General features: G+C 59.4%; 55 protein-coding genes (2 of these 55 only partly in view). 35 read left to right on the top strand and 20 right to left on the bottom strand.

Going from position 1 to position 57671, the window contains the following annotated elements; translation table 11 throughout:
• From gp17 to VWY60_RS09220, 18 genes are all read left to right on the top strand, one after another.
• Positions 1-278: the 3' portion of a tail completion protein gp17 gene (gp17, locus tag VWY60_RS09305; protein WP_260099792.1), read on the top strand. The gene continues 79 nt to the left of window position 1, outside the view; the window shows 278 of its 357 coding nt (coding positions 80-357); its start codon lies beyond the left edge, outside the window; the stop codon is at positions 276-278.
• A 47-nt stretch (positions 279-325) separates the two neighbouring features.
• The gene (locus tag VWY60_RS09300; RefSeq protein ID WP_416592501.1) at positions 326-772 is read left to right on the top strand and encodes a hypothetical protein; all 447 of its coding nucleotides are present in this window, start codon (positions 326-328) and stop codon (positions 770-772) included.
• Entirely contained in the window at positions 769-1149 is a 381-nt protein-coding gene (locus tag VWY60_RS09295; protein ID WP_416592500.1) for a hypothetical protein, read from the top strand. The genes VWY60_RS09300 and VWY60_RS09295 overlap by 4 nt, the downstream gene beginning before the upstream one ends.
• Before the next feature lie 11 nt (positions 1150-1160).
• Positions 1161-1466, top strand: coding sequence for a hypothetical protein (locus VWY60_RS09290; protein WP_102858872.1), 306 nt, complete (start codon positions 1161-1163; stop codon positions 1464-1466).
• Positions 1467-6002 (top strand): hypothetical protein, encoded by a 4536-nt coding sequence (locus VWY60_RS09285; protein WP_416592499.1) that lies wholly within the window; start codon positions 1467-1469, stop codon positions 6000-6002.
• The gene (locus tag VWY60_RS09280; RefSeq protein ID WP_416592498.1) at positions 5999-6883 is read left to right on the top strand and encodes a hypothetical protein; all 885 of its coding nucleotides are present in this window, start codon (positions 5999-6001) and stop codon (positions 6881-6883) included. Before VWY60_RS09285 ends, VWY60_RS09280 begins: the two co-directional genes overlap by 4 nt.
• Positions 6883-7305 carry a hypothetical protein gene (locus tag VWY60_RS09275; protein ID WP_416592497.1) on the top strand — a complete coding sequence of 141 codons (423 nt, stop codon included), beginning with the start codon at positions 6883-6885 and terminating at the stop codon, positions 7303-7305. Before VWY60_RS09280 ends, VWY60_RS09275 begins: the two co-directional genes overlap by 1 nt.
• Before the next feature lie 10 nt (positions 7306-7315).
• Entirely contained in the window at positions 7316-7651 is a 336-nt protein-coding gene (locus tag VWY60_RS09270) for a hypothetical protein (RefSeq protein WP_303568182.1), read from the top strand.
• On the top strand, positions 7651-8466 hold the full coding sequence (locus VWY60_RS09265) for a YncE family protein (RefSeq protein ID WP_416592496.1): 816 nt from the start codon (positions 7651-7653) through the stop codon (positions 8464-8466). Before VWY60_RS09270 ends, VWY60_RS09265 begins: the two co-directional genes overlap by 1 nt.
• Positions 8467-8475: 9 nt before the next feature.
• Positions 8476-8946 carry a hypothetical protein gene (locus VWY60_RS09260; protein WP_416592495.1) on the top strand — a complete coding sequence of 157 codons (471 nt, stop codon included), beginning with the start codon at positions 8476-8478 and terminating at the stop codon, positions 8944-8946.
• A complete protein-coding gene (locus VWY60_RS09255; protein ID WP_416592494.1) occupies positions 8927-9271 on the top strand; it encodes a DUF1353 domain-containing protein in 345 nt (114 codons plus the stop codon). The genes VWY60_RS09260 and VWY60_RS09255 overlap by 20 nt, the downstream gene beginning before the upstream one ends.
• A gap of 9 nt (positions 9272-9280) precedes the next feature.
• Positions 9281-9577 carry a hypothetical protein gene (locus VWY60_RS09250; RefSeq protein WP_416558065.1) on the top strand — a complete coding sequence of 99 codons (297 nt, stop codon included), beginning with the start codon at positions 9281-9283 and terminating at the stop codon, positions 9575-9577.
• Positions 9574-10005, top strand: a complete 432-nt coding sequence (locus VWY60_RS09245) for a hypothetical protein (RefSeq protein ID WP_416592493.1) — start codon at positions 9574-9576, stop codon at positions 10003-10005. Before VWY60_RS09250 ends, VWY60_RS09245 begins: the two co-directional genes overlap by 4 nt.
• Positions 10002-10679 (top strand): TIGR02594 family protein, encoded by a 678-nt coding sequence (locus VWY60_RS09240; RefSeq protein WP_416592492.1) that lies wholly within the window; start codon positions 10002-10004, stop codon positions 10677-10679. The genes VWY60_RS09245 and VWY60_RS09240 overlap by 4 nt, the downstream gene beginning before the upstream one ends.
• A gap of 1 nt (position 10680) precedes the next feature.
• A complete protein-coding gene (locus VWY60_RS09235; protein WP_416592491.1) occupies positions 10681-10893 on the top strand; it encodes a hypothetical protein in 213 nt (70 codons plus the stop codon).
• A complete protein-coding gene (locus VWY60_RS09230; protein WP_303568170.1) occupies positions 10890-11129 on the top strand; it encodes a hypothetical protein in 240 nt (79 codons plus the stop codon). Before VWY60_RS09235 ends, VWY60_RS09230 begins: the two co-directional genes overlap by 4 nt.
• 675 nt (positions 11130-11804) lie before the next feature.
• Complete coding sequence (locus VWY60_RS09225; protein ID WP_416592490.1) at positions 11805-13349, top strand: anti-phage dCTP deaminase; 1545 nt, start codon at positions 11805-11807, stop codon at positions 13347-13349.
• Positions 13350-13725: 376 nt separating this feature from the next.
• The gene (locus VWY60_RS09220) at positions 13726-14589 is read left to right on the top strand and encodes an RES domain-containing protein (RefSeq protein WP_416592489.1); all 864 of its coding nucleotides are present in this window, start codon (positions 13726-13728) and stop codon (positions 14587-14589) included.
• 191 nt (positions 14590-14780) lie between these two features.
• Here VWY60_RS09220 and VWY60_RS09215 read toward each other — a convergent pair whose 3' ends face one another.
• Together VWY60_RS09215 and VWY60_RS09210 are read right to left on the bottom strand one after the other, a co-directional pair.
• Positions 14781-15608, bottom strand: coding sequence for a calcium-binding protein (locus VWY60_RS09215; protein ID WP_416592488.1), 828 nt, complete (start codon positions 15606-15608; stop codon positions 14781-14783).
• Positions 15609-15732: 124 nt separating this feature from the next.
• On the bottom strand, positions 15733-16425 hold the full coding sequence (locus VWY60_RS09210) for an SOS response-associated peptidase (protein WP_416592487.1): 693 nt from the start codon (positions 16423-16425) through the stop codon (positions 15733-15735).
• Between the two features lie 512 nt (positions 16426-16937).
• Here VWY60_RS09210 and VWY60_RS09205 point away from each other — a divergent pair.
• On the top strand, positions 16938-17912 hold the full coding sequence (locus tag VWY60_RS09205; RefSeq protein WP_416540342.1) for a glycosyltransferase family 2 protein: 975 nt from the start codon (positions 16938-16940) through the stop codon (positions 17910-17912).
• Positions 17913-18045: 133 nt separating this feature from the next.
• Here VWY60_RS09205 and VWY60_RS09200 read toward each other — a convergent pair whose 3' ends face one another.
• Positions 18046-20574, bottom strand: a complete 2529-nt coding sequence (locus VWY60_RS09200; RefSeq protein WP_416540341.1) for an ATP-binding protein — start codon at positions 20572-20574, stop codon at positions 18046-18048.
• 453 nt (positions 20575-21027) lie between these two features.
• On the opposite strand from VWY60_RS09200, the gene VWY60_RS09195 reads away from it, so the two are divergent.
• Positions 21028-22395, top strand: coding sequence for a methyl-accepting chemotaxis protein (locus VWY60_RS09195; protein WP_416540340.1), 1368 nt, complete (start codon positions 21028-21030; stop codon positions 22393-22395).
• A 338-nt stretch (positions 22396-22733) separates the two neighbouring features.
• Positions 22734-22916, top strand: a complete 183-nt coding sequence (locus VWY60_RS09190) for a hypothetical protein (RefSeq protein ID WP_340546300.1) — start codon at positions 22734-22736, stop codon at positions 22914-22916.
• 30 nt (positions 22917-22946) lie between these two features.
• Here the strand turns inward: VWY60_RS09190 and VWY60_RS09185 are convergent, their stop codons facing one another.
• Positions 22947-23705 (bottom strand): alpha/beta fold hydrolase, encoded by a 759-nt coding sequence (locus VWY60_RS09185; protein ID WP_416537361.1) that lies wholly within the window; start codon positions 23703-23705, stop codon positions 22947-22949.
• 144 nt (positions 23706-23849) lie between these two features.
• Between VWY60_RS09185 and VWY60_RS09180 the strand changes: the two genes are divergently transcribed.
• The 4 genes from VWY60_RS09180 to VWY60_RS09165 all read left to right on the top strand — a co-directional run bounded on the left by VWY60_RS09180 (position 23850) and on the right by VWY60_RS09165 (position 25999).
• The gene (locus tag VWY60_RS09180; protein ID WP_340545249.1) at positions 23850-24215 is read left to right on the top strand and encodes a hypothetical protein; all 366 of its coding nucleotides are present in this window, start codon (positions 23850-23852) and stop codon (positions 24213-24215) included.
• Between the two features lie 66 nt (positions 24216-24281).
• The gene (locus tag VWY60_RS09175) at positions 24282-24869 is read left to right on the top strand and encodes a TetR/AcrR family transcriptional regulator (RefSeq protein WP_416537362.1); all 588 of its coding nucleotides are present in this window, start codon (positions 24282-24284) and stop codon (positions 24867-24869) included.
• Between the two features lie 91 nt (positions 24870-24960).
• On the top strand, positions 24961-25638 hold the full coding sequence (locus tag VWY60_RS09170; RefSeq protein WP_416540339.1) for a PspA/IM30 family protein: 678 nt from the start codon (positions 24961-24963) through the stop codon (positions 25636-25638).
• 76 nt (positions 25639-25714) lie between these two features.
• Positions 25715-25999 carry a hypothetical protein gene (locus VWY60_RS09165; protein ID WP_416537364.1) on the top strand — a complete coding sequence of 95 codons (285 nt, stop codon included), beginning with the start codon at positions 25715-25717 and terminating at the stop codon, positions 25997-25999.
• Positions 26000-26080: 81 nt separating this feature from the next.
• Here the strand turns inward: VWY60_RS09165 and glyA are convergent, their stop codons facing one another.
• Complete coding sequence (gene glyA / locus VWY60_RS09160) at positions 26081-27379, bottom strand: serine hydroxymethyltransferase (protein WP_416540338.1); 1299 nt, start codon at positions 27377-27379, stop codon at positions 26081-26083.
• A gap of 169 nt (positions 27380-27548) precedes the next feature.
• On the opposite strand from glyA, the gene VWY60_RS09155 reads away from it, so the two are divergent.
• The gene (locus tag VWY60_RS09155; RefSeq protein WP_340545253.1) at positions 27549-28310 is read left to right on the top strand and encodes an NAD kinase; all 762 of its coding nucleotides are present in this window, start codon (positions 27549-27551) and stop codon (positions 28308-28310) included.
• 427 nt (positions 28311-28737) lie between these two features.
• On the opposite strand, the gene VWY60_RS09150 is transcribed toward VWY60_RS09155, so the two are convergent.
• Together VWY60_RS09150 and prpE are read right to left on the bottom strand one after the other, a co-directional pair.
• Positions 28738-30165, bottom strand: coding sequence for an amidase family protein (locus VWY60_RS09150; RefSeq protein ID WP_416540337.1), 1428 nt, complete (start codon positions 30163-30165; stop codon positions 28738-28740).
• Positions 30166-30293: 128 nt separating this feature from the next.
• Positions 30294-32183 (bottom strand): propionate-CoA ligase PrpE, encoded by a 1890-nt coding sequence (gene prpE / locus VWY60_RS09145; RefSeq protein ID WP_416540336.1) that lies wholly within the window; start codon positions 32181-32183, stop codon positions 30294-30296.
• Between the two features lie 40 nt (positions 32184-32223).
• Between prpE and VWY60_RS09140 the strand changes: the two genes are divergently transcribed.
• Entirely contained in the window at positions 32224-32403 is a 180-nt protein-coding gene (locus tag VWY60_RS09140) for a hypothetical protein (protein ID WP_340545256.1), read from the top strand.
• Positions 32404-32488: 85 nt separating this feature from the next.
• Here VWY60_RS09140 and VWY60_RS09135 read toward each other — a convergent pair whose 3' ends face one another.
• The gene (locus tag VWY60_RS09135) at positions 32489-34777 is read right to left on the bottom strand and encodes an NADP-dependent malic enzyme (protein WP_416540335.1); all 2289 of its coding nucleotides are present in this window, start codon (positions 34775-34777) and stop codon (positions 32489-32491) included.
• A 152-nt stretch (positions 34778-34929) separates the two neighbouring features.
• Here VWY60_RS09135 and VWY60_RS09130 point away from each other — a divergent pair, with 152 nt between their 5' ends.
• The 6 genes from VWY60_RS09130 (at position 34930) to VWY60_RS09105 (ending at position 41454) form a co-directional block, all read left to right on the top strand.
• Positions 34930-36027 carry a cupin domain-containing protein gene (locus VWY60_RS09130; protein WP_416540334.1) on the top strand — a complete coding sequence of 366 codons (1098 nt, stop codon included), beginning with the start codon at positions 34930-34932 and terminating at the stop codon, positions 36025-36027.
• Positions 36028-36180: 153 nt separating this feature from the next.
• Positions 36181-36573 carry a cytidine deaminase gene (locus VWY60_RS09125; protein WP_340545259.1) on the top strand — a complete coding sequence of 131 codons (393 nt, stop codon included), beginning with the start codon at positions 36181-36183 and terminating at the stop codon, positions 36571-36573.
• Positions 36574-36576: 3 nt separating this feature from the next.
• Positions 36577-37887, top strand: a complete 1311-nt coding sequence (locus VWY60_RS09120) for a thymidine phosphorylase (protein WP_416540333.1) — start codon at positions 36577-36579, stop codon at positions 37885-37887.
• Complete coding sequence (locus VWY60_RS09115; RefSeq protein ID WP_416540332.1) at positions 37887-39104, top strand: phosphopentomutase; 1218 nt, start codon at positions 37887-37889, stop codon at positions 39102-39104. Before VWY60_RS09120 ends, VWY60_RS09115 begins: the two co-directional genes overlap by 1 nt.
• A 156-nt stretch (positions 39105-39260) precedes the next feature.
• The gene (gene upp, locus VWY60_RS09110; protein ID WP_014874324.1) at positions 39261-39893 is read left to right on the top strand and encodes a uracil phosphoribosyltransferase; all 633 of its coding nucleotides are present in this window, start codon (positions 39261-39263) and stop codon (positions 39891-39893) included.
• A 229-nt stretch (positions 39894-40122) separates the two neighbouring features.
• Positions 40123-41454, top strand: a complete 1332-nt coding sequence (locus VWY60_RS09105) for an SPOR domain-containing protein (protein WP_416540331.1) — start codon at positions 40123-40125, stop codon at positions 41452-41454.
• 608 nt (positions 41455-42062) lie between these two features.
• On the opposite strand, the gene VWY60_RS09100 is transcribed toward VWY60_RS09105, so the two are convergent.
• From VWY60_RS09100 to VWY60_RS09085, 4 genes are all read right to left on the bottom strand, one after another.
• Positions 42063-42815 (bottom strand): VOC family protein, encoded by a 753-nt coding sequence (locus VWY60_RS09100; protein WP_416540330.1) that lies wholly within the window; start codon positions 42813-42815, stop codon positions 42063-42065.
• A gap of 4 nt (positions 42816-42819) precedes the next feature.
• Complete coding sequence (gene rsgA, locus VWY60_RS09095; protein ID WP_416540329.1) at positions 42820-43902, bottom strand: ribosome small subunit-dependent GTPase A; 1083 nt, start codon at positions 43900-43902, stop codon at positions 42820-42822.
• A 456-nt stretch (positions 43903-44358) separates the two neighbouring features.
• Positions 44359-45369, bottom strand: coding sequence for a hypothetical protein (locus VWY60_RS09090; protein ID WP_340545265.1), 1011 nt, complete (start codon positions 45367-45369; stop codon positions 44359-44361).
• Between the two features lie 111 nt (positions 45370-45480).
• A complete protein-coding gene (locus VWY60_RS09085; RefSeq protein ID WP_416540328.1) occupies positions 45481-47109 on the bottom strand; it encodes an AMP-binding protein in 1629 nt (542 codons plus the stop codon).
• Between the two features lie 137 nt (positions 47110-47246).
• On the opposite strand from VWY60_RS09085, the gene VWY60_RS09080 reads away from it, so the two are divergent.
• Positions 47247-47912: a sulfotransferase family 2 domain-containing protein gene (locus VWY60_RS09080; protein ID WP_416540327.1), complete on the top strand. Its 666-nt coding sequence runs from the start codon at positions 47247-47249 to the stop codon at positions 47910-47912.
• 175 nt (positions 47913-48087) lie between these two features.
• Positions 48088-48777: a Hint domain-containing protein gene (locus VWY60_RS09075; RefSeq protein WP_416537375.1), complete on the top strand. Its 690-nt coding sequence runs from the start codon at positions 48088-48090 to the stop codon at positions 48775-48777.
• Between the two features lie 158 nt (positions 48778-48935).
• On the opposite strand, the gene VWY60_RS09070 is transcribed toward VWY60_RS09075, so the two are convergent.
• From VWY60_RS09070 to VWY60_RS09035, 8 genes are all read right to left on the bottom strand, one after another.
• Positions 48936-51137: a 3-hydroxyacyl-CoA dehydrogenase NAD-binding domain-containing protein gene (locus tag VWY60_RS09070; protein WP_416540326.1), complete on the bottom strand. Its 2202-nt coding sequence runs from the start codon at positions 51135-51137 to the stop codon at positions 48936-48938.
• A gap of 23 nt (positions 51138-51160) precedes the next feature.
• Positions 51161-52372 carry an acetyl-CoA C-acetyltransferase gene (locus VWY60_RS09065; protein WP_416536237.1) on the bottom strand — a complete coding sequence of 404 codons (1212 nt, stop codon included), beginning with the start codon at positions 52370-52372 and terminating at the stop codon, positions 51161-51163.
• A gap of 10 nt (positions 52373-52382) precedes the next feature.
• Positions 52383-53021 (bottom strand): glutathione S-transferase family protein, encoded by a 639-nt coding sequence (locus VWY60_RS09060; protein WP_416540325.1) that lies wholly within the window; start codon positions 53019-53021, stop codon positions 52383-52385.
• 281 nt (positions 53022-53302) lie between these two features.
• Entirely contained in the window at positions 53303-54454 is a 1152-nt protein-coding gene (locus VWY60_RS09055; protein ID WP_416536233.1) for an acyl-CoA dehydrogenase family protein, read from the bottom strand.
• A gap of 67 nt (positions 54455-54521) precedes the next feature.
• Positions 54522-54734, bottom strand: a complete 213-nt coding sequence (locus VWY60_RS09050; RefSeq protein ID WP_340545272.1) for a hypothetical protein — start codon at positions 54732-54734, stop codon at positions 54522-54524.
• Positions 54735-54875: 141 nt separating this feature from the next.
• Positions 54876-56657, bottom strand: a complete 1782-nt coding sequence (locus tag VWY60_RS09045; RefSeq protein WP_416540324.1) for an acyl-CoA dehydrogenase C-terminal domain-containing protein — start codon at positions 56655-56657, stop codon at positions 54876-54878.
• A gap of 79 nt (positions 56658-56736) precedes the next feature.
• The gene (locus VWY60_RS09040; RefSeq protein WP_340545274.1) at positions 56737-57138 is read right to left on the bottom strand and encodes a MerR family transcriptional regulator; all 402 of its coding nucleotides are present in this window, start codon (positions 57136-57138) and stop codon (positions 56737-56739) included.
• A gap of 372 nt (positions 57139-57510) precedes the next feature.
• Positions 57511-57671, bottom strand: partial view of a MerR family transcriptional regulator gene (locus VWY60_RS09035; protein ID WP_340545275.1) — the 3' end only. Its footprint extends 217 nt past the window's final position; only the last 161 of its 378 coding nucleotides appear in the window; its start codon lies beyond the right edge, outside the window — the gene reads right to left on this strand; the stop codon is at positions 57511-57513.

The following is a 57671-nucleotide window of genomic DNA, read 5'->3' as shown; positions in this document are numbered from 1 at the left end:
TGCCGCGCATCTCGTTGCAGCGGATCAGCACAGTGACCGGCTATTCCCAAACGGGCCGCGCGGATGTCGAAACCGCACGGGTGCAGATCAATGTGTCTGCGGAAACCTACCCTGAGGCCGCAGCCCTAGGCAGGGCGGTTTCAGAGCTTTTGACAGAATTGCGCAGCGGGTCGGTGATCCGCTGCCGCGAACTATCGCGCCGGGACGGATCATCCGAGACCGGTGGCGATATCATCCGGCAGCAAATGCTGGATATCTCGGTGCGGTATCGCGCCTGAACCTTGGCCGGGGATCCGGCTTTTCAAACATGATGTGAGGAATTGTGATGACAGCTGAAAATGTTGTTCCGGGCGATCTGTGCACTGTTAAGTGGTCGGTCGATGGCGTCGCCTGGGAGGAGATCCCGGGTTGTAAAACGGTTGGGGTGCCTGAAGAAAATCCTGAATACCGTGATCGCACATCGCTTTCCAGTCCCGGCCGCAGCCGTGAGTGGGGTGTAGGCCTGACCGATACAAGTGAGCTGACACTGAGCTGTTTCTATTCGTCGGCGCTCTACAAAAAAGCGTTGGAGTTTAAAGCCTTGCGCAAGCCCATTTTCTTCAATGTGGAACTGCCGCCCGAAGATGGTGTGCAGAGCGCGGGCGATGTCTTTGACTACAAGGCCTTCGTCAACCCCTCGACACCGACTGTTGATCATGAGGGTGACCTGATGACCGACCTGAAACTTCGCCCGACCGGGCTTGTCGGTTGGACCGAGGGGGCTGCGCTGTGATCAGCTCTGTATCTGTGACTGTGGGCAAGAAGACCCACAAGCTAAAATGTTCCACCCTGGCCATGGCGGATCTGGAGGAGGCGCGCGGCGAAAACTTCGATGTCATCCTGAACCAGCTCATTGCGGGCAATCAGGGCGTCAAAGTCATCATTGCAGCCTGGGCAGCGTTCCTGAATGACGGCAAGGGCGTGTCGACTGAAGACGCCGCCGCAGTCCTGGATGACCTCGGTGGTTACGCCGTCGCTGCGCCCTATCTGGCGCAGGCGCTGAGCAAGGCCTTCCCGATGCTTCAGCTCAAAACCGATGCCGATGACGACGAGAGTGAGAGCGCCGAAGACGGCGATGACGAGGGAAACGAGGTGCCCCCGGTCGAATAGACTGGGGGCACTTGCTATCGACATGGTGTGAGCTGGGCAATCACCATGCCGATTTCTGGACTGTGAGCCTGCGCGAATATGACCTGATCACCCGTGCAGGTATCACGGCCAAGAAAGACGCGATCGCGGTGCAGCGGGTGCTAAATCAGGAGCTGGGAACTTTGGTTTCCTATGCGTTTCACAAACCCGAAAAAATGCCGGATTTCACCAAGGTGAACGGCGCGAGAACCACCAAGAAAAGCAACCCGAAACAGGATGTCGCGCGGCTGCGCGCCGCCTTTATCGGGTTGCACGTTCAAAGCAAAAAGGGACAGTAAATGAGTGCAGTTATCGGCGCACTGCGCGGGCTATTGTCCCTGGACAGTGCCGCATTTGAATCCGGTGCCAAACGCTCCAAGGCCGTCATGGGCGGATTGGAGCGCCGCATGGTCAAGATGGCTGATGGCTTTGAAAAGCACGGGCGCCGGATGTCGCTGGGGTTCTCCCTGCCATTGGCCGGCGCGGCGGCGGTTGCGGTTAAATCCAGCCTGAAAATCGTCGATGCCCAGGCCAAGATGGCCCAATCCCTGGATACCACGGTTAAGTCGGTTCAGGTTCTCGACCGGGCGGCTGATCTGGCTGGCGTTTCCATGGGTGAGGTCCAGCAGGCATCGATCCAGCTCACCAAGCGGTTGAGCCAAGCCGCTGGCGGAACTGGGGCCGCGACCAAGGCGCTGGAGCGCTTGCATCTTCGCGCCAGTGATTTGCAGGCTCTGCCGCTTGATGAGCGGATCGCAGCAATCCAGGACGCCATGCGGGACTATGTTCCAACTGCTGAACGTGCGGCGGTTGCCTCTGATCTGTTCGGTAGCCGTGCCGGTGTGATCTTCTCCCGGATCGATTCCGCGACGTTGCGGACGGCTGCTGATGATGTCGAGCGATTTGGCGTTTCTGTCTCCGAGGTGGATGCCGACCAGATCGAGGTGGCCAATGATGCGATCTCGCGCCTTGGCGTGGTCGGGCGTGGTGTCGCCAATCAGCTAACCGTCGGTCTTGCGCCGTCGCTGGCGTTCATCAGCGACAAGGCGGCGGATGCTGCGGAGTGGTTCAATGGGCTGACTGTTCAGACAAAGCAATTTGTGGCGGGTGGGCTTGCGCTGACGGCAACACTTGGCCCGGTAGCGCTAGGTCTGGGTATGGTGCTGAAATTCGCGGCGCCGATTGCAGGAGCCTTGGTGGCGATCGCTTCGCCTGTTGGTCTTGTCGTTGCGGGCTTTACGGCGCTGGCCGTGGCGGGTGCTGCCTTGGGTGGCAGTTCAAATGAGGCCGTGGCATTCGCCGAGGCACACGAAATTGCGATGGACAATGTGACCATCGCAATGGGGGATCAGATCAGCGCAACCGTGCGGCTGGCAGATGCCCTGCGCGAAGGTGGGCCGGTCACCCTAGCCGCAATTGAGGCGAAGATGGCAGAGGCGGAAGCCAGCCGCGCGGTCACTGCTGAGTTGGTACGTCAGCGTCAGGAGAAAGAGCTTGAAGTTCTTGGCTACTACGATCTGCTGGAGGCAATCGGGCGTTACCAGAGCAGTCTAAGCGCGATGCGGACACCGGGGGATGACCTGGAGCAAATGCCGCTAAAAATGCGTGCCGCCTATGAGGAGGCGGAGGCGGGATTGGTGGCCCTGCTCGCAGAGCAGCAGCGACTATTGGAGGGTGTGCGCAGTCAAAACCAATTGACCGCCGAAGAAGCCGCGCATCTGCAATTGATTGAGGCAAATCTGGCTGAACTACAGCGGCGCTGGAACGAACTCAACGGTATCGTCTCCGAGAACGTCAACCTGACTGATCGTGGGGCGGTAGCGGCTGACAACCTGGCGTCGGGTCTTGGTGGTGCAGTTGGGCAGGCAGCAGCTTTAAAGGGGTATCTGTCCGGGTTGCCTGGTGCACTGGCTGGCGCACGCGCGGACATTGCGGGCCTTGAGGCCGGTATCTCGGTTCTGAAAGGTGGCGGCAGTAAGCTTGCGGCTGATGTCGCGAAATATCGGGCAGAACTTGAGGCGTCATTGCTGGCGCAGGGGAATCTGCAAGATGGTCACGCTGAAACCGTACGCGAGGGCATCAATCAGAAGGTTGAGCTTTTTGCACAAGAGCAGAAGCTGCGGGCCGAATATCAGAAGCAGATCACCACGCTCGGCAAGGTGAAATCCGCCGCCGGTTCCGCGTCCAAAAGCGCGCTGCCGGGGTTGGTGCAAGAGATCGCCCATCGCCGTAAACTGGTCACGCTGACCGGTGAACAGCGGCGCAAATATGAGGCTCTACATGCGGTGCAAGGGCGCTTGGGGCGCGATGCTGCGAACCTCAGCAAGGATCAGATCAACGGGTTGGCTGATCAGCTGATCGCGGTTGAGGATCAGGAAGAGGCCCTGCGGCGCGTCACCAGCATGCAGGAACAATGGTCTGAACAGATCACCCGCACAGCGTTTGAGGGCGGCAGTCTGAGCGACACAATCAGGGGTATGCTGAAGGATATCGCCTATCAGTTTGCCCATTCGAAAATCGTGCTGCCGGTGGTGGCCTCCGTTTCAAATGTGCTTGGGCTGGGCGGCCTTATTGGCGGTGGCGGCGGCGGCGCTGCCGCCGGTGGCGGCGGTGGTAGTCAGGTTGGTGGTTTGCTTGGACTGGGCGGCTTGGGCGGCAGTCTGGTTAGCGGCTTTGGGTTGGGTGTGTCTACTCTGTTTGGCGGTGGCCTTGGGGCATATACCGGCCTGCTGGGCGCCCAGGGCGCTGCGGCCCTGACGGGTTCGCTGACCTCGATCGCGGGCTTTGCTGGCGCTCTCGGTCCGATTGCCATTGGCCTTGCAGTTCTGGCTAAGGGCCTTTCCCGTGAATATGACGGGCGCGCCGTGCGTGGTTCGCTTGGTCCCGAAGGGTTTGAGGGGTTCGAATTCGACTTCTGGGACGGCGGTTTTCTGCGCGGTGATAAGCAGGTCAACCACGAAACACGCCCAGAAATTCAGGCTATGCTGGACGATGGCGCTGAAGCGGTTCGCACCAACGTCGAGAAGATGGCCGCAGCCATGGGCCTTGGCGCCGATGCGATCAAGGATTTCACCGCCGATGGCTTCACGATCTGGCTGACCGGTCCAAACGCGGGCAGTCAGGAACAGGTTGCGAAGGCATTTGAGGAGCAGCTGACCAAGCTCGGCGACGGCATGGCTGATCTGGTCTTGGAGACTGAAGACTACGCCAAGGCCGGTGAAGGGTCGTATGAAACGCTCGCCCGCCTCGGTGGGTCGCTGATCACTGCCAATGAAGGGTTTGACCTCATCAATCAAACCTTGCTGACAGGCTCTTTGGAGGCTGCGAACAGCGCTTCACTGCTGATGGACGCTTTCGGCGGTGTCGAGCAGTTCACAACCGGCCTCGGCTCCTACTTTGAGCTGATGTTTACCGATGTGGAAAAACAGGCCAAGCGGCAGGAATATGCGCAGAAAGCCCTTGATGAGGCGGCAGGCGAATTGAACCTGACTCTGCCGACCACCCATGAGGCATTTCGCAATCTGGTCGGTGGCCTTGACCGGACAACCGAAGAGGGGCGCACCGCCTATGTGACTTTGATCGGTCTCGCGGATGAATTCGCCGTTGTGCATGGCAACGCGCAAGAGGCAGCGGACGCGCTGGAAGGGGCAGGCGATAGCCTGTCGCAGTTGGAGGCTGAAGCGCAGAAGCTGAAAGAGCAGGATCTGCGCGATGCCTTTGACGGGCTGAGTGCGTCGATCGATGAGGCGGTGAAGCGCTTGGAGGGCCGTCTGGATGTGGTGGGTGACCGGCTGAAACTGCGGTTCAAGCGGTTGCAGATCTCAGTCGCTGCTGAGCGTGACGAATTCCGCACGCGCCATGACGGGCTGATGGATACGTTGTCAGGCCGTCTGAGCAGCCTTGAAAATGCTGCCGCTGCGTCCAGTCGTCTCTTTGAAACGCTGGACGATGCCGCCAAGTCCCGCCGCAGCGTGGATGCGGGTGCCGCTGTGATGGCGCGGCGCAATGCGCTGGCTTACGTCAGGGATGGCGGTTCCGATCCGAACCAGCTTTCCAACGCCCTGGGGGTGTTGGGTGAGGACAATTCGGGCACCTTCTCAACTGCTGAGGACTATCTGGCGGATTTCTACCGGACGTCCAACATCATCGCGCGCCGCGCTGATGGGGCAGAGGCGGCGATGAGTACGGATCAGATGGCCGTCGATGCTTTGGAGCGCCAGATCGAGCTGGAGAAATCGCAGTTTGATGCCGAAATGGCCCGTCTGGATCAGATCCTTGCAGATGGGCGGCAGGCGCTGGAAATGGCGACCGGTGAATATATCGCGGCGATCAAGGTTGAGAATGCCGTTTCCCAACTCAATCACACTGCCGAACGCCATGCGCTGATGTCGGAGCGGATTGAGGGTCGGGTGGCGGAACTGGAAACCATCCGAACCAGTATGCAGGAACTGGTCGCGTCCACCATAGATCCGGGTGTCGGCCTGCCGGGAGTAGTCCAGGGCGTCCATAACGTTGTCTCGGCGGTTCACGGCCTCAGCGGTGATCTGTCGACCATGGTCAGCGGGATCTCTCAGGCTGTCGCGGCGCAGCTTAATTCGTTTGCGGCCTCACAGGCGAACTCCCTTCAGTCGGTGCAGAACCAGATCCGCAATCTGGCGCAAGCCCAAGCGGCGGCTGCGGCGCCCAATCAGAACAAGAAACTGGAGCAAGAGATGCAGGGGGTGAAAACCGTGCTGGAAGGGTTCTTGGGGCCTATCTCGGATGCCACCGGCAAAACGGCACAATCCATCCGCCGGATGGAGTTTGGCGATGTGAAGTTAGAGGGTGGCACATGATCATCATCAAGCCGATCGAGGTCACGGGGCAGAACCTGACCTCGGACGTGGCGTTGTCGGAGCCGGAATGGTCCGCGGGCACCACGCCACAAGATGCCATTCGCCGGGTCGGTAACATTCTCTATCGCGCAGTTGTTGAAACCACGGATAGCCCGATTGATGGGCTATCCGCTGACCCGCCGACCTGGATCAAAGTGGGTGCTGCCAATCGGTTCAAGATGTTCGATGAGTTCTACCATTCGCAAACCGAAGCGGATGAGGTGGTGACCGTGACCATCGATCCGCCTCAGGTGGTGAACTCAGTGACCCTGCTGAATGTCGATGCCGTTTCAGTGACGATAGAGATCTTTGATGACCATGGCGCCCTGATTTATCAGGCCACAAAATCCATGGCAGATAACTCGCAGGTGGCTGACTACTGGGATTACTTCTTTTCTCCAGTGCTGCGGAAAAAGAACGTCAGTTTTGTGGATCTGCCCTCTTACTCGCGCCCCATCAAGATCACCGTGGCCGGTGAGCCTGGGGGTACAGTGCAGGTTGGCGGAGCGTTTATCGGCGCGCAGAGAAAGATCGGTCTGACCCAATATGGCACCGATCGCGAATTGATGAACTTCTCCGATATCAACCGGGATCAGTTTGGCATCGTCAATATCGTGCCTCGCAGAAAGGCAGATCTGGCCAGCTTCCAGATTGATCTGGACACGCCGCAGAACGATTTCGTCTATGACCTGCTGCGCAGTCTCGCGGATATCCCCTGCATCTACATCGGCGATCCCAACCGCGATGGAACCATCGTCTACGGATACCCGCGCGGTGTCCGCATTCCCTATGAGACACCCGATTATTCCAAAATAACGCTTGAAGTGGAGAGTGTGACCTAATGCCTATCACCAATGTGCCGGCCTTCACCAAGATCCCAAGCCGCGATGATCCGCCTGCGGTGTTCTCCTCCGACGTTGACAGCTTCCTGAGCGAAATCCGGGCCCGCGCGCTTGCCAGCAATCAGCAGGCGCAAGAGGTCAACGCAGCGGCAGAGCAGGTGGCCACACAGGCCGCAGCGGTGGCTGAGGCCAGTGCCGCGTTTGAAAGCGGCGTGAATGCCGATCGCTGGGCCGCTGGTGATTTCAGCGAAGGCGATGCGGTCTGGTCGCCCACAAATGGGCTGACCTACCGCGCCAAGGCTGATTTCACCTCGGCCATCGATCCCGCTGCAGATCCCGCCAACTGGCACAACCTGAACCCGGTCGCGCAGGCCAAGGACGAAATGGCCCGCCTCGCGCTGGTCTTCGCCGCGAATTTCTAAGGAGAACCCGATGTCACAATTTCCCGTATCCAAACGCCTCGCGCTCGATGCGATGGCGACGGTCTACACCGTGCCTGCCGGTCGCTATGCGATGGTCTCGCACCTTCAGATCACCCCGGTCGATCCCGACAATGAGGTGGACGTCACAGTCCAGTGGCTGGATGCGTCGGATGGCGATGCGGTCACGCAGCTTTGTCAGGGCGAGACGATCAGGCCCAACGGCACCGGACCGATCTACCCGATGGGCGGCACCCTGATCCTGAGTGCGGGCGATCAGGTGCAGGCCGAGGCCTCAACCGCCGGTGACGCGGTGCTGAGCTTCAGCGCCCTGGAGTATGATCTCTGATGGGCGGTATGATTGGCACCATGCGCGGGGATCGCATGTTGCGCACCAAGCGCACAGTGGCTCACCGAGGTTTCGGCCTGAAAACAGGTCCGACTTTTCAGACCGGGCAGATTTCAAATCTGCGCGGTTTTGCAGTCAGCCGTGACGCCAAGAACGCCTATGTGGTAGATCTTCTGGACGATACCGTTCATCGCTACGTGATGCCGACACCGGGCGATGTTTCGACAATGGTCTATGCGAACGATAGTCTAGATGTCAGCCCGCCGTTTGTAGATCTGACCGGTGTCGCGATCAGTCCGAATGGGGATCATATCTATGTTACAGATCCGAACAACGGAACGCGCCAATACACGATGTCGACGCCGCATGATCTGAGCACGGCCTCTTTTGTGGGGGCGATTGCAGACGATAGTACAAAGGACCCCAAATTCAGCGCGGATGGGCGGAAGCTCTGGCTTCTGAGTACTGTCTCTGGTGGGCGGATCTATCAATTCAACTTGTCGACGCCCTTCCTGTTAAGCACAGCAGTTAGCGACGGATCTCTGATTGTGCCGAACTACCCGGAATTCACCGACGAAATAACCGGTCTTCATGTTTCCGATGATGGCCGTCGGGCGCTTTTGATGGCGGCCACTGACGATATGATATGGGAGGCAGAATTGGTCATTCCCAACGATATCACCAGTGTGGTTCCGACGGGCTATTCTTTGGGGATAAGTGGCTACGGCAACTTTGAAATGTTCGCCCACAATGATGACATCGGGCGGCTCTGGTTTATCGATTACAACGCCAAAATTCATCAATTCGACGTCTGAGGTGACGCAATGACCCTTTATACCAAAAGCGGCAGCTATCCTGCGCCGCTCCCTTTCCGCATGCGTCTGAGCGACGGGCGCAGCCGCACCGATCCGACCAGCTTTACCGCCGAGGAAATCGCAGATGCGGGCTATGTCGCGGCACCGCCGCAGCCGGATCATGATCCGGCAACCCAGCGCCTGACATGGAACGGGGCCGCTTGGGGCGTTGAGGATATCCCTGTGCCGGATCCGGCGTATCAACCGCTGACCAAGATCGGATTCATGCGGCTGTGCATGTATCTTGGCGGCATGACCCCTGACATGCTGGTGGCTGCGCGGGATGCACCTGAGCTGAAAGCGATGTGGATCATGCTGGATATGGCCGAACAGGTGCAACGGGACGATCCAGAGGTTGCGCCGGGGCTGGCGCTGCTGGCTGGATTGGGTCATCTGCCCAATGGGGCGCAGGCCGTTCTGGATGGCTGGCCAGCCGCCTGATTGGTGCGCCCGCAGCGGGTCGGGCTATCACACCACCAAAGCAATTTCATGGGAGATCGGAGCCAAGGGGTCCGGTCTCTTTTTGTACGTGCCGGAGGGGTTCCCCTTCGATGTCTCAATTCCCCGTTGGGTCGGGTGGATCTTTGACCGGCACAACCCGCGATACCTGAAAGCCGCCGCGCTGCATGACTACGCCATTCACGTCCTTGGATGGGGCCGGGTCAGCGCAGCCGCACCGTTTTCCGAAGCCCTCCGCGCCGATGGCGTGGGGCGCATCCGCAGGCTGGCAATGGTGCTGGCCGTCACCATCCACAAATGGAGCTGACATAGGCACATGCGAGACCTGTTGTTTTCACCGGAGTTTTGGCTGGCGATGATCGCAGCCATTCTTCTCAAGCTGCGGGCGTCGCCGCAGATTACGATCTTCGGTGCCATCACCACCACGGCGTCTGCGATCAGCTGCGCTTTGGTGTTCACAGAACCGCTGATGGATTGGTTGGAGCTGGACGGTGAGGTCTACACCTACGCCGTCTGCGCGCTGATCGCGTTGACGGGTGAGCATATCGCCCGGCAGGTGCTCTCCCTCGGCATCGAGGACGCAGTCCGACTGCTGCGGGGAGGCAAGAAATGACCTGGGGCAAGTTCATTATCGCTGCATGGGGGGTGGTGCTTGCGCTGAGCCTCATGACCAGTGCGCTACCAACCAGCTGGTGGTTCGAGGCCGGGGAGGTGCGGGTCGCCAACGCCTCTGCCGGTGATTGCCCGGAAATGCAGTTTGACCGGGAGATCAACAGGCCATTCAAGGCGGAGTGGACCGTGACCATCATGGCGCGTGCGTCATATGGCTGGGCCACCTATCGCACCTATCGGGGCGCCAATGACTACCGGCCGGAAAATCAGCTGCCTGACCGGCTTGATCTCTGTTGGTGGACCTGGGCGGATCCACTTCACCTACCGCCCGGCGAATACCGGGTGAACACGCTCTGGCGCATCCATCCGACGCAGGGCAGGGCGCGCGAGGTCAGGCGCACCAGCAACACATTTGAGGTGACACCATGAACGCGGAAACACTCTGGCTGCAAACCCGGCTTTCTCGTCTGGGATTTGATCCCGGCCCGATTGATGGCCTGCGCGGCCCCCGTACAGACGCCGCCGTTGTAGCGTTCAAGCGGTCCATAGGCCTGCGCGCGCGGCCCTATGTCGGCCCGCTGACACGCGCGGCGCTGATGCCTGCGGTGCAAGAGAGGTCAGATCTGCCATGGATGGCCGAAGCGGCCAAGATGCGCGGCCTGCATGAACAGCGCAACACCGCGGCCTTGCGCCGCTGGTTTGACACCTCTGTCGCATGGGTCGACCCCCGCGATATCCCTTGGTGCGGCGCGTTTGTCGCGACCTGTCACCGAGCGGCGGATGCAGACATTGATTTGCCCGAGAACCCGCTGGGCGCCCGCAACTGGCAGCCCTGGGGCGACACGTGCGATCCGGTCTTTGGCGCCACTCTGGTGTTCTGGCGGATCAGCCGAAGCCATTGGGCCGGTCACGTTGGGTTCTATCACGGCGAAGACGACACTCATTATCACGTTCTGGGCGGCAATCAGGCAAACGCTGTCACCGTCACCCGGATCGCCAAGTCCCGCCTGGTGTCGTCGCGCTGGCCGATTGGCACCCCGATCACAGGCCGCCGCATTCTCTTGACCCCCGGCGGCACCCCAATTTCCACAAATGAGGCATGAAATGAGCAAGCTACGAAATCCCAAGGTGCAGGGCGCTCTCCGCCACCTGTTAACCGCAATCGGCCCGGTGCTGGCAGTCATTATGGCCGCCGAAGATCCGGCCGCACTCCTGCGCGCTCTGATCGGCGCCGCAGGCTGGCCGTCCTTGGTGGGTGTCATCATGGCCGTTCTTGGCTTCTGGGCTTCCGTCACGGCCCCGGAGAAGCGTCAATGATCACCCGGCTCCTGTCCCGCTTCTGGGGCTATCTGCTGACCGCTGGGGCGCTCCTCGCGGCTATCTGGGCCTATCTGTTGTCCAGAGATGCAGGGGTGCGCAAGGAAACGTACATCGAGACGCTGACAGACAGCGCAAAACGAAAGGAGGCCGGTCGTGAAGCAGTGGAAGATCTGCGCGGGAATAACCGCGATGATGATATTGAGCAGTTGCGGCGAAACTCTGACCGCTGGTGATGCTGGCTGTGGATCCTACGGTGAAGCGCGGGTAACAATGCCCGGTGATCCCGAGGCGCTGCCCGATAACTGGCTTTCATGGGTGACGCGAACGGACACCCGCATGACTGCAACGTGTAAGCCCCGCCGTTGAGCGGGGCTTCTTCGTTTGGAGACCGCGTCAAAGCTAGGAACTTTTGCCCTCCGGCACCGTCTGCCCCCGACCATTGCAGCAGTAACTATTTCGATGATTGAATAAGTACAACTAGGGTGCGTAACCTTCTGCCGTAGATTGAGGGGGGGGGGGAGGCTTTAGGCGGGCGGACCAGCCCGGGCTTACCAGGGGGACAAGAAAAAAGCCCCTTCAGGGGCTTTTGACTAGCTCTGGATGTGTCGCAAAGGCCTACTGTTCGTTTCAGGTCTTTGCATACGATTTTAGTTGATCCCGCATTGAGCGGTTCTGGGAATTGCTTGTTGTTACAACGCTTTTAAGAAGCTCAGCGAGATCTTCTTGAAGATCGAAGCGAGTCACCTTTTCCTCGGAAGTCACTGTTTTATCAGCATTTGTTTCCGGCATGTTGGGCCTCCCAAGTTTTCAATTGGTGCCATGTATCCTGAACCACTTGACTCGTGCAAGCAATAGTATTTGTTGGTTTCAAACTATTTTTAACACAAGTTATCCACAGGCTTTCCAGTATGACATACAACTTATCCACAGACCAACCAGAGCTTGTTTTTGGACTGGTTGGCCCGCTAGGGGTCGACATGAGTTCTGTTCAGGAAGCTCTCTCTGCGGCACTTAGGCAGGTACACTACGAGCCTTACAATATTCATCTGACTCAAGAAGTGCCTTCTAGTTTCCCTCATTTGGTGGCTGATCAAGATAGTGCGATAACCTTTGCGGGGAAAATCAAGGCAGTAAATGATTTAAGGAAGAACTCTGACAGTAAGGATATACTTGCCCTTTTTGCAATTCTTCAAATAGTTAGTCGTAGGAAAAAAATTAACGAAAACGATAGTAGCATCCCTAAAGAAGAGAGAGGGAAGACGCCAACTTCAAAATCTGCTTTTATTGTCAGGCAGCTGAAGAGAGTTGAGGAAACGAGAACTCTGGCGAAAGCATATGGAAAAAGATTCCTTCAGGTTTCAGTTTCGATTGGTGAAGAGCAGCAGAAACAGGCTGTGAGAACAATCGTCGTTGACGAAAACCCTTACCTGTCCAATGAAGAGGTTGAGGCTGAGGTGGGGAGGTTAATTTCTACAGATCAAAATGAGGGCGATGATCCGTACGGACAAAGATTGTCAGACACTTTTCAAGACGGTGATGTTTTTATTGACGGATCTAATGACAAGTCTATCCGAGAGGACTGTCAGCGTTTTGTGAATGCTATCTTTGGAATGAACTCTATCAGCCCCACAATTGACGAGTTCGGAAGCTATATGGCTAAGGCAGCATCTCTCAGGTCAATTGACATGAGCCGACAGGTCGGGAGTGCGATAATGTCGCCAGAAGGGGATATTATCGCCGTAGGGTGTAATGAAGTTCCACGCGCAGGTGGCGGAAATTATTGGTGTAGTGATAGTAATCCTCAGCGTGATATTGATAGGAAGGTTGAGGCGAATAAGCTAGAAACAAACAGGATAATTCACAACTTTATTGAGGTTATTCACAGGCATGGTAGCCTAAAGAAAGATCCCACTCAACTTCTGAATGACGAGAGTTTTCTAAGGTTAGTTAAGGAATCTCAAATCTCGGATATTACCGAATTTGGCAGGATGACCCACGCCGAAATGACTGCCATCGCAGACGCAGCGCGAATGGGGCGAAGCGTAAAAGGGGCGACGATTTATGTCACTACATACCCTTGCCACAATTGTGCAAAACACCTAGTCGCGGCAGGAATTATGCGAATAGTGTATATTGAGCCCTATCCTAAGAGTAGAGCTCTAACTCTGCATGGTGATTCATTGTCGCATGATGCAACGAACGGCCAAAAAGTCTGCTTGGAGCATTTTCACGGAATTTCACCTCGTAGATTTCGAGATGTATTTGAAAAAGGTAAGAGAAAGAGTAAGGGGGGCGGAGCCAATATTTGGTACGAGGAGACGCCAAAGCCTAGGGTAGGTGAAAGGTTCTCAACTCACGTACTCTTGGAGGTGGGATTCCTTGATGTCTTCAAGGACGCGATTGAGAAGTTAAGAGAATTTGATGCGGGGCCAAAGCAACCGGATCGTAGTTGAACTACAATTCAACAAGTGCATCGGCTGTAGCATGATCAATAAAAATTGCATCATTGGTTCCCCTAGGGGTGTTATGAGCATGCCAGGCACCAGAGAGCCTACCGAAAGCAGAAAGCAAAATAAGCGTGCCCTTAGTGCAAGCAGTCGTTAAGCACGACGGCGTCGTGCAAGAGGACGTTATGCAGGCGAGAAGTAGAGAAATGGCCTTATACCGGGTAGGTGTCGTCATTCCCTTGGCAAGGTACGACAACGAGCATCTGGTCAGCGACCGTGAAAAGCACATCTACCGGGTGCAAACCGGGAATGTTCGGGTGGAGAGAGTAGAGTCTGATCAATGAATGCTACGCATTTTTTGTGACAGTTCGGAAAGTAGTAGATGAGCCTGCGTGAGAAGCTATCGGAAATCGACGCATTGGACTTGGGCAGTGTGGATTTCGAGGATCTAAAGTCATTGATCACTGACACAACTGTGGGAGACTTGTACCTTCATCGCGAAATCTTGCCGCCGGGAGACTTACGTTTTCGTGTCTCTGACTACTTGACCGAGCGGCCAGCTGACATTGATCAAATAGGACCGCCCCCTCCCGAGAAGGCTGGTGGTTTCCAGAGGTGTAATCGTGAACATGATCCGATGTTCTATGCGTCCTCTTCGGGCACTACTGCGATGATGGAAATGAGATTGGATGCTGGCCAGACAGTTTATTTGTCGGTTTGGCGTCTGCGTCGGCCACTATCTGTTTTTGGAGCCCTTGGAAGTCGTCGAATGTGGGGTCTCAATACGAGGTACTCCCCGGCCCAGAAGGACTATTTTCGTTTTTTTTTGGAGAAATTCACCGAGAAAGTCGGAGATGATTTCTCTTATAGATATAAGCTAACTGCAGCGTTTGCAGAACTTTATACCAATGGATGGGATCCACTCGAGGACCACATCCATACGACGGGGAAGGTTGGTATAACCTACCGATCTGTAGCTCATCGCGGGTTTCAGCAGAATGTTGCGCTAAGTAGAGAAATCTACCTGGATTATTACGAACCCATACAGTGCGTTGAGCTTTCCATTACTGATCAAATTTCTGAAAATCCCGCCGGTTTTCGCCTTTCAGGGATAGCGGATATCGTTCCAGGATATTCGGGTTTAGCGCTGCAGTGGAAGGACGCAATACGCGCTGATGAATGCATCCAAGCGCTGTCGCTAATTGTCAGCGTTATCGATCATCACGATGGGCCGTTAGACGATTGAATTGCAGCGCTCGGATTACTTGGAGCTGATGGCTGGTCGACTTTGATATCTGATCTAATCGCTGCCAGTTCGCAAACCTGTGTGTGGTTGCCCGAACGTGGTTGTACCTCTGGAGGCTCTGCTAGCTTCGGTAGCCCGTTACGCTAGCTGATTGCGAGGGCTGATCAGAACGGCGCGCCGCAATATATTCCCTACCAAAACTCTATCGAATCAACGATTTCGTCCGTGGAGAATGAGCCCAATATAACAATTATCTCGATGGAGTCAGCGTTGTCGACACGCAGTACATCGTCAAAGTCAAACACCACTCGGTCGTCATGGAAACTGGCAAATCTGTCCACCACTTGCTCAGCCGATAGAGGCTGGAAGTGCCAAAGTTCCAAATTCAGGGATAGCCTGTCGAAATTTGCGTCAAAGTCGCGAATGACGTCACGTCCGAAGTCATTGAAGAAGATGAAGTTGTCTTCCCCTATTCCTCCCCAGAATTGATCGTTTCCATCATGCCGCCCAGCATCGGTGCTTTTACCGGTCCAGAAGGAGTCGTCTCCGCGTCCACCGCGCTGAGTGTCATTACCATTTCCGCCTGTAAAAACATCGTTTCCGCGTCCTCCGATGAGCAGGTCGTGCCCTTTGCCGCCGAGCAGTTGATCGTTGCCATCGCCGCCTTCTAGTCGATCTCTGCCGCTTCCGCCGCGAAGGTTGTCATCTCCCGGACCACCGTAGAGCCGGTCGTTCCCACCATACCCGAAGAGAGAATCGGCTTCTCGCTTTCCTATGAACACATCTTGCAGTTGACCACCGTGAAGGATGTCGCGCCCGACCGTTCCAGTGATTGAGTATTTTTCAAATCCGTCAACATCAAAAAACGCGTCGTGCAGCGTGGTGTTGAGGAATGTGACTGCAACCGAAGTGTCTGTTTGTGCGTGGAATTGCACTGTTCTAGGGGTAAATCCGAGATAGTCGCTGTGATAATTCAATATTAACCAATCTACTCCGGGACCTCCTGTGAGATCTTCCAACAGGTATCCCGCATTCGTTCTAGTTACCGCCACCGGCATTGGCTCCCCCCCAAGAATACTGGAACTGAAATCACAGTATTGGCGGTCGTAAGTTCTGTCACTCCTTATCTATCTAGTGGTAGTGCTAGAACAGCGTGCCGGATGGCTCGATCAGCTCCGGCCCATCGTCGTCGCGTCCAAAGCGGGCAACCTTGTGCGCTCTCATGCGCCCGTCCCAGATGGTTCCTAGGTTTTGTTCTTCGTCACCTTCAAATTTGCCTGATAGCCATGGGCGGATCTGGTCATCCGCTAGGATCACAGGTGAGCGTGCATGTATCTCGCTGATCTGCGGCAACGCTGATCGCGTCAGAATAGTGCATGTATGCAGATCGTCGCTCAGGCGAGAATAGAGCCCGGCAAAGAACAGGGCAGGGGCGTTGCTATCGGTGGTGATCCACCAGGGTTGTTTGTTCCCTTTCGGTCCAGTCCATTCATAGTAACCGGCCGCCGGGATGATGCACCGTTGTGACTTCCATGCATTGCGAAAACTTGGCAGGTCGGCTGCGGTCTCAATCTTCGCGTTGAAGGTGGTGCGCTTCCAGTCCTTTACATCGCCCCGATGCCAGCTTGGCACGAACCACCAGCGGGCTGTCGTGCTGAACAGCTGGTCGGCGTTCAGATAGGCGATGTCCACCAATTGGGTGGGCTTTACATTCCAACTCGGTGACAGCTCAACCGCATTGGGATCGCGCACCGGTATCGGAGGGCCGAGAAAACGGCGCTCCATCTCATACAGCTGGCGCCATGTAAGGTCCGGCCTACCCAATCGTCCGCACATGAAGCATTTACCTCGTACCAAATGGGGTCAGTCCAGCACGATAAGCCAACGTTTGAATTTTGCAATATGTTCGCGCTATGTTCCCATTTTCAATGGAGGTGCTGAGATGCCAAACGTTATGCATATGTGGTGTGTCTGCGGTCATGTCGGGACGATAGAGGTGTCTTATAGAGTTGATCCTGCCCCTCTTTGCGCCCGCGCGAGATGTCTGGCATGTGGGCGTCTGGGGCAGATTGTAGACATACGCCTTGGCTGGACCGACGATGCGTCTTGGGGGCGGGGAGAGCACAAAAAGTAGGGACAGAGACGCTGCTAACTTGCTTCTTGTTTTGAATGCCGTGCTGATCTAGAGAAACAATATAAGGGCGGCTCTTATTGTAGATGAGATCGGCGTAACTTGCTGGGTAGTCCGCATGGTTTACGCGTCTGCAATTCTAAGGCGTTGAAATGTAATGGATATTGGGTGCGCGCCGTCCGCACCAGTTTCCTCAGTTTGAGATCAGGAGCCTCAGTTGTCTTTTACGCTGGTTGCGACTGCCAAGAATGAGGGGCCCTCGATCCTGGAATGGGTCGCCTACCACAAGATGATCGGGTTTCAGAACATCATCATCTACCAGAACGACTCTGATGATTTTACAGATGAAATTCTGAAAACTCTGCGTGATCTCGGTGAAATTTCCTATTTCTACAATCGGGCTGAACGCGGGCGACATCAGGTCAAAGCCTACAAACGTGCCGCGCGCCAGCCGGAGTTCCGGGATGCGCGATGGGTCCTTGCGCTTGATCTTGACGAGTTTCTCGTCGTTCACACCGGCGCGGGAACCGTCGGCGATCTCATTGATGCCGTGCCGGACTGCGACCAGATCATGGTGAACTGGAAGAAGTTTGGCAGCGCAGGCAGTGCAACCCTGTCGGAGCAGCTGGTGGTGGAGACCTTTTTGCTGGCCGAGGATGACGAACGGGTTGCTACGCATCTGACACCGTTCAAGACGATGTTTGATCCTGCTGCCCATGAGCGGTGCGGCATCCACAGGCCAAATGGCGCGAAGATTCCAGATGATCAGATCAGAATTTGCAATGGATCCGGCCTGCCGAGCAGCGCCTACGAACATCGCAATTTCAGGGCCAAGGATCCCAGCCTGCGTGCGCTGGCCCAGATCAACCACTACATCACCAAGGACGCGGCGAGTTTTGTTCTGAAGTCGCACCGCGGCAGTGCCCATCAGGCGAACCGGCTGATTGATCGCAAATACTGGCTGCGCCGCAATCACAATGTTCAGGCCGACACACGGCTTGCGGCCAAGGCTGATAGAATCAGGGCGGGTATGGCCGCATTGGATGTGGCGTCGGGCGGGCGGTTGTTTGACCTGCGCAGCAAGGCCATCGCGCTGCATCGCGCCCGGTTTGAGGCGTTGATGAAAGAGGCCGCCTATCGCGAACTCTATGAGTTCTGTCTGGAAAATCAGATGCTGCCGACAGGCGGCTGACCGTTGAGGTCTCCCCTAGATCCGATCGTTCTGCTGCCCATTCGTCGGACGGATTATCAACCCCAAGGCCGCAGGAGGGCGTCGGCCGTGGTGTTGCGGAGTGGTTGGATGAGGGCGTAAGCCGAGGCTGGCGTCAGGAGTTGGTGCCGTCCTTGGTCTGATCCTGCGGTGCCGCGCGTTCGGCTTGCACGGCGGCGATGGTTTCCAGCAGCAGCGGCTTGCGGATCGGTTTTTGCAGAAAACGGTCCATCCCGGCATCCAGGCAGGCGCGGCGATCGCTGTCAAACGCATTGGCCGTCAATGCGATGATCGCGGGCTGGGCCATGTCGCTGGCGCGGATCTGGCGGGTTGCAGTCAGGCCATCGACCTCGGGCATCGACATATCCATCAGGATGATGGCGGGTTGATGGTCGCGGCACATATCTACCGCTTCGCGTCCATTTTCGGCTTCGATCACCTTCAGCGGCGTGTCGGCCAGGAATTTCAGGATCAGCAGGCGGTTGGTGCGATTGTCATCAGCCAGCAGCAATACCCCCGGACCAAGCTGCGGCTGGGAGGTTTCCCGGCTGATCTGGGGCGGGACAATGGGGGCCGTGCGGGCAGCTGAAAGGTGGATTTCCAAGCGGAAGCAGGCGCCGTTGCCGGCGCTGGATTGCAGGCTGATACCGCCGCCCATGCGCTGTGCGAGGATATTGGAGATGGTCAGCCCCAGACCGGTTCCGCCATAGTGGCGTGTGGTTGCGGCATCGGCCTGCGAAAACCGCTCAAATACGTGTTTGGCCTGATCTTCGGAGATGCCAATGCCGGTGTCCACCACGTCGATAAAAAGATGATAGGGATCCTTTGCACCGCGACTGACGTGCAGGGCGACACTGCCATCGTGGGTGAATTTCACCGCATTGCTCAGCAGGTTGACCAGGATCTGGCGCAGCCGACCGTCATCGCCATGGACCTGTTCGGGCAGGTCATGGGCAAAGCTCTGGGTAAAGGATAGCCCCTTTTCGCGCAGCTTCGGCCTGAGCACATCGACGGCGCCGTCGACGCATTTGCGCAGGTTGAAATCGACCGTGCTGATTTCCATCTTTCCGGCCTCGAGCCGGGACAGATCCAGGATGTCGTTGATGATTTTCAACAGCGCGACTGAGGAATCCCGAATGGTTTCGACACATTGCTCCTGTTCCTCCGACAGCGGGCTCTCAGCGAGGATGTCGGACATGCCGATGATCCCATTCATCGGCGTGCGGATCTCGTGGCTCATATTGGCGAGGAATTCGGTTTTTGCCTGATCGGCCTTTTCGGCGGATTGTTTGGCCTGGGTGAGTTGGGCGTTGCGATGGGTCAGCTGCTGGTTCGCGCGCTTCAACTCGTTGTTCAACTCAACATCGCGGGTGACATCCCATTCGACACCGATCATCCGGTTGCGCCCCCGTCGATCACGGAACGAACAGCCCATGGCCCGGATATTCTTATGAGTGCCATCTTTCAGCTCGATGCAGAAATCGACCGAGTGGTTGTTGCCATTGCGCAGCGCCTCCTGGAAGCCGCTAATAATGCGATCGCGATCCTTGGCGTGCAGAAACGATCGCCAGAGCGACAAAGGCACTTCACCGGCTTCGGCAGGGTCCCCGTAGAGTTCACGCATCCGGCGGTCCCAGAGGGCGTTGTCAGAAGTCTCGTCTATTTCCCAGATGCCGATTTTCGAGGTTTCAACAGCCATTTCGAGACGGCGCGAGAGCGCCTCCAGATCACGTTCGCGCCGTTTGAGTGTCTGGATCACCGAACGCCGCGCTGCGGACAGGCGACCGGCGAGCGCGGTTGGAAACAGAATGAAGGCGCCGGCCAGCAGAACGGTGAACCGCAGTTGCCACTGGTTGTCTGCATGGGCGGGCCAGCCACCTTTGGGCCGGGCAGCCAGCTGCCAGGTGCCTACGGGCAGGACAATGTCCATCAGGACCGGGTTGTCCTTCAGTATGCTCGGGTCACCGTAGAACTGCTCGCCCTCGGCGCCCCTGCCGTCTTTGCCGACCAGCGCCACGTCGATCATAAGATCCGGGTTGTTGAGCCCCCCTTGGGTATAGATGGCATCGACATCAATCACCGCCGAGAGAATGCCCCAGAATGATCTGGTCGCTTGCGGGCCCGCGAAGATCGGAAAGCGGGCGATCATACCGCGACCGCCCTGCATCAGGTTGACCGGTCCGGCAAGGACAAGGTCGCCGCTGTCGCGTGCGCGGAGCGCCGCAGCACGCTGGGCTTCATTCTTGCGGTAGTCCAAGCCAATTGCAGCCTCGTTACCCGCAATCGGATACATCAGGCGGATCACCAGATCCGGCGCTGCGGCGATGTTGCGCAGACTTGCTTCATCAGCAATCAGTTGTGACGCCAGCTCGGCAAAGCGCCGCTGCGTCATGTCGGGTTCGGTCGAGAGGACCGCCTGCAGCCCGCGCACCAGCTGGATATCGGCTGACAGGTTTCCCTCGATCCGGGCGCGGATCAGCCCCGCTTCATATTGAACATCCGCGCGCAGCTTCTGTTCATAGATTGTGTCATTCTGGGACTCGGCAGACAGCCCGGCCGCCACGATCACCACAAAGGCGACCAGGGTCGGAAGATAGGTCCGATTGTTCAGCGCCTGGATCCATGCTTTGGGCTGAAAACTCATGAAGGCTACACCGGTGGTTATCGTTTACTGCAATCTAGGGTCATTTCTGTCGCAAAACTGTTCAGCCAGTATTAACAATACTCGGTCTTTTCCGCTTTAGGCGATTTTTGTGAATTCAGGTCGCGCGCAAGATGCTCTGTATAGGGGCGTTCTGGGAGTGTATCCTTGATTAATATCAAATTGTGTTCATTTCCGGCTGGTCGTTCGTCAGAAGTCTCACCACCTTGGGTTGAGGGTGCGGCAAGAGTGTTCCTTATGGCGTTAAAACTGGCCGTATCCTTCACTTGCAGGGCGTATGTTAAATAATTGGGATTGTTGCGCAAAATCATGCTTCGGGTTTGCTGGTCATCGGCTTTCGATCATGCTGGTATCGCTCCCTCGGGTTAATGTTTGAGCAATGTCTCTTGGGTATTGAATTTCTAGTGAACTTTCAATGTTTGGCCGAGGGTAACGATGTTTTTCAAGAAAGACGCAAAGAAGAAGTCGGCAGAGTCGACGATGCAGCAGTCGATCATGGACATGATCGACCGGACGCAGGCGATGATCCAGTTTGAACCTGATGGGACCATCATCGAAGCCAATGCCAACTTCCTTGGCGCGATTGGCTACCCTCTTGAGGAAATCCAAGGCAAACATCATTCGATGTTCGTGGACCCGGACTATGCCCGCAGCGAGGCCTATGCGGAGTTCTGGCGGGATCTTGCGGCTGGCAAGGCGTTTACGGATCAGTTTCCGCGCGTTGCCAAATCGGGCAAGACGATCTGGATCCAGGCCACCTACGCCCCTGTACTGGACACCGAAGGCAAGACGATCCGCGTGATCAAGCTGGCCTCCGATATCACTGCGCGTCAGAACTGTGTTGAGGAAATCTCCAGAGCGCTGGAAGCGCTGAGCGACGGCGACCTCAGTTACCGTGTACCAACAAGTGATCTGCCGGATATGCGGGTGCTTTGCGATGCTTTCAACAAGGCGCAGGACACCTTGATGGGCGCGGTTGAAACGGTGAAAGCTGTGGCCGAGGCCGTCGGCAGTACCGCCTCTGAGATCAGCCAATCCTCCAGCGAATTGTCGCATCGCACCGAAACCCAGGCCGCAACCCTGGAAGAAACGGCAGCGGCGATTGAGGAGCTGACCTCGACCGTGCGCTCGGCCGCTGATGGCGCCCGCGAGGTCGAGGAAATTGTAAGCAACGCCCGCGTCACCGCCGAAGAAAGCGGTGAGGTGGTGAATAGTGCGGTCACGGCCATGTCGCAGATCGAGGAATCATCCGGCAAGATCTCCCAGATCATCTCGGTCATTGACGACATTGCGTTCCAGACCAACCTGCTTGCACTGAACGCCGGCGTTGAAGCCGCGAGAGCAGGCGAGGCAGGGCGCGGGTTTGCCGTTGTGGCCTCCGAAGTGCGGGCGCTGGCGCAGCGGTCCTCTGATGCGGCGGGCGAGATCAAGCAATTGATCACCGAAAGCTCGCAATATGTTGGCAATGGCGTGAAACTGGTGAGTCGGGCGGGGGAAGAGCTGCAAAAGATCATTGGCAGCGTCAGCACGATTTCCGGCCATGTCAGCCAGATCGCAACCGGCGCCGCCGAGCAATCGGTCACGCTGGTGGAAATCAATACGGGCGTCAGCCAGCTGGATCAGGTGACCCAGCACAATGCGGCGATGGTTGAGGAGGCGACGGCTGCCAGCCAGACCCTGTCCAACGACGCCAATGAGCTGACCCGCCAGATCTCCATCTTCAAGACCGGTTCGGGCGGGCAGAACATCGTGTCCTTCGCAAATGGTGGCGCTGGCGGCTATGGTACGCGGGCTACCGGCTAGGGCCTGACATAAATGCGGCAGACCTGGGGTTGAGCCGGTCCGACCACTGCTGCGTCACAAGCGATGATATCTGGGGGCACGTCTGTACCAATGGCCCCCGGCAGGCCACCGTCGTACCGCGAGAGCAGGTGCGGCGGTTGTCCGTTTTGGATGTACGCAGGTTCCTGATCAGGCGCGTCCGGCCTGATGATCGTTTCGGGCTGCATCGAAACACAGATTTCCCGATCGGCCAAACCGTCATGGAGAACCTGATCAGGATCAAAGACGATCGAGCGGTCGCAATGGTCTAAGAGGGCAGTTCTAAATGACATCTGCCAACCATGACCGGAGTGACCGACATGATCCGCCTAGCGTCCATTCTCTATTCCCTGATCGGCAGCAGCCTTGCCGGCGCTGGTGTGATCGCGGTGCTGGTCGCCGGTCACGTTTCGGTGGCTGCCATCCTTATGGCGGCTGCCATCGGTGCTGTTGCTGGCCTGCCGGTGTCCTATCTCGTGGCGCGTCGTCTGTATCAGGGATGATTCCTGGTCGGTCTGGCGCGGTATCCCTGGTCAGGCGTCAAAGAACCCGCGGGCTGTGGCAACAAATGCGCGCGGGTTTTCTGCATGAAGCCAATGGCCGCAGTCCGGAAGCTTGGCGAAATGCGACTGGCTGAAGCGGGCTTTGATCAGAGGGCGGTGCTCGGCGAGGACATAGTCGGATGCAGCGCCGGAGAGAAACAGCGTGGTGCCGTCCCATTGCGCCTCGGTTTCAGGAAAGCCCATGATCTTGGGCATATCACGTTCCAGCGTGTCCAGGTTCAGCCGCCAGCGTTTGTTGGGCAGGTCAAGCGACTGAGTGAAGAAGCTCTGCAAAGCTTTTTCGACCCCCAGTTCTGCCAGCTGGGCCTCCGCATCGGAGCGCCGCTCAACCCGTGACAGATCGACCTGACGCATGGCGTGGATGAACTGGATCTGGCTATGGCCATAGGCGACCGGGGCGATATCGGCGACCAGGAGACGGCGCAACGCGTCAGGGTGATTGAGCGCGAGTGTCATCGCCGCCTTGCCGCCCATCGAGTGGCCGATCATATCGACCGGACCGCCGTGCTGCTCGATGACCTCGGCAAGGTCGCTGGCCAGATCGAGATAGCTGTGGCTCTCCGTCCAGGGGCTGTTGCCGTGGTTGCGCATATCGACGGCGATGACCTCGCGATCATCGCAGAGCCGCTTGGCAATCGCGCCCCAGTTGCGGGCGGATCCATAGAGCCCATGCGCGATCATCAAGGTGGGTTTATCAGTCGGGGCGCCATGGCGGATGGTGTTCAGCATGTCCCCGTGATAGCGCCCGATCACGGCGGTCGCCAGTCCCTTTGCGCGGGGGATTGCCCCAATCCTGACCAGAGCGGCCCAGCCATTGAGCGTCGGACCCGGCCCGGCTAAGGTGCGCGAAACTCCTCATACTTCGGGCAGCCCATGGCAGAGACACTTCTGAAAGAGATCGAACAGGTTCAGGATCTGCTGAAGGACCGTGAACAGGCGGGCGGGGATCTCTCTGCGGCGTTGAACCGGGCGCGGCGACGGCTGCCCCGACGGATTTACCAGCAGGGGCTGCGACTGGCAGAGGCACAGCATCTTCTGGCGCATCCGAAACTGGCGCTGACGGTGGATCACGAACCGCTGCAACGCGCGGCGCGCGAGGTGAGCAAACATCTGAAATCCATTGATCTGGCCGATCGGCGACGGGGGCGGATACTGGACATCGTTGCGACGATGGCATTTTCACTGATCGTTGTTGCGGTGCTGCTGGTGGTGGTGCTGCGCTGGCGGGGTTTTATCTGATTGCTCTTTTGTTTGCCTGTCTGAGGCGATAACTTGAACGTGGTTCAAGATTGAGGGGCAGAGCAGATGGCGAGCAAGGCCGAAATCCGCAAGCAAGAGTTGCGCGAAAAGCTGGTGGCGGCGGCAGAGATCCGCATTCGCCGCGACGGGGCAGGGGCGCTGCGGGCACGTGATCTGGCGACCGATGCAGGCTGTGCAGTTGGGGCCATCTACAACGCTTTCGACGACATGAATGCCATCGTGATGGCTGTAAACGGGCGGACTTTTCAGGCGCTGGGGCAGGCGGTGCAGCGATCGCTGGTTGGCGCGCAGACGCAGGCGCCAACGGACCGGCTGATCCTGATGAGCCACGCCTATCTGGGGTTTGCGGCTGAAAACACGCGGCTCTGGCGGGCCTTGTTCGATGTTCGGGCGGAGGAGGCCGAGGTGCCCGACTGGTACAGGGCGGCGCTGGAGAAACTATTTGCCAATATTGCCGCGCCTGTTGCCGAGATTTTTCCTGATAAGGCGCCTGAGGATCTGGCGCTCATGGTGCGGGCGCTGTTCTCGGCGGTGCATGGAATCGTGCTTCTGGGGCTGGAGAACCGGATCTCCGGGGTTCCGATCGCCAAGATCGAGCGGATGATTTCCGAGGTATTATCGCGACTTGCATGATTTCCTGAACGTTGTTCAAAATAATCCTTGAACAACGTTCAGGTTTTTTCTATACCAGACCTATGAACGCTGTTCAGATTTGGAGGATGTGATGTTTGCAACGATTAAGACCCTGATCCGAGGCATTGATGCCCGTGCCGAGGAACGGTTGAGCGACACCTATGCGATTGACCTGATCGACCAGAAGATCCGCACCAGCGAAGCAGATCTGACCCGTGCGAAGCAGGTTCTGGCCGGGTTGATCCAGAAGTCCCGTATGGAAACCCGGCAGCTGGATGCGGTGACGCTGCGGATTGCGGATCTGTTGGAGCGGGCGCAGGCAGCGCTGAGAGAGGGGCGGGAGGATCTGGCCCAGACAGCTGCCGCCGCGATTGCTGAACTGGAGAATGAGCAGGCCATGCGCCGCCGTACCGTCGATATGCTGGAGCAGCGCAGCCTGCAATTGCGCCAGTCGGTCGAGGCCAGCCATCGTCGCCTCATGGATCTGAAACAGGGCGCCATCGCGGCCCGCGCCACCCGCAAGGCGCAACATGCGCATGCCGACATGGTCCGCAGCGCCGGTTCCGGTGATACGCTGGGAGAGGCCGAAGCCCTGATCAATCGGGTGATGTCTGCCGAAGACCCCTTTGAACAGAGTGCGATCCTCAAAGACATCGAAACCGGGCTGAGCCATGGCTCGGTGGCCGACGATCTGGCTGATGCAGGGTTTGGGAAGCCGACCCGCAGTACTGCTGCCGATGTGCTGGCACGGCTGCACGCAAAAGCCTGACGCAACACGTATAGGGCCGATGCGCCCGATATCTGATTGACCTTAACACCACCTATGACCAACCGGGAGAAACCCAATGACAAACGCACGCAATGACAACAACCTGATCATCACTCTCAACGTGGCCGGTGTGGCCGTGGCTTACGGAATGCTGGGCATTTCGCTCTGGCTGTCGACCGATGTGCCGCTTGCGACCAAAGGGTTCTGGGGCATGGGCATCATGCTTCTGACGCTGAGCCTGATCAATGTTGTGAAATACCGTTTTGATATCCGGTCCAGCGAGGATCGCATCCGCCGTATCGAAGAAGCGCGCAATGAGAAGATGCTGGAGGAGGCTCTGGCAGAGACCAAATCGCTCTGATCCCAGTGGGCAGAGATCATGAATAGAAAACCGCCGCGCGCCAAGGGGCCGCGGCGGTTGTTGTTTGTTTCCGCGAACGGATCAGTGGTTGGGGTAGAGCGGGAAGCGAGCGCAGAGGGCGGCCACTTTCTCGCGTACCGATGCCTCAACAGCGGCGTTGCCATCTTCACCATTGGCCGCCAGGCCGTCGACCACCTCGATGATCAGATCCGCAATCTCGCGGAACTCGGCTTCACCAAAACCACGGGTGGTGCCTGCCGGGGTACCGAGACGGATACCGGAGGTCACGGTCGGCTTCTCCGGGTCAAACGGAATGCCGTTCTTGTTGGTGGTGATATGGGCGCGGCCCAGAGCCTTGTCCACGACATTGCCGGTCACGCCTTTCGGGCGCAGGTCGACCAGCATCACATGGGTGTCGGTGCCGCCAGTGACGATGTCCAGACCGCCCTTGATCAGCTGATCGGCCAGCGCGACGGCATTGGCCCGCACCTGCTTCTGGTAGTCTTTGAACTCGGGGCGCAGTGCTTCACCGAATGCGACGGCCTTGGCGGCGATCACATGCATCAGCGGGCCACCCTGGATGCCGGGGAAGATCGCGGAGTTCACTTTCTTGGCGATATCGGCGTCATTGGTCAGGATCATGCCACCGCGCGGACCGCGCAGGGTCTTATGCGTGGTGGTGGTCGCAACATGGGCATGGGGGAAAGGCGAGGGGTGTTCACCCGCCGCAACCAGACCGGCGAAATGCGCCATGTCGACGTGCAGATAGGCGCCAACCTTGTCCGCGATCTCGCGGAAGCGGGCAAAGTCGATGACCCGCGGAATGGCGGAACCACCGGCGATGATCAGCTTGGGCTGATGCTCCAGCGCCAGCGCTTCGACCTGATCATAGTCGATCAGGTTGTTGTCTTCACGCACACCGTAGTGGATGGCGTTGAACCATTTGCCAGACTGGTTGGGACGCGCACCGTGAGTGAGGTGGCCACCAGAGGCGAGGTCCATCCCCAGGATGGTGTCGCCGGGCTGGATCAACGCCTGGAACACACCCTGGTTGGCCTGCGAACCGGAGTTGGGCTGAACGTTTGCAAATTCGCAGTTGAACAGCTGTTTTGCGCGGTCGATGGCAAGATTTTCTGCAACATCAACATATTGGCAGCCACCATAGTAGCGACGCCCCGGGTAGCCTTCGGCGTATTTATTGGTCAGAACGGAGCCCTGAGCCTCCATCACGGCGGCGGAAACGATGTTCTCCGATGCAATCAACTCAATCTCGTCGCGCTGACGGCCGAGCTCATCCGTGATCGAGCCGAACAGCTCCGGGTCGCGCTCTGCGAGGGATTGGGTAAAAAAACCGGGGTCGCGGGAGGTGGTCTCGGTCATGATGACACTCCATCAGTTGGCGTAGTATTCGAGAGATTTCCTATCGGAAACACCTAGGCCCCGAAAGCCCGGAATGCGACGAAATCCCCGCTGAGAGCGGCAAGACTGGCAATCTTGGGAAAGCTGTGATTGTTTCGGAACGAATTGCGTAACACCGGAAACAGATTTGATGACAATGAGAATCGCCTTTCTGGCCAGCCGGGCTCCGGTGGCGCAGTCAGCTCAAGCCGAGATGGTCGCACGCTACGGAAACGTGCCCAAGGAAGAGGCGGATGTGATCGTTGCGCTTGGCGGCGATGGCTTCATGCTCGACACGCTGCACGACACGATTGATCTGTCGGCGCCGGTCTATGGCATGAACCGAGGTACTATCGGCTTTTTGATGAATGAATATGGCGTCGTTGACCTGATCGCGCGGCTGATGGCAGCCGAGGAAGAGATTATTAACCCGCTGTCCATGGTCGCACTGGATGCAGAAGGGCAGACGCATCGGGCTCTGGCTATCAATGAGGTTTCATTGCTGCGGGCCGGTCCGCAGGCAGCCAAGCTGAAGATCTCTGTTGATGATCGTCAGCGTATGGCGGAACTGGTCTGTGACGGGGCGCTTGTATCAACGCCAGCGGGGTCGACGGCCTATAATTATTCGGCGCATGGTCCCATTTTGCCCATCGGTTCGGATGTGCTGGCATTGACCGCAATCGCCGCCTTTCGTCCGCGCCGCTGGCGCGGTGCCTTGCTGCCCAGCAATGCAACAGTGCGGTTTGATGTGCTGGAACCTGAGAAACGGCCCGTGATTGCGGCCGCGGATTCCGTTTCTTTTGCCAATGTTGTTCAGGTTGAGATCGCAACCCAGACCAGGATCCGCCACAAGATCCTGTTCGACCCCGGCCATGGGCTGGAGGAACGGTTGATTTCGGAGCAATTCACCTAAGGTAGATGGCCATTGCCCGGGGTGGATCACGTGTTTGTGATCGCAAGGATCGCGTTTTTGTGCGATAATCGAACTCTAGACAAGGCCGATGCCAGCGGTGACAGCCAAAGGGCATAGCGCTCTCAAGAAGAGAGGCGCAGGATCTACCGGGATGGCCATCGGCCCCTATATTTTAAGCAGCTAAGATTTTGCTTCAGCCGGACTGTGCGGGTATTGATCCGTACGCGTTTGGATCCGCGAAGGCGGGAAACGCCGGGGCGATGGTCCCGCAACCTTCGTGTGATGTTTGTGAACGAGTATCCGGTGGTATCGGAAAATCCGGGGGTCGGTGTGAGCCGAGTCCCGGGTTTCCTTATCCGCGAGCGGTTGGTTTCCCGCGGTTCTTTTCGCGCACCCATAGTATGTATCCGACCATCTGCCAGCCGGGTTAGAGCTGCTCCCACAGTCTGTCACACATGCGCCCGATCCGATCCTCAATGGCGATACAGGCGTCCACTGCCATGTCCTCGCGCCAGCGCGATGCTGCGATCTGCACATTGATCGGCTGCGATCCTGAGGGCAATTTGGCAAGGCGGCTGGGAACCGAGGCCGCAGGCAGGCCGAGGAAGTTCATCGCATAGGAATAGACAGCACAGCCCAGCACCTCATGCACGCCTGCCGCCCCTTCGGTGTCGCGGTCGGGTTTGAAAAATGGCTGCGGCAGGAACGGGGTCAATACCAATGGGTAACGCTGCATGAAGAGCGACCAGTCACGCGCGTATTGCGTGCGTTTGGCCATCATCTGCAACAGCTCGACGCCGGCAAAGGGCGGGAATTCCTCAAAATAGACTGCAAAGATATCCCGCACCGTTTGCGACCCGGCTGCGTCAACATCGTCTTTCATCAGGGCATAGACCTCGCCCATCAACGCGCGGTACCCTGTGCGCCCGGCATCGAAGACATCGGGGAGCAGGGTTTCCTCGACGATATAGCCTGCATCCAGCAGGGCTGCGCGCGCGTCATCCAAGGCGGCCTCCACCTGCGGGTGGAGTTCGTAGCCGTAGGTCTCCTTGGAAAAGGCGACGCGGATTGGGCCTTCGGTGGCCTGACCGTGCCAGGGCATCGGCACGTGGAAGGGATCGCGAGGATCGGGCGCAATAAGGCTGGGCATCGACAGATGCAGATCCCGTGCCGTGCGGGTGATCAGCCCCTGTACGGACATATTCTGCGCCAGTATTCCACGCTCTGCGCTTTGGCTGGGGTTCCAGGCAGGCACGCGGCCCAGGCCGGGTTTGACGGTTACCGCGCCATTGGCAGCGGCGGGAAAACGTAAGGAGCCGCCGATGTCATTGCCATGGGCCAGCGCGCCGATCCCGGCCATCACCGCCGCACCGGCCCCGCCGGAGGAGCCGCCAGGCGAGATATGGCGCCCCCAGGGATTATGCGTGCGCCCAAAGAGCGGGTTGTCAGTGTCGGCACGGAAGGAGAACTCAGGGGTATTGGTGCGGCCAATCACGACGGCCCCTGCATCCTGGAGGTTCTTCACCACCGGCGCATCATCCGGCGCGATCAGGTCCTTCAGCGCGGTCACACCGTTGGAGGTTGCGTGGCCCTTCTGATCGACGTTGATCTTGATGGTGACCGGCACACCGTGCAGTGGACCGGGCGTGGCACCCGCATTGCGCGCCTTGTCCAGCGCTCTGGCCCGCTCCAAGGCGTCACTGCTCAGATCCTCGACAACGGCATTCAGATCGGGATTGACCGCTGCCATGCGGTTGATGGAGGCGTCAACGGCGGCTTCGGCGGTCAGATCTCCCGCTTGGGTGTGCTGTGCCAGTTCCGTTGCGCTCAGGCGCCAGATGTCGATGTGTGTCATATACATGCCTCCTTCCCGGCAGGGTAGGCGGGCACGACCGAGTTGCAAGGAAAACCGCGCGGCACATCATACAAAGACAGGCTCCGCCGGGTGGCGAAGCCTGCGTTTGTCAGAAGCCTGCGCGCGTCTTACTTCGCGTATCCGAGAGTTTGCAGCGCTGTGGTGATCTCGTCCAGAATGACCGGGTCATCGATGGTCGCGGGCATCTTCCACGGCGTGCCGTCGGCGATGTTCACCATCGTGCCGCGCAGGATCTTGCCGGAGCGGGTCTTGGGCAGGCGGTCCACGACGCAGGCCAGTTTGAAGGCGGCGACGGGGCCGATCTTCTCGCGCACCAGTTTCACCACCTGCGCGACTACCTCCTCATGGGGCGTGTTGCAGCCAGCATTGAGGCAGAGGAAACCCAATGGCATCTGCCCCTTGAGGCTGTCGGCGACGCCAATTACGGCGCATTCAGCGACATCCGGGTGGCCTGCCAGCACTTCCTCCATGCCGCCGGTGGACAGGCGGTGGCCCGCCACGTTGATCACGTCATCCGTGCGCGCCATGATGTAGAGATAGCCGTCCTCGTCCTTCATGCCGGCATCGCCGGTCTCATAGTAGCCGGGAAAGGTGGTGAGGTAGCTTTTCTTGAAGCGGTCCTCAGCATTCCAGAGCGTCGGCAGCGTGCCCGGCGGCAGCGGCAGCTTCACCGCGATCGCGCCCAGCTCGCCCGGCGCCACCGGGTTGCCGCCTTCGTCCAGAATATCGACTTCATAGCCCGGCATAGGCACGGCGGGGGAGCCGAGCTTGACCGGCAGTTCCTCGATCCCCAGCGGGTTCGCGGCAATCGACCAGCCGGTCTCTGTCTGCCACCAGTGGTCGATCACCGGCACCTTCAGCTGCTCCTGCGCCCAGGTGATGGTGTCGGGGTCCGCACGCTCGCCGGCGAGGTAGACCTGTTTGAGGCAGCCAAGGTCGTATTTCTTGACGAACTCGCCCTTCGGGTCCTCGCGTTTCACTGCCCTGAAAGCAGTCGGCGCGGTGAAGAAGCTCTTGACCTTATGCTCGGAAATCACCCGCCAGAAGGTGCCCGCATCGGGCGTGCCGACGGGTTTGCCCTCGAACACGATTGTGGTGTTGCCGTGAATAAGCGGCCCGTAGCAGATATAGCTGTGGCCCACGACCCAGCCCACATCCGAGGCGGCCCAGAACACGTCGCCGGGATCGACGTAATAGATGTTCTTCATGGTCCAATTGAGTGCCACCAGCTGGCCTGCGGTGTGGCGGATCACCCCCTTGGGCTGGCCAGTGGTGCCGGAAGTATAGAGAATATAGGAAGGGTGGTTGCCCTCAACCGGCACACATTCGGCAGGTTCCACACCGTATTGGAAACCGTGCCAGTTCACGTCGCGGCCTTCGATCAGCTCGGCCACTTCCTGCTCGCGCTGGAAGATCACGCAGAAGTCGGGTTTGTGGGTGGCCTGGTCGATGGCGCCGTCCAGAAGTGGTTTGTAATGGACCGTCCGCCCTGGCTCCAACCCGCAGGAGGCGGCAATGATCGCCTTAGGCGTGGCGTCGTCGATCCGCACAGCAAGTTCGTTGGCGGCAAAGCCGCCGAACACCACCGAATGCACCGCGCCAATGCGGGCGCAGGCCAGCATCGCCTCCAGCGCCTCGGGGATCATCGGCATGTAGATGATGACGCGGTCGCCTTTCTCCACGCCCTTGGCCCGCAGCGCCCCAGCCAGGGTGGCGACACGGTTGCGCAGCTCAACATAGGAGATTTCGCGCTTCGTCTGGGTGATGGGGCTGTCGTAGATGATCGCCGTCTGCTCTCCCCGGCCTGCTTCGACATGACGGTCGACAGCGTTGTAGCAGGTGTTCACCTTGGCATCGGCAAACCATTCGTAGAGCCCATCGCCCTTGTCGGTCAGGGCCTTGCTCGGCGCGCGATCCCAGTTGATCGACGCTGCGGCTTCCATCCAGAATTGTTCCGGATTGGACCTCCAGCCCTCATAGACCTCTGAATACGACATGCGGTTCCTCCTCACTCATCCTTGGAGGTGAGTTAGGCGCATGGATCGCCACCGGGCAAGCGTGCTGGGCGACGTCGCGTCAGATTGGCGCAAGAAATTTGCATTTTTTGCCGGTGTGGCGTTGCAAAGTTTTGCAAACAGGGTGCGTTCGCGGAATTTACAGCAAGATGAAGCGCAGTTTGCAAAGTCTCTGCGCAAGCCTCAGAAGCCGGTCGTCTGAGGGAGGGTGGGGCAGGCACTCTGATTCGAGGCCACGTGCCTGCTCTGTTTGTGGCGCTGCGGGATCTGCGCCCCGCAGCCAGCCGTCAGCTGTAGTGGGCGACGGGCGTTCCGGCGATTGCCGCCATGTTCAGCAGCCCGCGGGCGGTGATCGAGGGGGAGACGATATGCGCGCGATTGCCCATGCCCATCAGGATCGGCCCGACCTCCAGCCCGCCGGCCCGCATCTTGAGGATGTTGCGCACACCGCTGGCGGCATCGGCATGGGCAAAGATCAGCACATTGGCCTCGCCCTCCAGTCGCGAATTCGGGAAGATCCGGCTCCGCAGCTCAGGATCCAGCGCGGTATCGATATTCATCTCGCCTTCGTAGATGAAATCGCGGGGCGTCCGGTCGAGGATGTCGATGGCGGCGCGCAGCCGTGCGCCGGAATCGCAGCTGGTATTGCCAAACTGCGATTGCGAACACAGGGCGATCTTTGGCTCCAGGCCAAAGCGACGTACGTGGCGCGCGGCGCCCAGAACCGTCTGCGCAATCTGTTCCGGGGTTGGTTCGATCCGCACATGGGTATCACCGATGAACAGCGGCCCGTCCTCAAGGATCATCAGTGACAGCGCCCCATGGGGCTCATAGCTGCCACCGCCAAGCACCTGGTTCACGTAGTTCATATGCCAGCGATATTCGCCAAAGGTGCCGCAGATCATGCTGTCGGCCTCGCCCCGGTGGACCATGATTGCGCCGATTGCCGTGGTGTTGGTGCGCATGATCGCCTTGGCCAGATCCGGGGTCACGCCTTCGCGCTGCATCACGCGGTGGTAGCTGGTCCAGTAGTCGTAGTAACGCGGATCGTTCTCCGGGTTCACGATCTGGACGTCGGTGCCGGGGCGGATGCGCAGGCCCAGCCGTTCACAGCGGGTTTCGATCACCTCGGGCCGACCGATCAGGATCGGCGTTTCGGTGGTCTCTTCAAGGATGCCCTGAGCCGTGCGCAACACCCGCTCATCTTCGCCCTCGGTGAAAACGATGCGGCGCGATGCAGCCTTTGCCGCCTCAAAGACGGGTTTCATCAGCAGGGCGGATTTGAATACGGTCTGGTTCAATTTCGCGCGGTAGGCGACAAGATCATCAATCGGACGCTGGGCGACACCGCTGTCCATGGCGGCCTTGGCCACGGCGGAGGACACCACACCGACCAGACGCGGGTCAAACGGCTTGGGGATGAGGTAGTCGGCGCCAAAGGTCAGCTGTTCGCCCTGATAGGCGGCTGCCGCCTCGGCCGAGGTGGTCATTCGGGCCATTTCGGCGATACCCTCGACACAGGCGATCTGCATGGCGTCGTTGATCTCTGTCGCGCCCACATCCAGCGCCCCACGGAAGATGAAGGGGAAGCAGAGGACGTTATTGACCTGATTGGGAAAGTCGCTGCGGCCGGTGGCGATGATGGCGTTGGGGGAGACGCTGCGCGCCACCTCCGGCAGGATCTCGGGGTTGGGGTTGGCCAGGGCAAAAATGATCGGACGATCCGTCATCTTTGCCACCATCTCCGGTTTCAGGACATTCGGGCCGGACAGGCCGAGGAAGAGGTCCGCGCCCTCGATCACCTGATCCAGCGTGCGCAGGTCGGTTTTCTGTGCAAAGGCGGACTTATGCGGGTTCATATCCTCGGTGCGGCCTTCATAGACCAGCCCGTGCAGGTCGCAGAGCCAGATATTCTCACGCTTCACGCCCAGTTTCACCAGCATGTTGAGGCAGGCAATCCCCGCCGCGCCACCACCGGTGGAGACAATCTTGATGTCTTCGAATGTCTTACCCGCGACGTGCAGTGCGTTTTTGGCGGCTGCGCCCACGACGATTGCGGTGCCGTGCTGGTCATCGTGGAAGACCGGGATATTCATCCGCTCGCGACAGATCTTTTCAACGATAAAGCAGTCGGGGGCCTTGATATCCTCAAGATTGATCGCCCCAAAGGTCGGCTCCAGCGCGCAGACGATATCGGCCAACTTCTCCGGATCGCTTTCGTTTACTTCGATATCGAAACAGTCGATGCTGGCGAATTTCTTGAATAGGACGGCCTTGCCTTCCATCACCGGTTTCGACGCCAGCGCGCCGATGTTTCCAAGGCCAAGGACCGCTGTCCCATTGGTCACAACCGCGACCAGATTGCCGCGCGACGTGTATTTCGCCGCGTCCGCAGGATCGGATTTGATTTCGATGCAGGCCTCTGCCACGCCCGGCGAATAAGCCCGCGCCAGATCGCGGCCATTGGCCATCGGCTTGGTTGCGCGGATCTCCAGCTTACCGGGGTTGGGATAGGCGTGATAGTGCAGCGCGGCGTCGCGCAGGGTTTGGGTGTCGGACTTTGGATTTTTGGTCATCAGGCGCTCCAGAGACTATAGTTTAGTGTTAAACGACTTTTGACGTCAGGGAAACAGACTATTCTCGTTGGGTGTTTAGGGGCTGTCGCAAGAGCTTGCGCCCGAGCGCGCTTGGTCTCACTGTGTGGCAAAAGACCAAAAGGGAGCGAAGAATGGCGGATACGATTGCGGAGCTGCGGCTGCCGACGCAGGAGCTGCGGGACGACATCCCGTTTTACACCAAAACCCTCGGGATGAAGCTGGACTCGATCTATCCGGCAGATGATCCGGCTATCGGGGTGTTTTCGGGCCATGGACTGCGGCTGCGGATCGAGCGCGGCGCCGCTGAATCACCCGGCACCATTCGCATCCTGACTGATGATCCCGATGGGTTTGCCGGTGGTGCCCGCAGGCTGACCGCTCCCAATGGAACCCAGATTGAGATTGAAGAGCGCAACCCACCACTGGTGATGCCCGAAACAGTGCATAGTTTTGTGGTGCGGCGGCTGAAGGATCAGGCGCCATGGATCATCGGGCGCGCGGGTATGCACTACCGCGACCTGGTGCCGGACCGGCTGGGCGGCTCGATCATCGCCAGCCACATCCGCATCCCCGACGGCGGCCCGGTGCCGGATATGGTGCATTTCCACAAGGTGGGCTTTCAGCTGATCTTCTGTATCCACGGCTGGGTTGATGTCGTCTATGAGGATCAGGGAGACAAGATGCGGCTGACCGCCGGTGATTGCTTCATCCAGCCGCCGGAGATCCGCCACCGGGTGCTGGAGGCCAGCGACAATGTGCAGGTGATCGAGATCGGCGTCCCGGCCGAGCATGTGACCGAGATCGACCACGAGATGATCCTGCCGACGCCGCACTACCGTCCCGAACGGGAATGGCAGGGCCAGCGGTTTGTTTACAACCAGGCAGAAGGCGCCGAATGGATGCCGTTCCGCCTGCCGGGCTACATCTGCCGCGACACGACGATTGCCGAGAATACCAAGGGCGTCGCAGGCGTACAGGTGGTGCGCCGCGGAGAAGGCGCGCCGCAGTGGGCCGCGCATGACACCGATATCCATTTCACATTTGTCATGAACGGCACAGTCACGCTGGAGGGCGAGGGCCGCGAGCCTTATCAATTGGAACAGGGCGATGCCTTCGTCATTCCGCCGGGCATGAAAACCCGCCTCAGCGCGCCGTCGGATGATGTGGAACTGCTGGAGGTGACGCTTCCGGGTGTGTTCAACACCAGCTTGGCAGAGCCAACGGTCTGACCGCAGATCCTGGGTGGATCATCAGGCAATAGCGGTATTGGCCGGAGGATGTGATATTGTGGTTCAGCTTGGTCGAGGGGGCTTTCGCTCCTTCGGCAAATTCAGCTATCGTCTCAAATTCTGACCAGTTGATCAAAAAATCAGGGAATCGCCATGAGCCTCAAAGATGCTGCCACCGCCGTTCGTGAAAACGCACACGCGCCTTATTCCAACTTCAAGGTCGGTGCGGCGATCCGGGCAGCATCCGGGACGGTCTATGTTGGCTGCAATGTGGAAAACGTCGCCTACCCAGAAGGCACCTGCGCAGAAGCCGGTGCCATCGCCGCAATGGTTGCCGCAGGCGAGACAAAGCTTGAGGCGGCATATGTGATTGCCGATTGCCCGGCGCCAATCCCGCCCTGCGGCGGCTGCCGTCAGAAGCTGGCGGAGTTTGGCGCGCCCGAGGTGAAGGTGACGCTTGCCACCACAGATGGGCTGGAGCGCGAAACCACGATTGGCGATCTGCTGCCCGGTGCCTTTGGCGCGGACCATATGGAACGGAGCTGAGCCATGGACGCACGCGCGATCATCGCCAGCCTGCGCCGGGGAGAGACACCGGGCGATGAAGACCTGCGCTGGTTTGCCGAAGGATTGGCCAATGGGGCTGTCTCGGATGCGCAGGCGGGTGCGTTTGCCATGGCGGTTTGTCTGCAGGGGCTTGGCGTCGATGCGCGGCGGGCCTTGACGCTGGCAATGCGTGATAGCGGTGACGTGCTGCGCTGGGATCTGGATGGGCCGGTGCTGGACAAACACTCTACCGGTGGGGTCGGCGATTGCGTGTCGCTGCTGCTGGCGCCTGCGCTGGCGGCCTGCGGCGCTTATGTGCCGATGATCTCCGGTCGGGGTCTGGGCCATACCGGCGGGACGCTTGACAAAATGGAAGCCATTCAGGGCGTCAGCACCCAAGTGTCCGAACACGGGCTGCGCAGCATGATGCAAAGCGTAGGCTGCGCCATCGTCGGGGCGACCGCAGAGATCGCCCCGGCGGACAAGCGGCTATATGCGATCCGTGATGTCACCGCCACGGTGGATAGTCTGGACCTGATCACCGCCTCAATCCTGTCAAAGAAACTGGCGGCCAGCACCGATGCGCTGGTTCTGGATGTGAAAATCGGCTCCGGTGCCTTTATGAAAACGCTGGAGGAGGCCGAGGCGCTGGCCCGCAGTCTCACTGAGACGGCGAATGCGGCCGGTTGCAGGACCTCGGCGCTGATCACTGATATGAACCAGCCTTTGGCGCCCGCGCTGGGCAACGCGTTGGAGGTGGCGGAGGTCATGCGGGTCCTGACCGGTATCTGCGGTCAGACGGGCGCCTTGGCGGAGCTGACGGCGGAGCTGGGAGGTGTCTTGTTGGCACATGGCGGATTGGCGGCGCAGAGCGATGCCGGGGCGGATATGATCCGCAAGGCCATTGCCAGCGGGGCGGTTGCCGAACGTTTTGCCCGAATGGTCGCCGCGATGGGCGGCCCGACCGATTTCGCGGACCACTGGCAGACAATTCTGCCGACGGCTCCGGTGGTACGCCCCATCACCGCAGATCGGGCGGGCCATGTTCACGCCATCAATGGCGAGGCGCTCGGCCTTGCGGTCGTGCGGCTGGGCGGCGGGCGGATGATCGAAAGCGACGTGGTCGACCCCTCCGTCGGACTGGCGGAGCTGGCGCCGCTTGGACGCACGCTTTCAGTCGGCGACCTGATTGGTGTGATCCATGCCGCTGATGAAGACGCCGCTGATGCAGCCGAGGCCAGCCTGCGCGCAGCCTATCAGCTGTCTGATAGCGCGCCTGAGCGGCTGCCGCTGATCTACAAGAGGGTTTCCTAATGGCGCGTGCGTTTCTGGTGGTGATGGATTCCGTCGGTATCGGTGGTGCGCCAGATGCTGGTCAGTATTTCAATGGTGATCTGCCGGACATTGGCGCCAATACGCTGGCCCATATCGCCCAGGCCTGTGCTGCGGGCCGCGCAGAGGAGGGGCGCAGCGGTCCGCTGCAGGTGCCAAATCTGGACCGGCTCGGGTTGGGGGCTGCCGTGGCGCAGGCCTCGGCGGTGCCTTGCCCTGATCTGGGTGGGGCGGAGATTATCGGGCGCTGGGGTGTCGCCCGCGAGATCAGCCGGGGCAAGGATACCCCCTCTGGTCATTGGGAACTGGCGGGCCTGCCGGTGCCTTGGGATTGGTGCTATTTCCCGGATCAGACACCCGCGTTCCCGGATGATCTGGTGGCCCATGTCTGCGCGGCGGCCGGAACCGAGGCTCTACTTGGCAATTGCCATGCCTCGGGTACTGCGATCATTGCCGAACATGGCGCCGCGCATATGCAGTCGGGGCAGCCAATCTGTTATACCTCTGCCGATAGTGTCTTCCAGATTGCCGCCCATGAGGAGAGCTTTGGTCTTGACCGGTTGTTGGCGCTCTGCGAGGCGGTGGCCCCCTATCTGCACGCGATGAAGGTGGGGCGGGTGATTGCGCGGCCCTTTGTCGGTACGCCCGAGACCGGATTTCAGCGCACCACAAACCGGCGTGACTACGCCATCATGCCGCCTGAGCCGATCCTGACCAATTGGGTGCAGGATGCCGGTCGACCAGTGCACGCCATCGGCAAAATTGGTGATATTTTCTCGATGCAGGGGATTGATACGCTGAAGAAAGGCGATGACGCGAGGCTGATGCGGCATTTGCAGGCGGCTGTGGCTGAGGCCGAGGACGGCAGCCTGACCTTTGCCAATTTTGTCGAGTTTGACAGCCTCTACGGGCATCGTCGCGATATCTCGGGCTATGCGCGGGCGCTGGAATGGTTTGACCAAGAGATCGGCAAGCTGCTGCCGCATCTGCGGGATGGCGATCTGCTGATCCTGACGGCCGATCATGGCAACGATCCGAGCTGGCCTGGCACCGATCACACCCGTGAACAGGTGCCGGTGCTGATGGCCGGCGCGGGGGCCGGACCGCTGGGCAATCTGGCATTCGCGGACGTGGCAGCGACCGTGGCGGACCATCTGAAAATCCCTGCTCAGGGGCCGGGCCGGTCGGTGCTGACCTGATTGAAGCGGGCGGATGAGATGGCGGCCTCGGCAGCGTCTGCGCGCTGAACGGCGCCCGAATTTGCAGCGGTTGGAGACGATAGCCGACAAATCCGCCTTGCCTGTCCCACAGTGCAGGCACTAAGAGAGATTGAATTTTCCTGAAAGGAGCGCCCAATGTCCGATCATCTGACCGTTGTCGACCACCCGCTGGTGCAGCACAAGCTCACCCTGATGCGCGACAAGGGCACCTCTACCGCCGGTTTCCGCCGCCTGCTGCGCGAGATTACCCAGCTGTTGGCCTATGAGATCACCCGCGAGATGCCGCTGACCACCACCACCATCGACACTCCGATGGAGGAAATGGAGGCACCCATCCTTGCGGGTAAGAAACTGGCGCTGGTGTCGATCCTGCGGGCGGGCAACGGGATGCTGGACGGCGTGCTGGAACTGATCCCCTCGGCACGGGTCGGCTTTGTCGGTCTCTACCGGGATGAGGAAACCCTGCAGCCAGTGCAATATTACTTCAAGGCACCCGAGGGGCTGAAGGACCGGTTGGTCATTGCGGTAGATCCGATGCTGGCAACCGGCAACAGTTCGGCCGCGGCCATCGACCTGCTGAAAGAGGCCGGAGCAAATGACATCCGTTTCCTCTGCCTGCTGGCCTCGCCCGAGGGGGTGGAGCTGATGAAGGAGAAGCATCCGGATGTGCCGATCGTGACGGCCTCGTTGGACCGGCAGCTGAACGAGAAGGGGTATATCCTGCCCGGGCTCGGCGATGCGGGTGATCGGATGTTCGGCACCAAATAAGCCTGCGGCCAGCGTGCAGCTCTTGGGGCGGCATGGACACCAGGCACGGCCACGAAGCCAAGGGCGTCTGGCAACAGGCGCCTTTTCCATGTCCGTCGGCTGACACACCCGGGCGCGGGGAGGGTAACGGCAGCGATGTCTCTGGGATCTTTCGTGAAATCGGGGAAACCCTGCTTTACTCAGATTCGCTTTTCGGGCATCCTGCGGCCATATGTTGTGGGGCTCTCGGATGACGCTTACTAGAATTATTGCAAGTGCTTTGATCGCGGCGGCCTGCTTCGGCACAGCAGAGGCGCAGTCGATCCGCCCCACGGAACCGCCGGCAGAATTTCCGCCCGCCTCCTTTGCAGGCAAGCAATATGTCGACAGTCGCGGCTGTGTTTTCATTCGGGCGGGGATCGACGGCAATGTCACCTGGGTGCCGAGGGTAACCCGCAGCCGCAAACAGCTCTGCGGCTTCCAGCCCACTGAGCTTGCTGCGGCCCCCAGTTCGTCGAGAGCCACTTCGGCTCCGGCGCCGGAGCTGATCACCCTGCCGGAGGGGCAGCGAGCGAATAATCTGGAAGGCGCCGTAACAGCAACTACAGAGCCGGTTGCAGCAGCGCGCGCGCCGCAGACCGTCACCACCACCAAGCCGCAGCGCAGTGCCGTGCGACAGGCAAAGCCGCTTCGGGTTGGCACATCAACGGCGAAGCTGCCGCGCCGGCAGCCACTGGATGATGCCTATCGTCCGCCTGTCAGCACCGTGACAACGGCCAGTTCGGCGCCGGGCTTTGGCCGCTGTCCCGGCGCGTCTGCCCTGAGCCAGCAATATATCAACCAGACGGGCAACGTGCGATGCGGGCCGCAGGGGGGCAGCAGCCGCCTGTCCTCGGTTCTGGATCCCAACACCCGCGTTGTTCCCAAGCATGTCTATCAGGAGCGCAGCCTGAGCCGAGGGCTGGTAGTGCCGCAGGGGTATCGCCGCGCATGGGAGGATGACCGTCTTAATCCGCGCCGGGCGGAGATGTCGCTGGGCGGCGTACTCGCGGCGGCCAACGATGGCGTGCCTGCGGGATATGTGCGGGTGATCCATCAGGATCGCTACAATCCGAACCGCGGGCCGCAAACCGGCGCGATCTGGACGCGCACCGTCCCCCGCGAAGGCATTCGCCGTCCGGTCGATCGACCGGTTGTGAAGCTTTCGCAGAGACAGCTTGCAGGAGATGCGAGCACGTCCGTGGGCACCGATGAGGAGACCCTGGTCACCCGTCTGTCGACCCGGTCGGCGCCTTCCGGCGATGCGACATCAGCGCGCGCGGCCTCGGCTTCGATGGCCAAACCTCAGTCATCTCCGGCTACTCGGTATGTGCGCGCGGCGACCCTCGCCGATGTAAGTCAGGCCGACGCCGTGGCTCAACGGTTGCGCCAAAAAGGGTTGCCGGTGCGTCTGGGTCGGGTCAACCGCAATGGTCAGAGCCTGCAGGTCGTTCTGGCAGGGCCTTTTGTCGGGGAGGCGGCGCAAGCGGCCCTGTCGACAGTGCGCGCGGCCGGGTTCTCTGGCGCGCGGCTGAGCAAGTAATCACGACGGTGGGTCCGGTCAGCCACGTTGTTTGGCCAATCTGCGTTCACGCAACGGAGCGGGGGCGGCTTGGCGCGGCGCTATGATTGCGCCAACCGCTTTTAGAACGTCAGAGATATTTGACTTTTTCGTCTCATCATTAACCCAACACGGCCCCGGCCGAACTCCTCCTTCACAACATGGTCGCAGTATCGGCAAATGGCTCGCGGACGTTCTGTATTGTCCTAACAATTGCGCCGCGCCATTGTGCCAATATGCGTCAGCCCACAAAGCAGCAGTTAGATAGACGTGACCGCCGCAACGCCGATCTTCGAGTTCGGGGAAGCTCCCTTGCAAGGATTGCCTGCGAATTGGGAGCGACGGACTCTGCGGTACTTTGGTAGGCAAAAGAATGAGTAGATCGCAAAGATTGAGCAGGCGTTGGCCGACGCTTCGCAAACTACGCCAGAGCAGCTTACCCCTGATCTTTGCGAAGAGAACTAGAGCGGCCATCCATGGGCGACGCAGCGAAGCGGGCAGTGAGCCCTGAGCCGCAAATGCTGCAGAGCGTACAAATGTCCGATCTGCAGTTCCTGTGAAGAATTGGCGAACTGCTAGAAAGTGGTCGCCTATTCGATGCCAAGAGCAAACGGCGCGCCGTCTGGATCACACAGGATGGGGTTATGGGCTTGAACGGTTTCATTCAAATCTACAGAAGCCGGACGCGCCCCTTTGGCTTCAGCAGCACGGCAGGCATCGGAGACTGAAGCAACCTTGATGCATGGGACCCAAGCTGCATTTGAACCGGTTGGCCAGGTTGCGGCATGTTGGAGTGCAACAAGATCGCCCCTAGGCCCGAGGAGTGCGAGAGAATCCGTGTCCTGCTCGGGAGAGACCTGCCATCCAAAAAGCTCTGCATAGAACGCCAGCGGGAAGTCAGTCCCGTCGCCGACGTACACGTCAGGGCCGAACTGCCGACGCGGAACAGGGAAGCTGTGCCGGGACAGCGAAATCCCGACCAGAGCACCGAGCGGATCGCGGACGAGTGCATTGCGACCGACACCCGGCACCTCGAATGGCTCCCGAACGATCTTGCCACCGAGCGTGGCGACGCGCCTGACCGCCGCGTCCACGTCGGGAACCTCGATGTAAGCGATCCAGCCATTTTCGTGCTCGGCAGGCGTCTCGGCCAACCCCGCACCCGCTTCGTCCCCGGAGAGTGCGAGGACGAAATCCTTCTCGCCGCCTCCCCAGGCAAAATCCGTCGCCCGCTCGACTTCATACGTCCAGTTGGCGACGCACTGGTAAAATGCCATCGAACACGCCCTGTCCGATGTGAAAAGGTCGTGCCATACGATTTGACCCGCTTTCGACCGCGTCATCGTCTTACCTCCTGACATCTTTGATTTTCTTGACGCCGCGCACCATTTTTCCGAACGCCTTGTCGCGCGACCTGCGTTCCACAAGGCTCGCGGAGTTGAACGCGTCCTCCGCCATCAGCTTACGCCATCTGCCAAGCCGACGGGCATCGAGAACGCCCTCATCAACAGCCGTCAGAACCGCACATCCCGGCTCGGTCTCGTGCTGACAGTCGTTGAATCGACACCGCGCGGCCAACTCCTGAATGTCAGCAAAGAGATCATTGATCCCGTCCGCCGCATCGGTGAGCTGCAATTCCCGCGTGCCCGGCGTGTCCAGGATCAGACAGCCATTGGGCATCGCATGAAGCTCACGCCGCGTCGTCGTGTGCCGCCCCTTCGCGTCGTCCTCGCGAATGGTCTGGGTCTCGATGGATTGGCTGTCGAGCAGCGCATTGGCCAGCGTCGATTTCCCAACACCGGACGAGCCGAGGAACGCCACCGTCTTGCCGGGCTTGCACCAGGTCGCAAGGTCCGTCTTCGGGGCAGAACCGCGCGCGTCAAGTGCGACGACGTCGATCATGTCCGACACAGCGCGGGCCGCGTCGATGTAGTCTTGAGGATCCGCCAAGAGGTCGGTTTTCGTGAGGACGATGACGGGCGTGATCCGCGCCTCGAACGCCAAGGAGGCATAGCGTTCAAGCCGGGCCAATTTGAAGTCCTGATTGCAGGACGTGACGATAAAGGCCGTATCAATGTTCGCCGCGATCAGTTGTTCCTGCCGGTCGGTGCCGGGCGCGCGCCGCTTGATAAGGCTGGTACGCTCAAGAGCCCGACTGGACCGCGGGTGCGACTGGTCCAGCAACAGCCAGTCCCCGACAGTCACATCGGCTCTGGGCGGAAGGATGGTATCGATGCCGTCACCAAGGGCGTGCAGCCCGCTGCGATGCACTTCGACAACGCGAACAGGAGGTATCGCGGCCATGTCTTCCACGCTAACTTGCTGGGTGAAAAACGGTTGCCATCCCAGCGCATGAAGGGGGCTGAGTTTGGCCTGTGATCCGGTGTCGCGCGCGCGACGCGGAAGGAAGTCTGAGTAATCCCTCGTCATAGGGTGTTCACTTTCATGTCTCTGGCCCAAGTCAATTTTGGGCGCCGATGGTAGGAAACGAGTGAGCACATCAAACAGACCCGTCAGCTACAAAGTGACGGCGATGTTTGCGATTTTGTATGTGCTCCGGGAGGCGCGCTGCCTCCCTTCCTTACCGGGACATGAAAACTCCATTACAGATGACGTGCAGATAGTGGGGAAACATGCACAACACAACCGTTGATGGCTGATTTGGAACTCGTCTTCAGGTATCTGTAGCAGCCATTCAGCAGGAAAAAGGTATGTCAGCTCCGTCGCACTCTGCCGACCCTGGAAACGTTCGCGGTGAAGTTCCGATCGGGATCCCGAATGCTTGACGTTTGCGTCAGTATTGCGTGCAGCGGCCCGGTGACAGGATGCAGAAATCTCAACGCATCGTGTCAGAGGTGCGATGTGTTCCACACCGGTACTGTTGGATCAGCCGCAGATGCTTTGTAGCTGCACCCAGTCGCGGTCATTCAGTACCGGCTGCAAGTCACGGCCCGCCATCGGATCGGCCTCGATCAGGCCGAGCACTGTTTCACCGGTAATGTCCTGAGCGTAGGCATAGGGGCTGGAGGGAACGGCAGCACGGGCAAATTCAGCGAGTGTCGTGGCCTCGTCCGGCGTGGGGCGCGGCGCGCTAATGACGGTTTCCGCATAACGGTCGAGGGTTGCACGGGTCAGTTCACCGGTTGTGAGCATCCTGAAGGTGGCGCGAATGCCGCCCGCGGCCAGAAGCTCGGCCAGGGGGTCTTTTTCCACCGCACGGGCGCGCTCCACCAGTACCGCGCCAGCTGCTACCGCCGGATCTTCGTGATCCTCCACCAGCTCGCGGTTCAGAAGCACGATGCCACCTGGCAGATAAAGGCTGCTGGCCACGCCGCTGCGCAGGATCACCAACTGACGCACATCCAGCCGCTCTGCGAGACGTTCCAGAATGGGCGCGGTCTCCAATGTGCTGCAGGCCTGACCTGACACCCGTTCGATCCGGCCAAGCAGCGCCTGTCCTAGCGCCTTGCGTTTGATGTCCGGCACCACATTCACCGTATGCGAGAGCAGCGCATCGGGCAGCCAGAACACCGCCAGACCGGTCACGACAGCCAGCGCCGACAGCAGCGTCACCGAGCGAAGGCGACCGGGGCGGGCACGAGCGCGGGTGAGGGCGGATTGCAAACGGTCGATTGCGTCCAGCATCGCGGTTTCATCTTCCGCGATCTCCAGCGTTTCGCCCTGATCGCCGTAAGGGTGGAACAACGCGGGGAAACTGCCGGGGTTCTGTCGCTCTAGTGCCGCCAGTGACCAATGGGCTAGTGGCCGGTCATTCATATCCGCAATGGTCAGGGTCGCGTCGCCAACCGAGACGATCACATCGCGCCGCTGCGCGTCAGGGGCAGCCCGCCACAGCGCAGCAGCTTCCAGCCGTTGATATTCCCGCAATGCCGTCATGAATGGGGCGCGTCCTCACCGTCGATTGTTCACAGATCAAATAGCACGCAGCCCCCAGCGTCAGCAATTGACTTTGCGGCAGTTCGCGCCTGCTTTGGTCAGGAAACCGGGTCAGAGAGCCTTGGCCTGCTGGCGCAGTTCGAATTTCTGGATCTTTCCGGTCGATGTCTTGGGAAGTTCTTGGAAAATCACCTGTTTTGGCGCTTTGAAACCGGCCAGCGTTTCGCGCGCAAAGCGGATCAGTTCGGCAGGATCAACCTCCGCGCCGGACTTCAACTCGACAAAAGCACAAGGCACTTCGCCCCATTTTTCGTCAGGTTTGGCAACCACCGCGGCTAGGTTCACATCGGGGTGCCCCATTAGCACGCCCTCAACCTCCACCGAGGAGATATTCTCGCCGCCGGAGATGATGATATCCTTGGCGCGGTCGGCGATCTGGATATAGCCATCGGGATGCTGCACGGCGATATCGCCGGAATGGAAATACCCGCCCTGAAAGGCCTCGGCGGTGGCTTCGGGGTTCTTCAGATATCCCTTCATGACCGAATTGCCGCGCATCACGATCTCACCCTGATCCTGACCGTTCATCGGAATCTGCTGCATATCGTCGGACATGACCGTAATGTGATCCATCATCGGGAAGGCCACGCCCTGACGCGCCTTGATCGCGGCCCGGCCCTGCTGGTCCAGCGTGTCCCAGCTGCCGCCTTTCCACAGGCATTCGGTGACGTGGCCATATGTTTCCGTCAGCCCGTAGACCTGCGTGACATGAAAGCCGATAGCCTCGATCTTTTGCAGGGTGGCCGGGGCGGGCGGGGCGCCGGCGGTGAAGACCTCGACCGTGTGATCAAAGCTGCGCCGGTCCTCTTCGGGTGCGTTCACCAGCATATTGAGCACAATTGGCGCACCGCCGAAATGGGTCACCCCTTCGTCGGCAATCGCATCGTAGATCGCGGGCGCGGTGATATCGCGACAGCACACCAGGGTGCCACCTAGAACCGGCATCATCCAGGTGTGGTTCCAGCCGTTGCAGTGAAACAGTGGTACAATAGCAAGGTATTTCGGCTGCATCACCATGCGCCAGGAAATCACCGTGCCCATGGTCATCAGATAGGCGCCACGGTGATGGTAGACCACGCCTTTCGGGCGGCCCGTGGTGCCGGAGGTGTAGTTGAGCGCAAGGCTTTCCCATTCGTCCTGCGGCATGATCCAGTCGAAATCATGGGAGGCAGCGGCCAGAACATGCTCGTAGACCGGGTGCCGACCAGACGCCGGATAGGCTGCCTGATCATCCGGGACCTCAATGATCAGCGGTCCCGGGCCGTCGCAGGCTGCTTTGGCCTCTTCGGCGAGTGGTAGGAATTGGCTGTCGACCAGCACGACCTTGGCCTCTCCGTGGTCAAAAATATAGGCGACCGTGCTGACGTCGAGACGTGTGTTGATCGTGTTGAGAACGGCACCGCAGGCAGGCACGCCAAAATGCGCTTCGGCCTGGGCCGGTAGGTTGGGGATCAAGGTCGCCACCACGTCGCCGGGGCGGACGCCCATCCCCGCAAGCGCCGAGGCCAGCCGCGTGCAGCGATCGTAATAGGCCGCATAGGTCTTGCGATGGCTGCCGTAGATGACGGCAGGGACATCGGCAAACACATGCGCGGCCCGGCGCAGATGTGACAGCGGCGTCAGCGGCACATAGTTGGCGGCGGTTTTCTCCAGTCCCGACTCGTCCGACATCCAACCCATTTCGACCCCTCCAAGATGATTCATGCGACGTGGTTGCAAGATATTGCGCAAAGTTGCCCCCAATGAAAGGCGTAAGACATTTTTGTCTGACAGGGCCGAGGTTTCCATTGGTCTTCAAACCGCTTAGCCTGCCTGTCATGATCTTGTCGCCTGGCCGTTCCTATGTCTTTGTACATATCCCCAAGACCGGGGGCACCGCGCTGTCCCTCGCGCTGGAGGCGCGGGCCATGGCAGATGATCTCATGCTCGGCGACACGCCCAAGGCCAGCAAGCGGCGGCGACGCCTCAGAGACGCAAAAACCCGGGGCCGATTGTGGAAACACTCAACTCTTGCCGATATTGACGGTCTGGTGCCCGAGGCGCAGCTGCGCGGTCTCTTTGCCTTTACGCTGGTACGGAACCCGTTCGATCGGGTGCTGAGCCTCTATCACTGGCTGCGCGAGCAGAGCTTTGATCACCCTTCGGTCGCTCTGGCCAAAGCGTTGGCATTTCCCGATTTTGCCAGCGATCCCCGGATGCTTGCAGCGTTTCGTGCACATCCGGCGCGGTCATATATGCGGCGCGCGGATGGGGGCGAACAATGCGACTGCTATATTCGCCTGGAGCATTTCGCATGCGATGCGGCCCCGCTCTTTGATCACCTGGGTTTTGAGCTGCAGCTGCCACGGGCCAATGCCTCAGAGCGTCCCAGAGGCTGGCAGGACGCCTATACCGACGCGGCCCGCGCGGCGGTGGCTGAGGCCTGCGAGGCGGATCTTGCCCAGTTTGAATACTCTTTTAACGATTCACCGATAGACCAGTAGTCGAGAGATGGAATCACATGGGACGACGCTGGGTCCGAAGTCTTCGCCAAAATGGCGCATCTTCGATCCGCGACCATGATCATCTCTCCCGTAGGCGCGCCAGTGGCCGCCTATCGGACGGGTAACGTGACGGGTCATGCAGAACGTATGGCTGCCTTGGTGAAAGGGAAAACCGATGCTGGATTGGCTGCTGAAACGCAAGCTCTCTCCGATGGCCGAGGCTCTGGCAACAGAGTACCCGTTGGTCGCAGCCGGGCAGGGCGGGATCCTGTCGGGCACCCATGTGGCCTCACATCTTGGCTGGCGCCCGATTGAGGCTCTGGCCGTGGGCGATATGGTCCTGACCTTCGACCATGGGATGCAGCCCATTGTCGATATCCACCGCGAAACAATCCTGCTTTCCAGCGGTGGACCCAATCCGCTGACATGCCCGGTTCATATTCCGCAGGATGCGCTGAACAATCGCGCGCCGCTCTGGGTGATGCCGAACCAGGGGATCCTGATCGAGAGCGATCTTGCCTGTGATGGGCAGGGCGATCCGTTTGTTGTCGTACCCGCCTGCGCGTTGGAAGGGTACCGCGGCATTGGCCGGGTCGAGCCTGACACACGGGTCGAGATCGTGGTGCCACGGTTTGCACAGGATGAGGTCATCTATCTGGAGGCGGGTCTGCTGAGCTTTAGCGTGTCACCGCGTGACATTCTGTCGTTCGACACCAGCGCCTATGCCGAGCTTTATCGGGTTTTGGAGCCCGACGCTGCCCGCGAACTGGTGATCGACATGATCACCGAGGAAAGCGTCTGGGCCAATACATTGCCGATGGGGCCTGGTGGGCATGGTGCTGCGGAATACGCAGCGATGGTCTAGACCGCGCTGTAATCCAACAAGTGAAAACAGAGACAGGACCGTCACCATATCGGAGGCGGTTTTTATTCTTCATAACCACTTAGGCGGCTTTCCTGATGTGAAAAAAGCGGCACCCGGAGGCGCCGCTTTCAGAGCTTTCAGACGTCATCTGACCTCAATCAGGCGGCCTTTTCGGCCTCCGGGCTGAACCGGCCATAGAAAGTCTGGCCTTTCTCAGCCATCTCGCGCAGCAGCGGCGGACAGGTGAAACGTTCGCCATATTTCGCGGTCAGCTGGTCGCAGCGCTCGGCAGCATAAGGCGTGCCGATGATGTCCAGCCAGCTCAGCGGGCCACCGGACCAGGGCGCAAAGCCCCAGGCCAGGATCGCGCCAACATCCCCTTCGCGAATGTCCATCAGAACACCTTCTTCCAGCGCGCGCACGGCTTCCAGAACCTGTGCAAACATCAGGCGTTCCTGGACCTCGATCAGGTCCGGCTGTTCCTCGGCCAGCGGGTATTTCTCCTGCATGCCCTTCCAGTAACCCTGCCGCTTCCCCTTGTCGTCATAGTCGAAGAAACCAGCGTTGGACTTGCGCCCCAGACGGCCCTGTTCTTCCATCCAGAAGATCAGATCATCCGCAGCACTTTCGGGATAAGCATCGCCCATTGCCGCCTTGGTGGCGCGAGCGATCTTGGCACCAAGGTCAATCGAGGTCTCATCGGTCAGTTGGATCGGACCGACCGGGAAGCCCAACTGGCGTGCGGCATTGTCGATCAACGCAGGGGCAACGCCCTCGGTGATCATCCGCGCGCCTTCGTTCACGTAGGGGATGATGCAACGGTTGCAGTAGAAGAACCGGGCATCATTGACCACGATCGGGGTCTTGCGGATCTGGCGCACGTAGTCCAGCGCCTTGGCCACTGCGCGGTCGCCGGTTTTCTCACCCTTGATGATCTCCACCAGGAACATTTTTTCCACCGGCGAGAAGAAGTGAATGCCGATGAACTGCTCCGGGCGCACCGAGGCTTCGGCCAGACCGGTGATCGGCAGAGTCGAGGTGTTGGAGGCAAAGATGCAATCGTCGGGGATGATGGCCTCGACCTTCTTGGTCATCTCCGCCTTGACGCTGGGATCCTCAAAGACCGCTTCGATGATCAGATCGCAGCCCTTGAGGTGGTCCAGATCAGGGGTTGCGGTGATGCGTGACAGCATCGCCTCTTTCTTGTCGGCCGTGACTTTGCCGCGCTTGATGCCCTTGTCGAGATAGCTTTCGGTATAGGCCTTGCCCTTGTCGGCGGCGGCTTGATCACGGTCGATCAGAACAACCTCCATCCCGGCCTGAGCGGAGACTAGCGCGATACCGGCCCCCATCATGCCAGCGCCCAGAACGCCGATTTTCTTGACCGACTGATCCTCGATGCCCGCCGGGCGCACAGCGCCTTTTTCCAGCGCTTCCTTGTTGAGGAAGAGCGATCGGATCATCGCCTCGGACGAAGGGTTCATCAGCACATGGGTGAACCAGCGCGCCTCAATCTTCAGCGCGGTGTCAAAGGGCACGAGCGCGCCTTCATAGACCGCGCTCAGCAGCGCTTTGGCCGCCGGGAAGGCGCCAAATGTTTTGCCATGCACCATGGCTGCTGCACCAAGGAAGGTCATGAAGCCCGCAGGATGATAGGGCGCGCCACCGGGCATCTTGTAACCCTTGGCATCCCAGGGTTTGACGATATCGGCGTCTTTTGCCTCCAGAACCCAGGCGCGTGCGGCGGCCAGCGGATCCTCGACCACTTCGTCGATGATGCCTGCGGCCTTGGCTTTTTTGGGATCGACCAGCTTGCCTTCCAGCAGGAAGGGCGCAGCGTTCATGGCACCCATCTTGCGTACCAGACGGGTGGTGCCGCCTGCACCGGGGAAGATGCCGACCATGATCTCAGGCAGGCCGATTTTGGCCTTGGGGTTGTCAGCGGCAAAGATGCGATGCGTCGACAGCGGCAGTTCCAGACCAATGCCAACAGCTGTGCCGGGCAGGGCTGCTGCCACGGGTTTGCCACCCTTGTTGGTTTTCGGATCCATGCCGGCCCGTTCGATCTTGCGCAGACCGTGGTGCATTTTCATGATGCCTTCGAACAGACCACGGGCGGGTTCGTCACCGGCATCTTCTTTCATCTTGGCCAGCACATTGAGATCCATGCCGCCGGCAAAGTCTTTTTTGCCCGAGGTGATGACGATGCCCTTGACGGCATCATCTGCCAGCGCGTCGTCAACCAGCCCGTCGAGGTCTAGCATCGCTTGACCGTTCAGAACGTTCATGCTTTTGCCGGGGCAGTCCCAGGTGATGATGGCGACGCCGTCGGCGTCTTTTTTCATTGTGAAATCAGACATATCTTAGTCTCCTGTCGCCTGGGTTACACGCGTTCGATGATGGTGGCCGCGCCCATGCCGGACCCGATGCAGAGTGTCGCAAGACCGGTTTCGCGGTCGCTGCGCTCCAGCTCATCCAGCAGTGCGCCGAGGATCATGGCGCCGGTCGCACCAAGTGGGTGGCCCATGGCAATCGAGCCGCCATTGACGTTCACCTTGTCATGGTCGACGCCAAAGGCCTGCTCGAACCGCATGACGACGCTGGCAAAGGCCTCGTTGACCTCAAAGAGGTCGATGTCACCAATCTCCATGCCATTGTCGCGCAGGATCTTCTCGGTGACGGGCACGGGGCCGGTCAGCATGATGGTGGGGTCGGTGCCGATCTTGGCTGTGGCCTTGATACGGGCGCGCGGTTTCAGGCCCATCGCCTCGCCGAACTCCTTGTCGCCAATCAGTACGGCAGCGGCGCCGTCGACGATGCCGGAGGAATTGCCCGCGTGGTGAATGTGATTGATCCGCTCCAGATGCGGGTACTTCAGCATCGCGATCTTGTCGAAGCCGGGCATTTGCTCACCCATCATCTGGAACGAGGGGTTCAGACCGCCGAGCGACTGCATGTCGGTGCCGGGTCGCATGTATTCATCGTGATCGAGAATGGTCAGCCCGTTGATATCGCGCACCGGGACAACGCTGCGCGCGAAACGCTTGTCGTCCCAGGCCGCCTTCGCCCGGCGCTGGGATTCCACCGCCATGGCATCGGCATCATCACGCGAGAAACCATATTCGGTGGCGATGATATCTGCCGAGATCCCCTGGGGCACAAAGTAGTTCTCGATGGCAATCGCCGGATCAACAGCAATGGCACCGCCGTCCATGCCCATGGGGACACGGCTCATGGATTCCACACCGCCGGCGATGTAGGCATGACCGGCACGTCCCCGCACCTGGTTGGCGGCCATGTTGACGGCTTCCAGACCCGAGGCGCAGAAGCGGTTGATCGACACGCCGGGGATCGATTCATCCAGATCAGAGGCCAGAACAGCGGTCCGCGCCAAGCAGGCGCCCTGTTCGCCAACCTGGGTCACATTGCCCCAGATCACGTCCTCGACTGCGTGGCCTTCCAGATTGTTGCGCTCCTTCAGAGCGTTGAGCGCCACCGCAGAGAGACGGGCGGCCGTTACTTCATGCAAGGATCCATCCTTGCGGCCTTTGCCACGCGGGGTGCGCACGGCGTCGTAAATATAGGCTTCGGTCATATCAGTCTCCTCAGGCTCGGTCCGACAGGTTGCCGGGCATTAGGTCGTAGGGGGCTTTCCAGCCCGGTTGTGCGCTCAGCCGCGAGAGCCAAGCGTCAATATGGGGCCATTCGGCTCGATCAAAGCCGAAGGGTTCGGGGTAATAGAGATAGGAGCAGCAGGTCAGATCGGCATTGGTCAGCCCATCGCCGACAATCCAGCTTCGCCCCTCAAGATGTTTGTCCAGGATCGCGTAGGTGCCTTGCAGACGGCCCTGAAGGAAGGCGATGACCTCCTGCGGGCGTTTGTCTTCGGGCAGGAAATTCATCAGGAACCGGCACAAGCCTGCGTTTGAGGACAATTTGTGATTGTCCCATAGCTGCCAGCGCAGGATCTCGCGCTTTTCCTCGGCAGTGGCGCCGCCGAACCGGCCATAAGTGTCCGACAGATACTGCTGGATCACCCCGGATTGGCTGAGTGTCAGATCGCCATCCACCAGCACCGGGCATTCTCCCATGTCGTTGATATCTCGACGGAAGGCATCACCCCGGGTGGTGCCGCTGAAAAAATCCACAAACACCGGCTCCCAGTCGATCCCGGCCAGTTCAAGAGCCAGGGCGGCCTTATAGGAATGGCCGCTTTCACCGAAACAATGCAGTTTGAGTGTCATATGTTGCTCCCTGTGTCTGCTTGCGAAGCGGGGGTTTCACACCCCCGCACCCCCGTGGAGTATTTCTGGAAAGATGACGGAACCTTCACACCGTATTAAGGTAGATGGCGTCAGCATGGTCCTGCGGAACAGGCTGGAGAGCCGATGACCGTGAAAGGTGACGGCGCGCCGACCCATTAGGCGGAGAGCTCGGGGGGAGGCGCGTCTCATCCTGTCATCTTTCCCCAAATACTCCCGCCGGAGGCTTCCGGCATCTGCGTCCATATGTGCAGCCCGAGGCCTCACAGGGACCTCGCGATCAATTCCTTCATGATCTCATTGGTGCCGCCATAGATGCGCTGAACGCGGGCATCTGCCCACATCTCGGCCACGGCATATTCCTGCATGAACCCGTAGCCGCCATGCAGCTGGACACATTCGTCGAGCACCTCACCCTGGGTATCGGTGATCCAGTATTTGGCCATCGCCGCCTTTTCCACGGTCAGCTTGCCCTGCAGATGTTCGACCATACATTCATCAAGGAAAGCACGGGCAACCTTTGTTTTTGTCTGGCATTCGACCAGTTTGAACCGGGTGTTCTGAAACTGCGTCAGCGGCCCGCCAAAGGCCTCGCGCTCCTTGCAATAGGCGATCGTGCGTTCAACCGCCCCTTCCATGGCACCGACGGCGCCACAGGCGATGATCAGCCGTTCCTGCGGCAGCTGCTGCATCATCTGGTAGAAGCCCTGACCCTCGGCGCCGCCGAGGATGTTTTCCGGCGCAATCTCGACATTGTCGAAGAAGAGTTCCGAGGTATCTGCGGCATGGCAACCGATCTTGTCGAGGTTGCGGCCGCGGCTGAAACCCTCTGCGCCATCGGTCTCAACCGCCACCAGCGAGATGCCTTTGGATCCTTCGGTGGGGTCGGTCTTGGCCGCCACCAGGATAAGATTGGCGTGCTGGCCATTGGTGATGAAGGTTTTCTGACCGCTCAGCCGGTAGGCGTTGCCATCTTTTACTGCTTTTGTCTTGATCCGCTGCACGTCGGAGCCGGTGGAGGGTTCGGTCATCGCCAGAGCGCCGACCAGTTCGCCGGTGATCATCCTGGGCAGCCAACGCTGTTTCTGCTCTTCGGTCCCATAGGCCAGCACGTAATGGGCGACGATGCCGGAATGGATCCCGTGGCCCCAGCTGGCGAGATTGGCGCGGCTGCCTTCGATCAGGATTGCGGCTTCATGGCCAAAATCACCACCGACGCCGCCGTATTCTTCCGGTACGGAGGGGCAGAGCAGGCCAAGGGCGCCAGCTTCATTCCAGGTGGAGCGATCCATCATGCCCTGCTTGCGCCAGGTCTCGAATTTCGGCGCCCATTCGCGGGTGATGAACTGGGCGGTCATATCCGCCAGCATCTGATGCTCTTCGGTCATCCAGCTGGATTTTTGCTCTGCGCTCATGGGGCTCCCCTTTGGTGGCTGTCTCGTGCCTTGTGGCATCTGTTTTCTGTGGACGGTGTGGGCCGGCCTATTTCTTGCGATCCTCAAGCTCGGCATTGAAGAGCCGCAGCCGGTGGGTGAGGTTGTCGCGATCTGTGACGCTGTCGAAATTCTCAAACAGGAAGGAGAGGGCTTCGCCTTCGTCGAGGCCGGCCTCCTGCGAAAATCGGCGCAAGCGGCGGTAGCCATCTTCGGTCATGGCAACCGGCAGGCGGCGCGTGAGGCGAAAGCGTTTGGGCATTGTCTCTCCTCCAATTGCGACGCCCTGGTTCTGGCGCCCCGGATGGCCCGGATCGCCTGTTATCCTGCCGCCCCGATGATCAGACGGGGGCGGTGTCGGAGACCCTCACGAAAAGGGGCTCCGAGATGATCAAACTGCGCTTCAGAACTGGTCTGCCGCCAGTGCCATCACCGTGTCGCCGCCGGTCTGGATACGGCTGAGGTGCAGCGCCGTCGCAGGCAGCCTGCGTGCCATGTAATACCGCCCGGTCGCGATTTTTGTCTCGTAGAACGCGGCGTCAGAAGACCCGGCGTCAAGCTCTGCCTGTGCGGCCTTGGCCATCTCCGCCCACATCAGGCCGAGGCAGACGTGACCAAACATGTGCATGAAGTCATAAGACCCAGACAGCGCATTGTTCGGGTTGGTCATGCCGTTTTGCATGAAATACATGCCAGCGGCCTGAAGGTCCTTCGACGCGGCTTTCAGAGGTTCGATGAACTCCTTGCTGTAAGTGTCGGAGATGTCACCGTTTTCTTTGCAGAAATTCTTCACCATCTCGAAGAAGGCCATGACATGTTTGCCGCCATCCTGCGCCAGCTTGCGGCCGACCAGATCCAGCGCCTGAACGCCATTGGCGCCTTCGTAGATCATCGCGATCCGGGCATCGCGGGTGTATTGCGACATGCCCCATTCTTCGATGTAGCCGTGACCGCCGTAGATCTGCTGTGCCTGAACGGTCATGTCATAACCCTGATCAGTCAGGAAGCCTTTGATGACCGGTGTCAGCAGCGAGATCAGCCCGTCGGCATTCTTATCCTCGGCGCGATGCGCCTGGTCGATCATCTTTGCGCCCCAAAGGATGAATGCGCGCGCGCCTTCGGCAAAGCTTTTCTGATCCATCAGGTTGCGGCGGATGTCCGGGTGGACGATCAGCGGGTCCGCCGGGCCTTCCGGGTTCTTAGCGCCGGTCACGTCGCGACCCTGAAGACGGTCCTTGGCATATTCCAAGGCGTTCTGATAGGCGGCGTCGGCCTGAGCCAGACCCTGCATGCCAACGCCGAGGCGGGCTTCGTTCATCATCGTGAACATGGCGCGCATGCCCTTGTGCTCGGTGCCGAGCAGGTAGCCGGTTGCGCTGTCGTAGTTCATCACACAGGTCGAGTTGCCGTGGATGCCCATCTTTTCTTCGATCTTGCCAACGGAGACACCATTGCGTTCGCCGAGCGAGCCGTCCTCGTTCACCATAAACTTCGGCACGATGAAGAGCGACACGCCTTTGATGCCCTCGGGGCCGCCGGGGATCTTGGCCAGCACCAGGTGGATGATGTTGTCGGCCATGTCGTGATCACCGGAGGAGATGAAGATCTTCTGGCCGGTGATCTTGTAGCTGCCGTCATCCTGCGGTTCGGCCTTCGTGCGCATCAGACCCAGATCGGTGCCGCAGTGCGGTTCGGTCAGGTTCATCGTGCCGGTCCATTCGCAGGACACCATTTTCGGCAGATAGGTATCTTTCTGGGCGTCGCTACCATGGGCGAGGATCGCCGAGGCGGCGCCATGGGTCAGGCCCTGATACATGGTGAAGGCCTGGTTCGCAGCGGAGAACATCTCGCCCACGGCTGTGCCCATGATATAGGGCATGTTCTGGCCACCGTATTCTTCCGGCATGTCGAGACCGGTCCAGCCGCCTTCCTTGACCTGCTCAAACGCAGCCTTGAACCCGGTCGGTGTGTAGACGACGCCATTTTCAAGGCGGCAGCCTTCGGTATCGCCGACGGTGTTCAGCGGGTGCAGGACTTCGCTGGAGATCTTGCCTGCTTCTTCCAGCACGGCATTGGTGAAATCGGCGTCCAGCTCGTCATAGCCGGGAATGGCGCTTTCAGAGATCTTCAGAACATTGTGAAGAATGAACTGAGTGTCTTTGATCGGGGCGGTGTAACTGGGCATCGCGGTCCTCGCTGTGGTTCTGCGGTGTCTGTCTGGTTGCCTCTCCCATCTTGGGACAGGCAGGCATGGGGGCCGGGATCTATTCCGCGGCTTCTTGTTTGGCGCTCATCGAGGCGATCACACGTTCGCCCCAACGCAGCTGCTCTTTCAGATCGTCAATTGCCTCGTTCAGCTCATCGCGCTGCCGCTCCATATCGGCGAGCCGGTCGCAGGCGATGTCATAGGTGCGGGTCAACTGCGTCAGCTGCTGGTCGCCCATATGATAGAGATTCAGAAGTTGCCGGATTTCCTCGAGGCTGAAGCCAAACCGCTTGCCGCGCAGGATCAGCTTGAGCCGGGCCTGGTCGCGTTTGGTAAAGAGGCGTTTCTGACCCTCGCGGATCGGGAACAGCAACTCCTTGGCTTCGTAAAACCGCAATGTACGCGGCGTAACGCCGAACTCATCGCACATCTGGCGGATGGTCTTGGTTTCATCGGTCATCGTCGTAACTCATAACTGCTGGGTTGTGAGACTAAGGTGAGCAGCTTGCCCGTCGTTTACAACAGCAACTTGACGTTGACGTAAGTTGAACGCTGCGTCACTTTCCGAGGTGACGTAGGATCCACTGGACTGACGTAACGTTACTTCGTTTCGGGTTTGGCTATCAGCCCTTAAAATAGGGCGATCGTGCAAATTACCGACAAAATTATCGGGCTTTTTCGCGTGGATTATGTTCGATTTTTTTGATTGAAACATCAGTCACATGGACGGCAGATCACGCGCTGACGAGCCCGCAGAACGGAAAACGCCCCACCAGTTGGCGGGGCGTTGAGTGTCAAAAGCGGATCCAACCTGACGCTTGGTCGGCTGGGATCAGGCGTCTTGTTTCAGCAGGTTGAGCGTGGTGGCTCGCAGATCGTGGAGTTCCTGAAGCGCTTCGTCGAGCTGTTCGCGCTGCTTGCGCAGCTCTTCCATCTGGCGGTCGGCCATTTCGACAAAGGCGCGATTTTGAGCCTCATCGCCCTCGTTTTCAT

Origin of the sequence: Phaeobacter sp. JH20_26 (assembly GCF_048056275.1) — a bacterium.
In the GTDB taxonomy this organism is placed as follows: domain Bacteria; phylum Pseudomonadota; class Alphaproteobacteria; order Rhodobacterales; family Rhodobacteraceae; genus Phaeobacter; species Phaeobacter bryozoorum.
The sequence above is the reverse complement of the archived record's forward strand: the minus strand, read 5'-3'. Positions and strand labels throughout refer to the sequence as shown.

Coding starts and splice junctions, on each gene's coding strand:
- VWY60_RS09265 (WP_416592496.1), top strand. CDS start 7,651: ATGGGCGGTATGATTGGCACCATGCGCGGGGATCGCATGTTGCGCACC.
- VWY60_RS09115 (WP_416540332.1), top strand. CDS start 37,887: ATGGCGCGTGCGTTTCTGGTGGTGATGGATTCCGTCGGTATCGGTGGT.
- VWY60_RS09195 (WP_416540340.1), top strand. CDS start 21,028: ATGTTTTTCAAGAAAGACGCAAAGAAGAAGTCGGCAGAGTCGACGATG.
- VWY60_RS09105 (WP_416540331.1), top strand. CDS start 40,123: ATGACGCTTACTAGAATTATTGCAAGTGCTTTGATCGCGGCGGCCTGC.
- VWY60_RS09130 (WP_416540334.1), top strand. CDS start 34,930: ATGGCGGATACGATTGCGGAGCTGCGGCTGCCGACGCAGGAGCTGCGG.
- VWY60_RS09245 (WP_416592493.1), top strand. CDS start 9,574: ATGACCTGGGGCAAGTTCATTATCGCTGCATGGGGGGTGGTGCTTGCG.
- VWY60_RS09240 (WP_416592492.1), top strand. CDS start 10,002: ATGAACGCGGAAACACTCTGGCTGCAAACCCGGCTTTCTCGTCTGGGA.
- VWY60_RS09180 (WP_340545249.1), top strand. CDS start 23,850: ATGGCAGAGACACTTCTGAAAGAGATCGAACAGGTTCAGGATCTGCTG.
- glyA (WP_416540338.1), bottom strand. CDS start 27,379: ATGACCGAGACCACCTCCCGCGACCCCGGTTTTTTTACCCAATCCCTC.
- VWY60_RS09260 (WP_416592495.1), top strand. CDS start 8,476: ATGACCCTTTATACCAAAAGCGGCAGCTATCCTGCGCCGCTCCCTTTC.
- VWY60_RS09090 (WP_340545265.1), bottom strand. CDS start 45,369: ATGACGGCATTGCGGGAATATCAACGGCTGGAAGCTGCTGCGCTGTGG.
- VWY60_RS09080 (WP_416540327.1), top strand. CDS start 47,247: ATGATCTTGTCGCCTGGCCGTTCCTATGTCTTTGTACATATCCCCAAG.
- VWY60_RS09250 (WP_416558065.1), top strand. CDS start 9,281: ATGCGAGACCTGTTGTTTTCACCGGAGTTTTGGCTGGCGATGATCGCA.
- VWY60_RS09220 (WP_416592489.1), top strand. CDS start 13,726: ATGAGCCTGCGTGAGAAGCTATCGGAAATCGACGCATTGGACTTGGGC.
- VWY60_RS09200 (WP_416540341.1), bottom strand. CDS start 20,574: ATGAGTTTTCAGCCCAAAGCATGGATCCAGGCGCTGAACAATCGGACC.
- VWY60_RS09230 (WP_303568170.1), top strand. CDS start 10,890: ATGATCACCCGGCTCCTGTCCCGCTTCTGGGGCTATCTGCTGACCGCT.
- VWY60_RS09185 (WP_416537361.1), bottom strand. CDS start 23,705: ATGCTGAACACCATCCGCCATGGCGCCCCGACTGATAAACCCACCTTG.
- VWY60_RS09170 (WP_416540339.1), top strand. CDS start 24,961: ATGTTTGCAACGATTAAGACCCTGATCCGAGGCATTGATGCCCGTGCC.
- VWY60_RS09300 (WP_416592501.1), top strand. CDS start 326: ATGACAGCTGAAAATGTTGTTCCGGGCGATCTGTGCACTGTTAAGTGG.
- VWY60_RS09155 (WP_340545253.1), top strand. CDS start 27,549: ATGACAATGAGAATCGCCTTTCTGGCCAGCCGGGCTCCGGTGGCGCAG.
- VWY60_RS09050 (WP_340545272.1), bottom strand. CDS start 54,734: ATGCCCAAACGCTTTCGCCTCACGCGCCGCCTGCCGGTTGCCATGACC.
- VWY60_RS09100 (WP_416540330.1), bottom strand. CDS start 42,815: ATGACGCGGTCGAAAGCGGGTCAAATCGTATGGCACGACCTTTTCACA.
- prpE (WP_416540336.1), bottom strand. CDS start 32,183: ATGTCGTATTCAGAGGTCTATGAGGGCTGGAGGTCCAATCCGGAACAA.
- VWY60_RS09040 (WP_340545274.1), bottom strand. CDS start 57,138: ATGACCGATGAAACCAAGACCATCCGCCAGATGTGCGATGAGTTCGGC.
- VWY60_RS09125 (WP_340545259.1), top strand. CDS start 36,181: ATGAGCCTCAAAGATGCTGCCACCGCCGTTCGTGAAAACGCACACGCG.
- VWY60_RS09210 (WP_416592487.1), bottom strand. CDS start 16,425: ATGTGCGGACGATTGGGTAGGCCGGACCTTACATGGCGCCAGCTGTAT.
- VWY60_RS09065 (WP_416536237.1), bottom strand. CDS start 52,372: ATGACCGAAGCCTATATTTACGACGCCGTGCGCACCCCGCGTGGCAAA.
- upp (WP_014874324.1), top strand. CDS start 39,261: ATGTCCGATCATCTGACCGTTGTCGACCACCCGCTGGTGCAGCACAAG.
- VWY60_RS09075 (WP_416537375.1), top strand. CDS start 48,088: ATGCTGGATTGGCTGCTGAAACGCAAGCTCTCTCCGATGGCCGAGGCT.
- VWY60_RS09150 (WP_416540337.1), bottom strand. CDS start 30,165: ATGACACACATCGACATCTGGCGCCTGAGCGCAACGGAACTGGCACAG.
- VWY60_RS09280 (WP_416592498.1), top strand. CDS start 5,999: ATGATCATCATCAAGCCGATCGAGGTCACGGGGCAGAACCTGACCTCG.
- VWY60_RS09060 (WP_416540325.1), bottom strand. CDS start 53,021: ATGACACTCAAACTGCATTGTTTCGGTGAAAGCGGCCATTCCTATAAG.
- VWY60_RS09190 (WP_340546300.1), top strand. CDS start 22,734: ATGATCCGCCTAGCGTCCATTCTCTATTCCCTGATCGGCAGCAGCCTT.
- VWY60_RS09270 (WP_303568182.1), top strand. CDS start 7,316: ATGTCACAATTTCCCGTATCCAAACGCCTCGCGCTCGATGCGATGGCG.
- VWY60_RS09175 (WP_416537362.1), top strand. CDS start 24,282: ATGGCGAGCAAGGCCGAAATCCGCAAGCAAGAGTTGCGCGAAAAGCTG.
- VWY60_RS09085 (WP_416540328.1), bottom strand. CDS start 47,109: ATGGGTTGGATGTCGGACGAGTCGGGACTGGAGAAAACCGCCGCCAAC.
- VWY60_RS09165 (WP_416537364.1), top strand. CDS start 25,715: ATGACAAACGCACGCAATGACAACAACCTGATCATCACTCTCAACGTG.
- VWY60_RS09285 (WP_416592499.1), top strand. CDS start 1,467: ATGAGTGCAGTTATCGGCGCACTGCGCGGGCTATTGTCCCTGGACAGT.
- VWY60_RS09140 (WP_340545256.1), top strand. CDS start 32,224: ATGGATCGCCACCGGGCAAGCGTGCTGGGCGACGTCGCGTCAGATTGG.
- VWY60_RS09120 (WP_416540333.1), top strand. CDS start 36,577: ATGGACGCACGCGCGATCATCGCCAGCCTGCGCCGGGGAGAGACACCG.
- rsgA (WP_416540329.1), bottom strand. CDS start 43,902: ATGACGAGGGATTACTCAGACTTCCTTCCGCGTCGCGCGCGCGACACC.
- VWY60_RS09255 (WP_416592494.1), top strand. CDS start 8,927: ATGGCTGGCCAGCCGCCTGATTGGTGCGCCCGCAGCGGGTCGGGCTAT.
- VWY60_RS09275 (WP_416592497.1), top strand. CDS start 6,883: ATGCCTATCACCAATGTGCCGGCCTTCACCAAGATCCCAAGCCGCGAT.
- VWY60_RS09135 (WP_416540335.1), bottom strand. CDS start 34,777: ATGACCAAAAATCCAAAGTCCGACACCCAAACCCTGCGCGACGCCGCG.
- VWY60_RS09235 (WP_416592491.1), top strand. CDS start 10,681: ATGAGCAAGCTACGAAATCCCAAGGTGCAGGGCGCTCTCCGCCACCTG.
- VWY60_RS09225 (WP_416592490.1), top strand. CDS start 11,805: ATGACATACAACTTATCCACAGACCAACCAGAGCTTGTTTTTGGACTG.
- VWY60_RS09045 (WP_416540324.1), bottom strand. CDS start 56,657: ATGCCCAGTTACACCGCCCCGATCAAAGACACTCAGTTCATTCTTCAC.
- VWY60_RS09055 (WP_416536233.1), bottom strand. CDS start 54,454: ATGAGCGCAGAGCAAAAATCCAGCTGGATGACCGAAGAGCATCAGATG.
- VWY60_RS09070 (WP_416540326.1), bottom strand. CDS start 51,137: ATGTCTGATTTCACAATGAAAAAAGACGCCGACGGCGTCGCCATCATC.